Origin of the sequence: Pseudomonas cichorii, assembly GCF_003700275.1 — a bacterium.
GTDB classification, from domain to species: domain Bacteria; phylum Pseudomonadota; class Gammaproteobacteria; order Pseudomonadales; family Pseudomonadaceae; genus Aquipseudomonas; species Aquipseudomonas cichorii_B.
On the sequence record NZ_RBRE01000091.1, the window covers coordinates 114,931 to 172,601 of the forward strand.

49 protein-coding genes and 1 tRNA gene (2 of these 50 only partly in view) are annotated in these 57,671 nt (G+C 57.8%); 22 read left to right on the top strand and 28 right to left on the bottom strand.

Translation table 11 applies throughout. From position 1 onward, the window contains the following. Nucleotides 1-521, bottom strand: partial view of an SDR family oxidoreductase gene (locus tag ALQ04_RS24540; RefSeq protein ID WP_122318390.1) — the 5' portion only. The gene continues 301 nt to the left of window position 1, outside the view; 521 of the gene's 822 nt are visible here — the first part of the coding sequence; it begins with the start codon at nucleotides 519-521; the stop codon falls past the left edge of the window. 122 nt (nucleotides 522-643) lie between these two features. Continuing rightward, entirely contained in the window at nucleotides 644-1,711 is a 1,068-nt protein-coding gene (locus ALQ04_RS24545; RefSeq protein ID WP_122318392.1) for a LacI family DNA-binding transcriptional regulator, read from the bottom strand. A gap of 177 nt (nucleotides 1,712-1,888) precedes the next feature. On the opposite strand from ALQ04_RS24545, the gene ALQ04_RS24550 reads away from it, so the two are divergent. The 5 genes from ALQ04_RS24550 to ALQ04_RS24570 all read left to right on the top strand — a co-directional run bounded on the left by ALQ04_RS24550 (nucleotide 1,889) and on the right by ALQ04_RS24570 (nucleotide 5,957). After that, nucleotides 1,889-2,986 carry a fatty acid desaturase family protein gene (locus ALQ04_RS24550; RefSeq protein WP_122318394.1) on the top strand — a complete coding sequence of 366 codons (1,098 nt, stop codon included), beginning with the start codon at nucleotides 1,889-1,891 and terminating at the stop codon, nucleotides 2,984-2,986. A gap of 37 nt (nucleotides 2,987-3,023) precedes the next feature. Further along, entirely contained in the window at nucleotides 3,024-3,344 is a 321-nt protein-coding gene (locus ALQ04_RS24555; protein ID WP_122318396.1) for a MocE family 2Fe-2S type ferredoxin, read from the top strand. Between the two features lie 17 nt (nucleotides 3,345-3,361). Further along, a complete protein-coding gene (locus ALQ04_RS24560) occupies nucleotides 3,362-4,603 on the top strand; it encodes an NAD(P)/FAD-dependent oxidoreductase (protein WP_122318398.1) in 1,242 nt (413 codons plus the stop codon). Between the two features lies 1 nt (nucleotide 4,604). Further along, nucleotides 4,605-5,441, top strand: a complete 837-nt coding sequence (locus ALQ04_RS24565) for a sugar phosphate isomerase/epimerase (RefSeq protein WP_122318400.1) — start codon at nucleotides 4,605-4,607, stop codon at nucleotides 5,439-5,441. 180 nt (nucleotides 5,442-5,621) lie between these two features. After that, nucleotides 5,622-5,957 carry a hypothetical protein gene (locus ALQ04_RS24570; protein ID WP_122318402.1) on the top strand — a complete coding sequence of 112 codons (336 nt, stop codon included), beginning with the start codon at nucleotides 5,622-5,624 and terminating at the stop codon, nucleotides 5,955-5,957. Nucleotides 5,958-6,028: 71 nt separating this feature from the next. On the opposite strand, the gene ALQ04_RS24575 is transcribed toward ALQ04_RS24570, so the two are convergent. The 4 genes from ALQ04_RS24575 to ALQ04_RS24590 all read right to left on the bottom strand — a co-directional run bounded on the left by ALQ04_RS24575 (nucleotide 6,029) and on the right by ALQ04_RS24590 (nucleotide 10,072). Then, a complete protein-coding gene (locus ALQ04_RS24575; RefSeq protein WP_122318404.1) occupies nucleotides 6,029-7,048 on the bottom strand; it encodes a transketolase family protein in 1,020 nt (339 codons plus the stop codon). After that, nucleotides 7,045-7,905, bottom strand: coding sequence for a transketolase (locus ALQ04_RS24580; RefSeq protein ID WP_122318406.1), 861 nt, complete (start codon nucleotides 7,903-7,905; stop codon nucleotides 7,045-7,047). The genes ALQ04_RS24575 and ALQ04_RS24580 overlap by 4 nt, the downstream gene beginning before the upstream one ends. An 18-nt stretch (nucleotides 7,906-7,923) precedes the next feature. Next, nucleotides 7,924-9,228 (bottom strand): MFS transporter, encoded by a 1,305-nt coding sequence (locus ALQ04_RS24585; protein ID WP_122318408.1) that lies wholly within the window; start codon nucleotides 9,226-9,228, stop codon nucleotides 7,924-7,926. 94 nt (nucleotides 9,229-9,322) lie between these two features. Then, a complete protein-coding gene (locus tag ALQ04_RS24590) occupies nucleotides 9,323-10,072 on the bottom strand; it encodes an SDR family NAD(P)-dependent oxidoreductase (protein ID WP_122318410.1) in 750 nt (249 codons plus the stop codon). A 186-nt stretch (nucleotides 10,073-10,258) separates the two neighbouring features. Here ALQ04_RS24590 and ALQ04_RS24595 point away from each other — a divergent pair, with 186 nt between their 5' ends. Next, nucleotides 10,259-11,176, top strand: coding sequence for a LysR substrate-binding domain-containing protein (locus tag ALQ04_RS24595; RefSeq protein ID WP_122318412.1), 918 nt, complete (start codon nucleotides 10,259-10,261; stop codon nucleotides 11,174-11,176). Between the two features lie 35 nt (nucleotides 11,177-11,211). On the opposite strand, the gene ALQ04_RS24600 is transcribed toward ALQ04_RS24595, so the two are convergent. After that, on the bottom strand, nucleotides 11,212-11,592 hold the full coding sequence (locus ALQ04_RS24600; RefSeq protein WP_122318482.1) for a VOC family protein: 381 nt from the start codon (nucleotides 11,590-11,592) through the stop codon (nucleotides 11,212-11,214). 75 nt (nucleotides 11,593-11,667) lie between these two features. After that, on the bottom strand, nucleotides 11,668-12,297 hold the full coding sequence (locus ALQ04_RS24605) for an alpha/beta fold hydrolase (RefSeq protein ID WP_409077290.1): 630 nt from the start codon (nucleotides 12,295-12,297) through the stop codon (nucleotides 11,668-11,670). Nucleotides 12,298-12,653: 356 nt separating this feature from the next. On the opposite strand from ALQ04_RS24605, the gene ALQ04_RS24610 reads away from it, so the two are divergent. Continuing rightward, nucleotides 12,654-12,863, top strand: a complete 210-nt coding sequence (locus ALQ04_RS24610; protein ID WP_122318416.1) for a hypothetical protein — start codon at nucleotides 12,654-12,656, stop codon at nucleotides 12,861-12,863. Nucleotides 12,864-12,874: 11 nt separating this feature from the next. Here ALQ04_RS24610 and ptrR read toward each other — a convergent pair whose 3' ends face one another. Then, nucleotides 12,875-13,747: a putrescine utilization regulator PtrR gene (ptrR, locus tag ALQ04_RS24615; protein WP_122318418.1), complete on the bottom strand. Its 873-nt coding sequence runs from the start codon at nucleotides 13,745-13,747 to the stop codon at nucleotides 12,875-12,877. 104 nt (nucleotides 13,748-13,851) lie between these two features. Here ptrR and ALQ04_RS24620 point away from each other — a divergent pair, with 104 nt between their 5' ends. Further along, on the top strand, nucleotides 13,852-15,243 hold the full coding sequence (locus ALQ04_RS24620; protein WP_122318420.1) for an aldehyde dehydrogenase family protein: 1,392 nt from the start codon (nucleotides 13,852-13,854) through the stop codon (nucleotides 15,241-15,243). 50 nt (nucleotides 15,244-15,293) lie between these two features. On the opposite strand, the gene ALQ04_RS24625 is transcribed toward ALQ04_RS24620, so the two are convergent. From ALQ04_RS24625 to ALQ04_RS24645, 5 genes are all read right to left on the bottom strand, one after another. Then, the gene (locus ALQ04_RS24625; protein WP_122318422.1) at nucleotides 15,294-15,878 is read right to left on the bottom strand and encodes a flavin reductase family protein; all 585 of its coding nucleotides are present in this window, start codon (nucleotides 15,876-15,878) and stop codon (nucleotides 15,294-15,296) included. A gap of 87 nt (nucleotides 15,879-15,965) precedes the next feature. After that, on the bottom strand, nucleotides 15,966-17,264 hold the full coding sequence (fabF, locus tag ALQ04_RS24630; RefSeq protein ID WP_122318424.1) for a beta-ketoacyl-ACP synthase II: 1,299 nt from the start codon (nucleotides 17,262-17,264) through the stop codon (nucleotides 15,966-15,968). A gap of 62 nt (nucleotides 17,265-17,326) precedes the next feature. Continuing rightward, nucleotides 17,327-20,413 (bottom strand): efflux RND transporter permease subunit, encoded by a 3,087-nt coding sequence (locus tag ALQ04_RS24635; protein WP_122318426.1) that lies wholly within the window; start codon nucleotides 20,411-20,413, stop codon nucleotides 17,327-17,329. Then, nucleotides 20,410-21,519: an efflux RND transporter periplasmic adaptor subunit gene (locus tag ALQ04_RS24640; RefSeq protein ID WP_122318428.1), complete on the bottom strand. Its 1,110-nt coding sequence runs from the start codon at nucleotides 21,517-21,519 to the stop codon at nucleotides 20,410-20,412. Before ALQ04_RS24640 ends, ALQ04_RS24635 begins: the two co-directional genes overlap by 4 nt. Before the next feature lie 78 nt (nucleotides 21,520-21,597). Then, complete coding sequence (locus ALQ04_RS24645; RefSeq protein WP_122318430.1) at nucleotides 21,598-22,212, bottom strand: TetR/AcrR family transcriptional regulator; 615 nt, start codon at nucleotides 22,210-22,212, stop codon at nucleotides 21,598-21,600. Nucleotides 22,213-22,604: 392 nt separating this feature from the next. On the opposite strand from ALQ04_RS24645, the gene ALQ04_RS24655 reads away from it, so the two are divergent. Both ALQ04_RS24655 and ALQ04_RS24660 read left to right on the top strand, forming a co-directional pair. After that, nucleotides 22,605-23,213, top strand: a complete 609-nt coding sequence (locus ALQ04_RS24655; RefSeq protein WP_122318434.1) for a nucleotidyltransferase family protein — start codon at nucleotides 22,605-22,607, stop codon at nucleotides 23,211-23,213. Next, nucleotides 23,210-23,974, top strand: coding sequence for a carboxymuconolactone decarboxylase family protein (locus tag ALQ04_RS24660; RefSeq protein ID WP_122318436.1), 765 nt, complete (start codon nucleotides 23,210-23,212; stop codon nucleotides 23,972-23,974). Before ALQ04_RS24655 ends, ALQ04_RS24660 begins: the two co-directional genes overlap by 4 nt. A gap of 23 nt (nucleotides 23,975-23,997) precedes the next feature. On the opposite strand, the gene ALQ04_RS24665 is transcribed toward ALQ04_RS24660, so the two are convergent. From ALQ04_RS24665 to ALQ04_RS24685, 5 genes are all read right to left on the bottom strand, one after another. Next, entirely contained in the window at nucleotides 23,998-26,214 is a 2,217-nt protein-coding gene (locus ALQ04_RS24665; protein WP_122318437.1) for a xanthine dehydrogenase family protein molybdopterin-binding subunit, read from the bottom strand. Continuing rightward, nucleotides 26,211-27,206, bottom strand: a complete 996-nt coding sequence (locus tag ALQ04_RS24670) for a xanthine dehydrogenase family protein subunit M (protein WP_122318439.1) — start codon at nucleotides 27,204-27,206, stop codon at nucleotides 26,211-26,213. The genes ALQ04_RS24665 and ALQ04_RS24670 overlap by 4 nt, the downstream gene beginning before the upstream one ends. Then, a complete protein-coding gene (locus tag ALQ04_RS24675) occupies nucleotides 27,206-27,889 on the bottom strand; it encodes a (2Fe-2S)-binding protein (RefSeq protein ID WP_122318483.1) in 684 nt (227 codons plus the stop codon). The genes ALQ04_RS24670 and ALQ04_RS24675 overlap by 1 nt, the downstream gene beginning before the upstream one ends. A 64-nt stretch (nucleotides 27,890-27,953) precedes the next feature. Further along, nucleotides 27,954-28,439, bottom strand: a complete 486-nt coding sequence (locus ALQ04_RS24680) for a cupin domain-containing protein (protein WP_122318441.1) — start codon at nucleotides 28,437-28,439, stop codon at nucleotides 27,954-27,956. Between the two features lie 325 nt (nucleotides 28,440-28,764). After that, a complete protein-coding gene (locus ALQ04_RS24685; protein ID WP_221033419.1) occupies nucleotides 28,765-29,715 on the bottom strand; it encodes a DMT family transporter in 951 nt (316 codons plus the stop codon). 142 nt (nucleotides 29,716-29,857) lie between these two features. Here ALQ04_RS24685 and ALQ04_RS24690 point away from each other — a divergent pair, with 142 nt between their 5' ends. Both ALQ04_RS24690 and mqo read left to right on the top strand, forming a co-directional pair. Further along, the gene (locus tag ALQ04_RS24690) at nucleotides 29,858-30,352 is read left to right on the top strand and encodes an Lrp/AsnC family transcriptional regulator (protein ID WP_122318443.1); all 495 of its coding nucleotides are present in this window, start codon (nucleotides 29,858-29,860) and stop codon (nucleotides 30,350-30,352) included. 814 nt (nucleotides 30,353-31,166) lie between these two features. Then, nucleotides 31,167-32,813 carry a malate dehydrogenase (quinone) gene (gene mqo, locus ALQ04_RS24695; protein WP_122318485.1) on the top strand — a complete coding sequence of 549 codons (1,647 nt, stop codon included), beginning with the start codon at nucleotides 31,167-31,169 and terminating at the stop codon, nucleotides 32,811-32,813. A gap of 95 nt (nucleotides 32,814-32,908) precedes the next feature. On the opposite strand, the gene ALQ04_RS24700 is transcribed toward mqo, so the two are convergent. Then, nucleotides 32,909-33,334: a VOC family protein gene (locus ALQ04_RS24700; protein ID WP_122318444.1), complete on the bottom strand. Its 426-nt coding sequence runs from the start codon at nucleotides 33,332-33,334 to the stop codon at nucleotides 32,909-32,911. Between the two features lie 138 nt (nucleotides 33,335-33,472). On the opposite strand from ALQ04_RS24700, the gene ALQ04_RS24705 reads away from it, so the two are divergent. Then, complete coding sequence (locus ALQ04_RS24705) at nucleotides 33,473-34,345, top strand: LysR family transcriptional regulator (protein WP_122318446.1); 873 nt, start codon at nucleotides 33,473-33,475, stop codon at nucleotides 34,343-34,345. A gap of 78 nt (nucleotides 34,346-34,423) precedes the next feature. On the opposite strand, the gene ALQ04_RS24710 is transcribed toward ALQ04_RS24705, so the two are convergent. Next, nucleotides 34,424-34,690, bottom strand: coding sequence for a hypothetical protein (locus ALQ04_RS24710; RefSeq protein WP_409077291.1), 267 nt, complete (start codon nucleotides 34,688-34,690; stop codon nucleotides 34,424-34,426). Between the two features lie 514 nt (nucleotides 34,691-35,204). Between ALQ04_RS24710 and ALQ04_RS24715 the strand changes: the two genes are divergently transcribed. Then, nucleotides 35,205-35,591 carry a hypothetical protein gene (locus ALQ04_RS24715; RefSeq protein WP_221033420.1) on the top strand — a complete coding sequence of 129 codons (387 nt, stop codon included), beginning with the start codon at nucleotides 35,205-35,207 and terminating at the stop codon, nucleotides 35,589-35,591. A gap of 54 nt (nucleotides 35,592-35,645) precedes the next feature. On the opposite strand, the gene ALQ04_RS24720 is transcribed toward ALQ04_RS24715, so the two are convergent. After that, nucleotides 35,646-36,947 (bottom strand): Nramp family divalent metal transporter, encoded by a 1,302-nt coding sequence (locus ALQ04_RS24720; protein WP_122318448.1) that lies wholly within the window; start codon nucleotides 36,945-36,947, stop codon nucleotides 35,646-35,648. A 462-nt stretch (nucleotides 36,948-37,409) separates the two neighbouring features. Further along, a tRNA-Asn gene (locus tag ALQ04_RS24725) sits at nucleotides 37,410-37,485 on the bottom strand. A 161-nt stretch (nucleotides 37,486-37,646) separates the two neighbouring features. Here ALQ04_RS24725 and ALQ04_RS24730 point away from each other — a divergent pair. From ALQ04_RS24730 to ALQ04_RS26810, 4 genes are all read left to right on the top strand, one after another. Further along, the gene (locus tag ALQ04_RS24730; RefSeq protein WP_122318450.1) at nucleotides 37,647-39,272 is read left to right on the top strand and encodes an NADP-dependent glyceraldehyde-3-phosphate dehydrogenase; all 1,626 of its coding nucleotides are present in this window, start codon (nucleotides 37,647-37,649) and stop codon (nucleotides 39,270-39,272) included. Between the two features lie 156 nt (nucleotides 39,273-39,428). Next, the gene (locus tag ALQ04_RS24735) at nucleotides 39,429-39,941 is read left to right on the top strand and encodes a sigma-70 family RNA polymerase sigma factor (protein ID WP_259645086.1); all 513 of its coding nucleotides are present in this window, start codon (nucleotides 39,429-39,431) and stop codon (nucleotides 39,939-39,941) included. A gap of 121 nt (nucleotides 39,942-40,062) precedes the next feature. After that, nucleotides 40,063-41,058, top strand: coding sequence for a FecR family protein (locus ALQ04_RS24740; RefSeq protein ID WP_122318454.1), 996 nt, complete (start codon nucleotides 40,063-40,065; stop codon nucleotides 41,056-41,058). A gap of 467 nt (nucleotides 41,059-41,525) precedes the next feature. Beyond that, nucleotides 41,526-44,342: a hypothetical protein gene (locus ALQ04_RS26810; RefSeq protein ID WP_147466628.1), complete on the top strand. Its 2,817-nt coding sequence runs from the start codon at nucleotides 41,526-41,528 to the stop codon at nucleotides 44,340-44,342. A 279-nt stretch (nucleotides 44,343-44,621) separates the two neighbouring features. Here ALQ04_RS26810 and ALQ04_RS24745 read toward each other — a convergent pair whose 3' ends face one another. From ALQ04_RS24745 to ALQ04_RS24765, 5 genes are all read right to left on the bottom strand, one after another. Beyond that, nucleotides 44,622-45,452 carry an energy transducer TonB gene (locus tag ALQ04_RS24745; RefSeq protein WP_122318456.1) on the bottom strand — a complete coding sequence of 277 codons (831 nt, stop codon included), beginning with the start codon at nucleotides 45,450-45,452 and terminating at the stop codon, nucleotides 44,622-44,624. Beyond that, nucleotides 45,449-45,895 carry a protein TolR gene (tolR, locus tag ALQ04_RS24750; RefSeq protein WP_122318458.1) on the bottom strand — a complete coding sequence of 149 codons (447 nt, stop codon included), beginning with the start codon at nucleotides 45,893-45,895 and terminating at the stop codon, nucleotides 45,449-45,451. Before tolR ends, ALQ04_RS24745 begins: the two co-directional genes overlap by 4 nt. A 10-nt stretch (nucleotides 45,896-45,905) precedes the next feature. Next, a complete protein-coding gene (gene tolQ / locus ALQ04_RS24755; RefSeq protein WP_122318460.1) occupies nucleotides 45,906-46,607 on the bottom strand; it encodes a protein TolQ in 702 nt (233 codons plus the stop codon). A gap of 87 nt (nucleotides 46,608-46,694) precedes the next feature. After that, on the bottom strand, nucleotides 46,695-48,623 hold the full coding sequence (locus ALQ04_RS24760; RefSeq protein WP_122318462.1) for a phytase: 1,929 nt from the start codon (nucleotides 48,621-48,623) through the stop codon (nucleotides 46,695-46,697). Between the two features lie 49 nt (nucleotides 48,624-48,672). Next, on the bottom strand, nucleotides 48,673-51,186 hold the full coding sequence (locus tag ALQ04_RS24765) for a TonB-dependent receptor (protein WP_122318464.1): 2,514 nt from the start codon (nucleotides 51,184-51,186) through the stop codon (nucleotides 48,673-48,675). A gap of 365 nt (nucleotides 51,187-51,551) precedes the next feature. Here ALQ04_RS24765 and ALQ04_RS24770 point away from each other — a divergent pair, with 365 nt between their 5' ends. The 4 genes from ALQ04_RS24770 to ALQ04_RS24785 all read left to right on the top strand — a co-directional run. Continuing rightward, the gene (locus ALQ04_RS24770) at nucleotides 51,552-52,466 is read left to right on the top strand and encodes a GGDEF domain-containing protein (protein ID WP_122318465.1); all 915 of its coding nucleotides are present in this window, start codon (nucleotides 51,552-51,554) and stop codon (nucleotides 52,464-52,466) included. 8 nt (nucleotides 52,467-52,474) lie between these two features. Continuing rightward, nucleotides 52,475-53,512, top strand: coding sequence for an AraC family transcriptional regulator (locus tag ALQ04_RS24775; RefSeq protein WP_122318466.1), 1,038 nt, complete (start codon nucleotides 52,475-52,477; stop codon nucleotides 53,510-53,512). A gap of 153 nt (nucleotides 53,513-53,665) precedes the next feature. Beyond that, a complete protein-coding gene (locus ALQ04_RS24780) occupies nucleotides 53,666-56,500 on the top strand; it encodes a TonB-dependent receptor (protein WP_122318467.1) in 2,835 nt (944 codons plus the stop codon). Between the two features lie 44 nt (nucleotides 56,501-56,544). Next, nucleotides 56,545-57,671: the start of a M16 family metallopeptidase gene (locus ALQ04_RS24785; RefSeq protein ID WP_122318468.1), read on the top strand. It continues 1,696 nt past the right edge of the window; only the first 1,127 of its 2,823 coding nucleotides appear in the window; it begins with the start codon at nucleotides 56,545-56,547; the stop codon falls past the right edge of the window.

Consider the following 57,671-nt stretch of genomic DNA (forward strand, 5'->3'; position numbering starts at 1 on the left):
GCCACCGTTTTTGTGTGATTGCGAACAGCGGCCTTGGATGACGCATAGGCTGCTGCGCCTGGAATACCCACCAATCCTGAGCGAGAGGAGATGTTGATAATGGCGCCTGCTCTTGGCTTTCGCATCGCACGAATGGCGTACTTGCAACCGAGGAAAACACCGTCGAGATTGGTGTGATGCACCGCTCGCCAGTCTTCCAGCCGCGCATGCTCCGGATCATGTTGAACCGCGCCCTGCTCAAATCCGGTAATTGCTGCGTTGTTCACCAACACGTCGAACCTGCCGCGTTCCTTTAGTACTTGCGTCGTCACTCGCTGCCAATCTTCTTCCCGTCGAACATCAAGGCGCAGGTAACTGGCGCCCTCTCCGAGCGAATTTGCGAGTGTTCTTCCGAGTTCGTCGTTTATATCAGTGATGTAGACAAAGCAGCCCTCCCGCAGGAAGAGTCTCGCAATTGCGGCGCCAATACCTTGGGCCGCCCCTGTAATCACCGCCGTTTTGGATCTGAGTTTATTGTCCATGAATGTGCTGCTACTCCTTTGGTATGGTTTAACGTGCGAGAACCGCGAAACGGCCTATCCCCAGGCTGTCGCCCAGAAAGAGCGCCCCATATTCCTTGACGCCAAGTGGCAGCTATCGAGCGTCAATCATCCAAAGCCCCACACGACCCAATATTTTCACTCGTCACTATCTGCAAAGGCACATGAACACAATGCCGCTGCGGATCAAAAACTGGCGCCGCCTGCAACTCGACCAGTAGCCGGATCAGGGAAGTGCCGATCAAGGCTGGCTGCGAATCGATCACCAGGCTGACCACGCCCTGCTCAAGCGCCTGATGCGAACTGGACGTCGATTCCAGCAGGATGCTGCAGATCGGTGGCCGCTCGGGTAACTGGGCCAGCGCCTTGATGACCCCGTCGCCGCCCCCGCCCACCACGCACAATCCGCGCAGATCATCATGGCGGGCCAGCAGGTCGAGGGTGGCCTCTTCGGTGATGTCGTCGTTATCCATATTCACCAGCGGCCCCAGCATGCGCAGGTGCGGGGCATGCTCGGTCAGGTAGCCGCGCAAACCGTCGACCCGCGCCTGATGACCAAGAAAACGATGCCCGCCCATCAGTACCCCGACGCTGCCCTCGCGCGCGGCACCGAAATGCGCCACCAGCCAACCCATGGTGCGCCCGACTTCATGGTTGTTCTGGCCGACATAAGGTCCCTGCGGGGTGTCATGGAAATCCGACAGCAAGGCCACCACCGGCACACCGGCGGTGCGTATCTGCTCGATGGTCTGGTTGATCAGGGCGTGGGCAAAGCTGACCACGCCAAGGCCGTCATAGTTGACCGCCAGTTGTTCGATCTGCCCGGCAATGACTGCCGGTGTACGGTCGGTGATGTATTCAAAATGGCAAGTCAGGTTGGCATCCGGCCAGGCCCGGGCCGCTTCATTGATGGCCGCAGCCAGATTGGCGTAGAACGCCTGGGCCGTGCCCAGCAGCAGAATGCCGAAACGGTAGTGAGGACGGCGCTCGCGAAGCCGTTGGCCGATCAGTCGGGCCGCGAAATAACCCACCGCCTCGGCCGCCTGCAGGACCTGTTCGGCGGTTTGCGGGCTGACCGGCGCTCTGTCGTTGAGCACCCGGTCCACGGTGGCGACACTCAACCCGGCGCGTTCGGCCACGGAAGCAATAGTTGGACGTTTCTTGTTATTCATTCGGTATCCCTTGATAGAAAACTATCATGCTGCTCCGGGCCTGGATGATAGCTTGATAGAGAATGAATTCAAGGGATTGAGCGCTTTATTACATCTGCCTACTCTTTTCTCCAGCGATGCATTCAACACGCACCGCGGCAAGTTCCAACAATAAACACGCTTGCGGAGAATAATAAAATGCCTGAGCACGATTCGGCCTTTGAACAAGATATTAAATACCGGCGTCGGGATTATCGACTGACCGGTCCAGAAGCAGCACGTGCTGCGGAAAAAGGTCTGGTCTCGGCAGACTGGTATCAATGCCCAGTTCCACGCAAGCGCATGAAGGAATTGATGCAACGGCGCAATGGTCCGGCTATGCGTGACACTGCGCTGTGGTTTCTCGCGCTGGGAGTATCGGGATTCGGCGGCTACTGGTTCTGGGGAAGCTGGGCCTGTGTGCCGTTCTTCCTGGTCTATGGCGTGCTATATGGCACCACTTCCAATGCCCACTGGCACGAAACGGGTCATGGCACTGCCTTCAAGACCCGCTGGATGAACGATGGCGTCTATCACATCGCCAGTTTCATGACCCTGTTCGAGCCGCATGTCTGGCGCTGGAGCCATGCCCGGCACCATACAGACACCATTATCGTCGGCCGCGACCCGGAGATCGTCGAGCCACGCCCGCCGAGCCTGCTGAAAATGTTTCTGAACCTGTTCAGCCTGCCGCGTGCGTTGAGTACCTTTCGGGGCGTGCTGCGCCATGCTCAGGGCCAGGCCAGCGACGAAGAACGGGATTTCATCCCTGAATCCGAATTGCCCAAGGTGTTTCGTGCAGCGCGTATCTGGCTTGCGATCTATGCCCTGGTCATCCTCAGCGCGCTGTATCTGCACAGTTGGCTGCCATTGATGTTTATCGGTCTGCCTTCACTTTATGGCGGCTGGCTTTCCTATCTGTTTGGTCTTACCCAACATGTAGGCCTGGCAGAAGATACGCTGGATCATCGAACTAACTGCCGCACCATTTATATGAATCCGGTGTTGCGCTTTCTGTACCTGAACATGAACTATCACCTGGAACATCATATGTTTCCCATGGTGCCTTATCACGCCCTGCCGCAACTTCACGCGGAAATAATCGACGATTGCCCACCGCCTTACCGCAACATTTTCGAGGCATTCAAAGAGATCGTCCCAACGCTCTGGAAGCAGCGAAAAGACCCGGGCTACTTCGTTCGTCGCCCCTTGCAGCCACGTCAGGAAGCCCGCGAGCAAGTGCTTGCCGAATCCTGAACGGCTTTCAATACCGACAACAACAAGAGAGATCGCCATGACCGAGCAATGGATCGATGTATGCGCTGTGGACGACATAGACGAAGAAGACGTGATTCGCTTCGACCACGCCCAACGCACCTATGCCGTTTACCGCTCCGCAGAGAGTGAGTTCTTTGCCACCGACGGCCTGTGTTCCCACGAAGCCATTCACCTGGCCGACGGGCTGGTGATGGATCATGTGATCGAGTGCCCCAAGCACAACGGACGTTTCGACTACCGCTCCGGCAAGGCGCTGGGCGCTCCGGTCTGCGTCAACCTCAAGACCTATCAGGTGCGGGTCGAAGCAGGACGTGTCCTGCTCGGCATCATGGGTTGAACAGCGGAGAATCTGCCATGCCTGCTGAAAACGCGCCATTGATCATCATCGGTGCCGGCCATGCCGGTGGCCGTGCAGCCCTGACCCTGCGGGCCGAGGGTTACAGCGGTCGCCTGCTGCTGATCGGCGATGAACCACACCTGCCCTACGAACGTCCGCCGCTGTCCAAGCAACTACTCAAGGGCACGATGGAACTGGCCGGTTGCAGCCTCTGCGATCCGACACGGCTGGCCGAACTGAATATCGAGCATCTGGCGGGCAATCCGGTAACCGCCCTGGATCCACCCGGCCATCGCCTGCAACTGGCCGACGGCAACTGGCTGGAGTATGCCCGCCTGCTGATCGCCACCGGAGGCCGCGCCCGCCAGTTGCCCGGCCCTGCGCAACAGCTCGACAACGTGCTTTACCTACGCACTCATGACGAAGCAATTGCCCTGCGCACGGCACTGCAACCCGGCACGCGCCTGGTAGTGGTCGGTGGTGGCTTTATCGGCCTGGAGGTTGCGGCGACTGCCCGCGACCTGGATTGTCAGGTGACCTTGCTGGAAGCCGGGCCACGCCTGGCCGGTCGCGTCCTGCCGGAACGCTTGTCCGCCGCCTTGCTGGAACTGCATCGCAGCAACGGCGTGGACGTGCTCCTGAAGGTGACCATCGAAGCTATTCAAGGCGCAGAGCGCGTCGAAAGTGTGCAACTGGTCAATGGCGAGCAACTTGCCTGTGACCTGGTAGTGGTTGGCATCGGCATGCAACCCAATATCGAACTGGCCAGGGCCGCCGGTCTTGAGGTCGGCCAGGGCATTCGTGTCGATGAACAGTTGCGTACCAGCGCTGCGGATATCTTTGCCGCCGGCGATGTATGCGAATTTCGCCTGCACCCGGACGGAGACTTTCAGCGTCAGGAAACCTGGCGCAATGCAGAGGCACAAGGACGGCATGCAGCCTTGAACCTGATGGGCGGCGAACTGGCATTCAAGGATGTGCCCGGCTTCTGGTCCGATCAATATGATTGGGGCCTGCAAACCACAGGACAAATCTCCAATAGCGAACCCGATGCTACACGCCCCTGCGCGGCTGGCGGCTTCGTGCTGTTTTACCTCGATGCAGAACACCGGCTGATGGGTGCCTGCGGCTGGGGTCCGGGCAACAGCGTCGCCAAGGACATCAAGCTCTGCGAGCGGCTGATCGGCAGCCAGAACGCACTGGATGCCCGACAATTGGCCGATCCCCAGACACCACTGAAACAACTGCTGAGGAACTGACATGCGCGAATTGCTGATCTTTCAGTCTTTGTGGGCCATGCTCGATCATCGCGGCCAGTGCGATCTGCCACTCGAAGCGCAACTGGACAAGATCGCGGCGGCAGGCTTCGACGGCTTCACCGATCACTTCTGGGTTCCCGAGCATGTCGGGCGCCTGTCTTCTGCCGCCAAGGCCCGTGGATTGCAGATCGAGGGCCAGTTGTTCCCGCGCAGCGTGGACGACCTGGCCAGAGCGATCGACGTGATTTCCTGTCACGGCTGCCATCACCTCACCCTGCAAGCGGATGTGCGACCACGCACGTTGCGCCAGGCCATCGACCTGATTGAAGGCTGGCAACGGCTGGCCGAGCAGGCAGACTTTCCGATCCTGCTGGAAACTCACCGTTATCGCATCACCAGCGACCTGCTGTTCACCCTGGATATCCTCGCCGAAATGCCGGATCTCAAACTGCTGGCCGACCTGTCGCACTACGTTGTAGGCCGTGAACTGCCTGAACTACCGGCCAGCGAAGACGAAGAACACCTGCAAACCATCCTGCGCCATAGCTGGGGATTTCATGGCCGGGTTGCGAACAGCGAACAAGTGCAGATCCCCATCACCTTTGCCCAGCACCGGCCCTGGCTGGACTATTTCCTCAAGCTCTGGCGCTACGGCATCGAAGACTGGCTAAGCCGGCCCCTCGGCGAAACCGCCAGCCTGTCCTTCACCTGCGAACTCGGACCGCCGCCCTACGCGATTACGGGTGCAGACGGGCGGGATATCACGGATCGCTGGGCGGAGGCGTTGTTGCTCAAGCAGCGGATTGGCGAGGTCTGGCTGGAGTGTCAGTCGAGATAAGACGACGTCTCTGAAGTACCGGCTTTGGGATGATCTGGGGGGCTTTTGGGATCAGGCGACGAATGGAGCCCTCTATCACTATCCAAACCGACAGAAGGCACCGCCACCCGCTATTCAGAATGCCATCACAGGAGTAGCTTTGGATCCAATGAGCAGCGCAGTTCATCCGCAGGAGCACCGATGAGAATTCAGGCTTGTTTGTTGGCATTGTTGATACCCGTCTTCTCGGCGCATGCCACCGAGAAAAACATTTCCGTACCCCATGACGCGACTGGATCGCATGCGCTGGTGGAAAAAAGCGGGGACAGCAGACAGCGTGTCGTCGTGACCAAGCGTGAAGGCCTGCTGGGCGTGATCTACTCGAAGCGCGTCTATAACTGCGAAAACCGCACGGTGAATCTGGTCGGTACCGGCGCTACGCTGGAGATAATGGAGCAATCGCAACCGACCAGTAATATGGGGCCGGTGATTCGTGAATCCACCGCCGAGTACATTCAGGCCGAAGCCTGTAGCTGACACAAGCACAAAAATGCAAAGGGGCGCCTTCGAGGCGCCCCTTTGCATTTGTTCAGAAACAAGTTTGGCGCTCAGAGCCAGGCCTTGATCTGCTGGCTGACGGCATTGGTGGAAATGCCATAGCGATCATGCAGAGTGGGCAATGCTCCGGCATCGAGGAAGGCATCCGGCAAGGCAATCTGCCGGAAGGTCGGGGTCACGCCATTGCGCAGCAGGACACCCGCAACTGCTTCACCCAGGCCACCGATGATCGAGTGGTTTTCCGCAGTCACCACCAGACGCCCCGGCTTGCGTGCTTCGGCGAGGATGGTCTGCTCGTCCAGCGGCTTGATGGTCGGGACATGCAGCACCGCCACATCCACACCATCGGCCTGAAGCTGTTTGGCAGCTTCCAGCGCACGCATGGTCATCAGGCCCGTGGAGATGATCAGCACGTCATTGCCGGTCCTGAGGGTTTTTGCCTTGCCCAGCTCGAAGGTGTAGCCGTATTCGTCCAGCACCAACGGCACGTTGCCACGCAGCAGACGCATATAGACCGGGCCCGGGTGAGCCGCAATGGCCGGCACCGCCTGTTCGATTTCCAGCGCATCGCAAGGGTCGACAATCATCAGGTTCGGCATGGCGCGGAAGATCGCCAGGTCATCGGTGGCCTGGTGGCTCGGACCATAGCCGGTGGTCAGGCCTGGCAAGCCGCAGACGATCTTGACGTTGAGGTTCTCTTCGGCAATCGCCATGCAGATGAAGTCATAGGAGCGCCGCGAAGCGAACACCGCATAGGTGGTCGCAAACGGTACAAAACCTTCACGCGCCATGCCCGCCGCCGCGCTCATCAGCAACTGTTCGGCCATGCCCATCTGATAGAAGCGATCAGGATGCGCCTTGGCGAAGATATGCAGGTCGGTGTACTTCGACAGATCGGCAGACAGCCCGACAATGTCCGAACGTTGCTCGGCCAGTGCGGCCAGCGCATGGCCAAAGGGTGCCGAACGGGTTGCCTGCCCTTCGGAAGCAATCGAGGCGATCATCGCCGAGGTGGTGAGGCGTTTTTTCGGCGCTTCAGTGCCGGGTGCGGTGTTTTTCAAGGTACTCATGCGTTGCTCCCGGCTTCGATTCCAGCCTCAAGATTGCTCAGTGCAATATCCCATTCGTGTTCGTCGACCCGAATGAAGTGGGTCTTCTCGCGGGTTTCCAGGAAGGGCACGCCCTTGCCCATGCGGGTATCGCAGATGATGACCCGCGGCTGGCTGCCACTATGGTTGCGTGCTGCATCGAAGGCCGAGACCAGCGCCTGCAGGTCGTTGCCATCCACGCGCTGGGTGAACCAGCCGAATGCCTGCCAACGATCGACGATGGGCTCGAAGGCCAGGATTTCGCTGGAGTGACCATCAGCCTGCTGGTTGTTGACATCGATAATCGCAATCAGGTTATCGAGCTTCCAGTGCGAGGCAGACATCGCCGCTTCCCAGGTGGAGCCTTCATTCAACTCGCCGTCCGACAACAGGTTGTAGACGAAGGAAGACGATGCCTTGCGCTTGAGGCCCAGACAGGCCCCGACCGCGATTCCCAGGCCGTGACCGAGCGAGCCTCCGGTGATTTCCATCCCTGGCGTGTAGGCAGCCATCCCCGACATTGGCAAGCGGCTGTCATCCGCGCCGTAGGTTTCCAGCTCATCTGCCGGAATGATTTCGGCTTCGATCAGTGCGGCATACAGCGCAATCGCATAGTGGCCGATGGACAGGTAAAAACGGTCCCTGCCCTCCCACTCCGGGTCTTCGGGGCGCAGGTTCATCGCATGGAAATAGGACACCGCCAGCAGATCGGCGGCGCCAAGCGCCTGGCCGACATAGCCCTGGCCTTGCACTTGCCCCATGCGCAAGGCATTGCGGCGAATATTGTGAGCACGTTGCGCCAGAGTCAGGGCGCTGCTTTGCAAATCGGTAACAGTCATCAGGAATAACTCCTTAACTTAGCGGTTGACCAGGGCAGCCGGGACCCGCAGCACCAGGAAGGCACCAAAGACCAGCACGCAGGTAATCAGGTACATGCCGATGGCACTGGAGCCTGTGGTAGTGGTGATCCAGCCGATCAGATAGGGCGAGCAGAAACCGGCCAGGTTGGCGAAACTGTTGACCGCCGCGATGCCGGCAGCCGCCGAAACGCCACCCAGCAAGGTGGTGGGCAACATCCAGAACAGCGACGAAGCGGAAAGGATTCCGGCAGCCGCCAGGCACAGGCTCAGGATCGACAACACCAGGTTGCCGCCCAGCACCGCGGCCAGACTCAAGCCCGCCGCACCGGCGATCATCGGAATCACCAGATGCCAGCGCCGCTCGCGGTGTTTGTCGCCGCTGCGTCCCATCAACAGCATCACGAAGATGGCGCACATATACGGCAGGCTGGTCAGCAGGCCGATATGCAGCGGATCGGATACCCCGGCATTGCGCACTAGCGTCGGCAGCCAGAAGGTGATTGCGTACTGGCCCATGACCACACAGAAGTAGATGCCGGCCAGCAACCACAGCCGGCGGTCGCGAATGAAGGCTCCGGTCGATTCATGGGTGATTTTCTGGCTGTTGTCTTCTTCCAGCTCGCGCATCACCAGGGCTTTTTCATCATCATTCAGCCACGTCGCCTGATGCACGCCATCCTTGAGATAGCCCAGCACCATCAAGCCGACCACGACGGTGGGAATGGCTTCGATGACAAACATCCACTGCCAGCCTGCCCAGCCTTGATAACCGGCAAAGCTGTTCATGATCCAGCCGGACAGCGGGCCACCGATCATGCCCGACAGCGGAATGGCGACAAACCACAGCACAGTCATGCGTGCCCGGCGATAGGACGGAAACCAGTAGGTCAGGTACAGCAGCAGTCCGGGAGCCAGCCCGGCCTCGGCGACACCCAGCAGGAAGCGCAGCACATAGAATTGCCAGGCGGTTTCCACAAAGGCAAACAGCGCCGAGATAATGCCCCAGGTGATCATGATGCGGGCAATCCAGATCCGGGCACCGACCCGATGCAGGATGATGTTGCTGGGCACTTCACACAGGAAGTAGCCGATGAAGAACATGCCGGCACCCAGGCCATACACCGTTTCGCTGAGGGCCAGATCGTTCATCATCTGCAGCTTGGCAAAACCGACGTTGACACGATCCAGATAGGCGCACAGATAGCACAGCATCAGAAAGGGCATCAGCCGCCAGGCAGTCTTGCGATAAGCGTTGGAACGCACGCTGGTGGCCGCGTCCGCAGACAGGGTTGTCGTTATCATGATGGTCTGATCTCTTGTTGTTATTGACCGCCGGGCTTGTGGCCTGGCGGTATCATCGATACAGAACAGCGCGGGCCAGGCGGACCCGCCCGGCTTAATGAATCAACATGCCGCCATTCACGTCCAGGGTGATACCGGTCAGGTACGAGGACAGGTCGCTGGCCAGGAACAGCGCCGCATTGGCCACGTCCTGAGCGACGCCCAGACGTCCGAGCGGAATGCCTTCGATGATCGCGTGACGACGTTCGTCCTGCATCAGACCGCCAGTGATATCGGTATGAATCAGGCCCGGCGCGATGGAGTTGACACGCACATTGTCCGGCCCCAGTTCCCGCGCCATGGCCTTGGCCAGACCCAGAACACCCGCCTTGGCGGCGCTATAGTGCGGACCGCCGAAGATCCCGCCACCACGCTGGGCGGACACCGATGACATGCACACGATACTGCCGCCTGCCTGCTTGCGCATGGCCGGGATTACCGCCTGCGACATCAGCAACGTGCCGCGCAGGCTGACATCCAGCACCTTGTCGTAATCGCTGCGGCCGATGTCGAGGGTCTTGAGTGGCTGGGTGATGCCGGCGTTGTTGACCAGCACATCGATGCGCCCAAAGTGTTCCAGAACGCTGGCCACAGCTTGTGCAACATGGGCTTCATTGGCGACGTTGGCGGCGAGCCCCAAATGACCTTCACCCAGCGATGCAGCGGCATCACGGGCGGCAGACTCGTCCAGGTCCAGAATGACCACGCGCGCACCTTGCTGGGCAAAAGTGATGGCAGTGGCGCGACCGATGCCACGTGCAGAAGCGGCGCCGGTGATGATTGCAATCTTGTCTTGAAGAATCATGGGCAGGATTTTCCTGAATTGTTGTTATTGGATCGACCCGTGTCGAATCGATGACTCAGCTTGTGCCCCACCCCAGGGCTGAGCAATAACGCGACTTTCAGCAAGTGCTGAAAAAAAATCAGCACTCGCCAGGTGAATGAGTGATATTTGGACGCAAGGAAAAGCTGACCAAGACTGGAAACCAGCATGCATACCCCAGGCGACCCTTCACTCAATCTGCCACCGCTCAAGGCCATTCAAGCCTTTGAACAGACCGCCCGCTTCGGCAATGTGGCGCGCGCCGCCGAACAGCTCAACCTGACGCCCTCGGCGGTCAGCCATCAACTGGCCAAACTGGAAGCGATGATCGGTCGCCAGTTGTTCCTCAGAACCGCCCGGGGCGTAAGCCTGACGCCCGTAGGCGAACAATACCTCGCGGAAATTTCAGGGATACTGCACAGCTTCGCCGTGGCCACCGAACGCGCTTCCAGCGATGTCAGCCTGGACTGTCTGCGGCTGCACTCGGCGCCCAGCTTCGGCTTCCTGTGGTTGATGCCGCGTCTGGAACGATTTCGCCAGAGCCATCCCGACATTCAGCTGAACCTGTCGTGCTCCTACGAATCCCTGCACTTCAGCCGCGACAAGATCGACGTGGACATCCGCCACGGCCTGCCCAACTGGCCGACGCTGGAAGTGCGAACCGTGCGCAACGAACAGATCGCCGTCATGGCCTCCCCGGCCCTTCTGGCAAGAAGCCCGATCCAGAACGCCGCAGACTTGCTCAAAAGCCCGCTGATCCTGTCCGAAGCCACCCTGATCAACTGGCCACAATGGTTTGCCAGGCACGGCCTGTCACGCCCGGAAAAACCCTACCCGCTGAGTTTCGACCGTTCGTATATGGCTCTGGAAGCAGCCAGCCAGGGGCTTGGCTTTGCCCTGGAAAGTACATTGCTGGCGCAGAACTATCTGGCCAGAGGCGATCTGGTTGCCGTGTCGCCCGAAGAACTGAGCGCGCCGATTACCGCCCACCACCTGGTGTTTCCGAAGGCGCATGCCAACTTTCCAAGGGTAAAGCGTTTTCTGGAGTGGATGCAGGGTGAGTTGGGGCGGGATTTTTCGTATTGAGGGGAGTTCGCGAATGAATTCGCTTACGCCACCAATCACAAATATTCGGATATCTCGATCAGGTTCAGATCAGGATCGCGGACATACACCGAACGGATCGGGCCTGTCGCGCCGGTCCTTTGCACCGGGCCTTCCACTATCGGCCAGTTCTGCTGCTGGAGATGGGCGATCACCTCATCCAGAGGGCGGGTGCCGATGAAGCAAAGATCCAGTGCACCGGGTACAGGCAGATGCGCCTTGGGCTCGAATTCGTGACCTCGCACATGCAGGTTGATCTTCTGATTGCCGAAGCGCAAAGCGGTGCGGCCATTACCAAAGGTTTCCAGGCTCATGCCCAGGACGCGAGTGTAGAAATCCTGACAGGCTTCCACGTCGCAGGTGGTAAGGACCAGATGGTCAAGATGATCGATGAGCATGGTATGACTCTCATGAAAAGTGAATGACAGATCGGTGGGAGCCGAATTCATTGGCTCCGTCTGCATTAAGGTCCGTCAGAGGACTGTGGGAGACAGCCATTCCTGCAACAGTTCGCTCGTACGCTGCGGATACTCCAGAGGCGGCAAATGCCCGCATTCAGGCAGGACGACCAGATGCGAACCGGCAATGCCACGATGAGTAAACTCCGATTCTGCCAGCGGTGTGATTTCGTCGTTCTCGCCGACTACGATCAAGGTCGGCACGCTGATAGCCTGCAAAAGTGGAGTGTAATCCCGGCGATTGATGATCGCCTGCTGCTGGCGGATGAAACCTTCCCGGCCAATGGTCTGTGCCATGTCCATGACTTCTTGGGCAGCAGCCGTGCCCACACAGCGGGCATGGATGATGCGCGGCAGCAGATGAGGCGTCACCCCCATGAACTTGCCCAGTTGCGCCAGTTCCAGCAGACCACGACGAACCCTGGCCCGATCCTCGCTGTCCGGCCGGACCATGGTGTCGAACAACGCCAGCGCCACGACCCGCTCAGGCGCCTGACGCATGATTTCCATCGCGACATATCCGCCCATCGACAAGGCCGCCAGCGCAAACAACGGCGGAGCCTCGTCCAGCGTGCGCCGGGCCATTTGCTCGATGCTGTCATCCCGGGAAAGGTCCGCGACGAAAACGCTGCGTGAATCCGACAAAGCAGCCGTCTGCTGCGCCCAAAGTCGCTCATCGTTCAACAAGCCGGGCAAAAGAACGAGAGGAAGGTTATTGCAAGCCAACATGGCTCTCCTGAAGCAGGTGAAAACGTGATGAAGGAATTACCAAGTCAATAGGTTGTGCCTGAATGAGCGCTACCAAGTCCGAAGCGATTTTGACGCAGCAGTTTAAACTCTTTCATCAGAAACCTGGCCACATGCGGATTGTAAAGCGGTTAAAGAGCGGCATTTCTACGTACACTCCCTCACCTGCTAAAACACTGGCTGAAACAGACAGCTTTCATAAAGCCTCATAAAAACACGAACAAATACCCAGCAAACCGCATACGGAAAACTCCATGGATTTACTCTTCGACTTTTTGTTGAACACCCTCTGCTACAAGGTCGGATTGTGGGTTATGAAAGTCATTACTTTTGGTCGATTCAAGGGTAAAAGCAGCTATTGGTTCGGCTTTATCCTGATGCTCGGGGGATTGGTTGTGCTGGCAGTCCTCATCGGCTTCATTACCTTGTTAGTCATGATCAATGCCCATTCCCCAGCTCAATAAAACAGGCATGCTCACGCTTCAGACCCACCCCGCGCCTCCAGCAACTCGACAAACCTCGTCAGGCTCTGCGAAACCGTGCCTCTGCGCCACACCAGCCAGGTTTGCAGAAAGCGGAATTTCTCGGATAGCGGCCAGATGCTTACCGTGCTGCAGCCCGGCATGCTTTCGAGCATGCTGCGTGGCATCAGCGCAAGGCCGGCGCCGGCGCTGACGCAGGCCAGCATGCCGTGGTAGGACTCCATTTCGTAGATCTTGCCCGGCACGGCGGCATCTTCGCTGAACCAGCTCTCGAAGTGATGACGGTATGAGCAGTTGGCGCGAAAGGCGTAGATGCTGCCGCCATTCACATCCAGCCCGCGGGTGACGGGCGCATGGTTGAGGGGCGCGATGATCACCATTTCTTCCTCGAAGACCGGCACGCCTTCAAGGGCCGGATGCAGTACCGGACCATCCACGAATGCTGCCACCAGCCGCCCCGACAGCACGCCGTCGATCATGGTCCCGGAAGGGCCGGTGGAAAGGTCCAGCTCGACCTTGGCGTATTGCTGGTTGTAAGCCGCCAGCAGCGCCGGAATACGCACTGCTGCCGTACTTTCCAGCGACCCCAGGGAAAACGGCCCTTGAGGTTCTTCACCGGAAACGGTCATCCGCGCCTCTTCCACCAGGGCCAGAATGCGCCGGGCGTAATCCAGAAAATTCCATCCGGCCGGTGACAGGCGCAAGCGGTGCTTCTCGCGGATAAACAGATCGACGCCCAGATCGAGCTCCAGTTGCTTGATGCGCGTGGTGAGGTTCGATGGCACTCGATGAATATGCTGGGCAGCGGCACTGATGCTGCCCTGTTCGGCCACGGCCTTGAATATTTCCAGCTGGACGAGATCCAATTCATTCTCCAAACGTGAACGATATGATCATTATTATTCAGTTTCGGAAAACATAGCACATCGGTACGCTGGCTTCACTTCTCCACTCCCAACAGGATGGCGCCATGACTCTTGTTTCCAGCCACACCCATGCAATCTCGATCAACCCGGCTACCGGCGAGCAGATCGGCCACTATGCGTTTGAATCCGAAGCCGCACTGGATGCTGCACTATCCCGGGCGGCTGGCGGTTATGCGCAGTGGAAGCGCAAGAGCATCGATGAGCGCGCACAACTGCTGGTCGCGCTGAGCAAGGCGCTGCGCGACAACGCCGTGGCAATCGCCGACATGATTACCCGGGAAATGGGCAAGCCCACTAGCCAGGCACGTGGCGAAGTCGAGAAATGCGCCCAGCTCTGCGAGTGGTACGCCAGCCACGGCCCGGCGATGCTGGCTCCGGAACCAACCCTGGTCGAGAACAACAAGGCGCGTATCGAATACCGTCCGCTCGGTCCGATCCTCGCCGTGATGCCCTGGAACTTCCCGATCTGGCAGGTGCTGCGCGGTGCGGTTCCGGTGCTGCTGGCGGGCAATACCTATGTGCTCAAACATGCGCCCAACGTGATGGGCTGCGCCTATCTGCTGCGCGATGCGCTCCAGCAGGCCGGTTTCCCTGAAGGCGTGTTTGAGGTAATCAACGCAACCCAGGAAGGTGTATCCAAGGCGATTGCCGACCCGCGCATTGTTGCCGTCACCCTGACCGGCAGCGTCCGGGCCGGGACCGCGATTGGCGCGCAGGCCGGTGCCGCGCTGAAAAAATGTGTGCTGGAACTGGGCGGCTCCGATCCGTTTATCGTGCTCAAAGATGCCGATCTGGACGAAGCCGTGAAAGCCGCGGTTATCGGTCGCTACCAGAACACCGGTCAGGTTTGCGCAGCGGCCAAGCGCCTGATCGTCGAACAGGGCGTCGTCGAAGCCTTCACCCGCAAGTTCGTCGAAGCCACCCGCTTGCTGGCGACGGGTGATCCGTTGAGCCCGGAAACCTATATAGGCCCCATGGCGCGCTTCGATCTGCGTGATGAACTGGACCAACAAGTGCAGGCCACCCTGGCCGAAGGCGCCACCCTGCTGCTCGGTGGCCACAAGGTCGAGGGTGCGGGCAATTTCTATGAGCCTACGGTGCTGGGTGATGTCACCGATCAGATGACGTCCTTCAAGCAGGAACTGTTCGGTCCGGTGGCCTCGATCATCACCGCACGCGATGCCCGGCATGCTCTGGAACTGGCCAACGACAGTGAGTTCGGCCTGACCTCGACCATTTACACCGGTAATGTCGAACTCGCCGAGCAACTGGCCGACGAACTGGAAACCGGCGGTGTGTTCATCAATGGTTATTGCGCATCCGACCCGCGGGTGGCCTTTGGAGGCGTGAAGAAAAGCGGCTTTGGCCGTGAGCTTTCACATTTCGGGGTGCGGGAATTCTGCAACGCCAAGACCATCTGGCTGGATCGCCACTGACCGATCAATAAAACGGGGAGCCTTGCGCTCCCCGTTTCATTTACCGCGTCTTACTCCTCGTCGGGGGCAACCCGCACCAGATCACCGATGGCATAGAACGTCCCGCCAGCGATGTAATGCAGACTGCGCAAGCGCGGATCTGCCGTCTCGAACATCCAGTGCCCATCCTTGAACACCCGCGAATCAGCCCAGGCAGCGACCACTTCGCCGATGAACAGATCATAGGTTTGCTGGTTATGCGGCTCGGGTATGAGCTTGCAGATCAGCCAGGCCGAACAGCCCGCCACCAGCGGCGTCTCGTGGCCTTCGATGCGAAACAGCTCGACGTCCGATTGTTCCAGCTTGTCCGGCACCATGCTCAGGCTGCGGGTGCCGACTTCATAGGTCAGGTTCGCCTGCTCAACGGTCGGTACCTGCAGCGCGAAATAACCACTTTTCTCAATGAACCCGCGTGTCACGGTCAGTTTGTCGAGTACTACCGTAACCTTGGGCGGAGAAAAGTCCAGGGCACAGGCCCACGAGGCCGACATGACGTTATGCGTGCCGGCATGACTGGCCGAAACCAGTACCGCCGGCCCGTGATTCAACAACCGATAGGCCTTTTCCAGCTCGACTGGGCGAATAGGGTTATCCACTGGAACCTCTTGAGAACGTGCGTCTTATCCAAATCGTTTGGGTCGCGAAGCTGCATTCTACTGACGACCTTTCGGATTACGGAAGGATCAGCTTGCCTCTCCTGCCTCCCAACGCCGGAACACCACACTGGCATTCACCCCACCAAAGCCGAACCCGTTCGACAGTGCATGAGTCATCGCCAGCTTGCGTGCTGTCAGGCCGACCAGATCCAGCCCGTCGGCGGCTTCGTCGGGATCAGTCAGGTTCAGCGTCGGCGGCACGATCTGATCGCGCAGCGCCAGAACGGTGAAGATGGCTTCGACCCCACCGGCAGCACCGAGCAGATGGCCGGTAGCGGATTTGGTAGAGCTGATCGCCACAGCTGAGTCCGCCCCGAATACCGAGCGAATGGCTGCCAGCTCGCCCTGATCGCCCACTTGAGTCGAAGTCGCATGGGCGTTGATGTGCTGGACATCGGCGGGATTCAGGCCAGCCTGACGCAAGGCCTGCTGCATGGCGCGCCGGGCTCCGCTGCCATCTTCAGGGCCGGCAGTCAGGTGATAGGCGTCGGCACTGGTGCCGTAGCCGACCAGTTCTGCCAGCGGCGTGGCGCCACGCGCCAGCGCATGGTCCAGCGACTCGATGACCAGCAGTCCGGCGCCTTCGGCCATGACAAAACCGTCACGCCCACGGTCGAAAGGCCGCGAAGCCTCTTGCGGGCGTTCGGCAAAACCGGTGGACAGTGCACGGGCCGCCGCGAAACACCCCAGCGTCACCCGGTCAATTGCCGCCTCGGTGCCGCCGCACACGGCAATCTCGGCTTCGCCACTTCGGATCAGCCGCGCCGCATCGCCAATGGCTTGCACACCCGCAGCGCAGGCAGTTACCGGCGCGCCGAGCGGGCCTTTGAAGCCATGGCGAATCGAGACGTGCCCGGCCGCCATGTTGGCCAGAAAGGATGGCGCAGTGAACGGCGACAACCTTCGCGGACCACGGGTATCGGTGGTGCGTACTGCCTCGGCGACCGCGCCGAAACCACCCACGCCCGAGGCAATGATGGTCGCGGTGCGCTGCTGTTCGGCCTCGTCGACCGGGTGCCAGCCAGCCTGCTGCAACGCTTCGTGGGCGGCAATCAGCGCAAACTCGATGAAGCGATCCATCTTCTTGCGGTCCTTGGGCGCAATCAGGCGCTCCGGGTCGTAACCCGCGACGGCATCTTCCTCCAGCGACGGCACCTGCCCGCCGACGGCAACTCCGGTACCGTCAGTGATATGTTGCGCAAGATTACGGATGCCGGACTGTCCAGCCAGCAAGCGCGGCCAGACATTATCAACGCCACACCCCAGCGGGCCGACAAGACCAACGCCCGTAACTACGATGCGTTTTTGAGCCGTGAAATCAGTCATTCAAAACCTCTTCATTACACTATCCGGCGCCACGACCCGGATCGTGGCGCCCTGTCGCCTGCTCAGGCCTGCTGCGCCTTTGCGGCTGCCTCGCCATCGGGCCGGATCCGGTACCAGATGGCATACATGGCCGGCAGGAACACCAGCGTCATGACGGTACCGCCCAGGGTGCCGCCGATCAGGGTGTAGGCCAGCGTTCCCCAGAACACCGAGTGGGTCAGCGGGATAAAGGCGAGGATGGCCGCCAGCGCCGTCAGCAGCACCGGGCGAGCACGCTGCACGGTGGCTTCGACCACCGCCCGGAATGGCTCAAGCCCTTGTTCCTTGTTGTCCTGGATCTGGCCGATGAGGATCAGCGTATTGCGCATCAGGATGCCCGATAGCGCGATCAGTCCGACCAGGGCATTGATGCCGAACGGCTGCTGGAACAGCAACAGGGTCGGCACCACGCCGATCAAGCCCAGTGGTGCGGTCATGAACACCATGACCATCGCCGACATCGAGCGCACCTGCAGGATGATGATCAGCAACGTCATGGCGATCATGATGGGGAACAGCGGCAACATCGCCTTGCTGGCCTTGCCCGACTCTTCGCTCGAACCCGCCTCCACGATCCGGTAGCCATCGGGAAGCGTGTCGATAATCGGTTGCAGCTGTTTCAGGACCACGCTGGATACGTCCGGCGGCTGCAAGCCTTCGGCAGTATCGCCACGCACGGTTATGGTCGCTGTCCGGTCGCGACGTCGCAGGACGGGATCTTCCATTCGCACATCGACATCGCCGACCTGGGAAAGCGGAATCCGCTGCCCGGCAGAACCCACCAGAGTGAAACCGGCAATCTTCGCCGGATCGAGGCGGATATCGCCAGCAGCACGACCGACCACCTGTACCGAGCGAATATCCTCGCGAACGGCAGTGATCGGCGTTCCGGTGAGCAGGAACTGCAACTGTTGCGCAACGGCACTGGAGGTCAGGCCTACCGCCTGCAAGCGGTCCTGATCCAGGGAAAAATGCAGGGTCGGCACGAGTGGGCCCCAGTCGCTGTTGACGGTCCTCAACAATGGGCTCGCCTGCAACACGCTCTGCATCTGCGCGGCGATCTCGCGCAACTTCGCAGGATCGGGGCCGCTCACGCGATACGCGACCGGGAACGGCGAATAAGGACCGAACACCAGTTGCGCGACCCGAACCCGCGCTTCGGGGGCCAGCCCTTCGGCCACCGCCTGGCGCAGACGCAACTTGAGCGTTTCACGTTCCTCCTGGCTGGCGGTCAGCACCACCACCTTGGCGAACGATGGATCGGGCAGTTCCGGCGACATCGCCAGGAAGAAGCGCGGCGCGCCCTGACCAATGTAAGCCGTGACAACCCGGGCCTCTTCCTGCTTTTGCAACCACCCCTCAACCTTGGCCGTTGCTGCACTGGTCTGCTCGATAGAGGTTCCGTAAGGCATTTGCACTTCGACCAGCACCTCAGGACGGTCAGAGGTCGGAAAGAACTGCTTCTTGACCAGTCCCATGCCGAGCACGGCGACCACGAAGGTACCGATCACGGTGCCGGCTACCAGCCACTTGCGGGCAATGACGCGGGTCAGAATCCTGCGGAAACGGTTGTAGTTGGGCGTGTTGTAGATGGCTTCGTGGCCACCCTCGATCTGCTTGAGTTCCGGCAGCAGCTTTACGCCCAGATAAGGCGTGAACGCCACCGCGACGACCCAGGAAGCGATCAGGGCGATACCAACAATCCAGAACATGTTGCTGGTGTACTCGCCCGCCGTCGACTGGGCAAAACCGTTGGGCATGAAGCCGATGGCTGTCACCAGGGTTCCGGAGAGCATGGGCGCCGCGGTATGGCTCCAGGCATAGGCCGAAGCCGCGATACGGCTGTAGCCCTCCTCCATTTTCACCACCATCATTTCAATGGCAATGATCGCGTCGTCGACCAGCAGTCCCAGGGCCAGAATCAATGAACCCAGGGTAATACGGTCGAAACTCTTGCCGGTGGCTGCCATCACCACGAACACCACCGCCAGCGTCAACGGCACGGCTGCCGCGACCACCACGCCGACCCGCCAGCCCATGCTGAAGAAACACACCAGCATGACCACCAGCAGCGCGATGAAGAACTTGACCATGAACTCGCCGACCGACGAATTGATGTTCACCGACTGGTCGGAGACTTTGCTCAGCGTCATGCCCAGCGGCATGCCCTGGTTGATTCTGGTCGTTTCGGCGTCGAGGGCCTTGCCCAGGTCCAGGCCGTTCCAGCCTTCGCGCATCACAATGCCCAGTAACAAGGCCGGCTCGCCGTTGTTGCGCACCATGAAGGTCGATGGGTCTTCATAGCCGCGCTCGACCGTTGCCACGTCCGACAGTTTCAGGGTGCGGCCCTGCACTGAAATCGGTGTATCACGGATTTTTTTCAGTTTGTCGAAAGCGCCATCCAGGCGCAGAAAGACCTGTGGCCCCAGGGTTTCGATCGAGCCCGCAGGCGTCAACACGTTCTGGTTGTTCAGCGCTGCAAAGATTTCCTGAGGGGCAATCCCCAGCGTGGCAAGACGATCATGGGAGAACGACACGAAGATACGTTCGGCCTGCTCGCCAATGATATTGACCTTTTTCACTCCCGGCACATGCAGCAAGCGCTGGCGCAGGGACTCGGCATCGCGCACCAATAGTCGCTGCGGCTCGCCCTTGGCCTTGAGGGCGAACAGTGCGAAGGTCACATCCGAAAACTCGTCGTTGACCAGCGGGCCGATGACACCGGCAGGCAAGAGTTTGGCTTCGTCATCGAGCTTCTTGCGCGCCTGATAGAACTCTTCCTGCACTTGCGCAGGTGGCGTGCTATCGAGCAGTGAGACCATGGTGAAAGCCATGCCGGGGCGAGTGTAGGTTTCCGTGCGGTCGTACCAGCGCAATTCCTGCATGCGCTTTTCCAGCGGCTCGGCGATCTGGTCCTGCATTTCCTGCGCGGTAGCACCGGGCCAGGCGGTGATTATCGTCATCTGCTTGACCGTGAACGGCGGGTCCTCCGCCCGTCCAAGCCCGAAGAACGCCAGGATGCCGGCAGCGGAGATCAGAAAGATCAGGAACAGGGTAATGGAGCGCTCACGGACCGCGAGCGCCGACAGATTGAAACGTCCCTCGCTCATGGCTGGCTCCCGGCGACAGTGGCTTCGAGCGCAGCGCCCGGCAAGACCTGATCGCCGTCATGCAGCAAATGAGCACCCAGTGCTACCACCTGCTCGCCAGCCTTGAGGTCACCGCTTACCCGCACCACATCGTCATGCAGGGCCAGCACCTGAACCGGCCGCCAGCTCACCTTGGCGGGCTTGCCGGAAACGATCCACACCCCCGAACCATTGCCAGGATCGTACAGCGCACCGATCGGCACCTGCAGCGCCTGGCTGTGCGCCGCACCATCGGCGATCTGCAGGCTGACCGTCGCGCCCAGCGGAGCGCTGGCCAGCGCGCCTTCAAGTACATACCGGGCCTCGAAAGTGCGGGTCAGCGGATCGGCCGCATCGGAAAGCAGGCGCAATCTGGCCGGCACGCTGTTGAGGCTATTGCCATACAAAGTGGCCTGAGCAACGGAGCCGACGGTCGGGCGTAGCGTCTCGGGCAGATGCACGATGGCCTCGCGCAGCCCGGCACGCGCCAGTCTGACTACAGCTTGCCCGGCACTGACCACCTGACCGGGCTCGGCCAGGGTTTCCACCACGACACCGTCGGCATCGGCCAGCAGGACCGCATAGCCTGTGGCGTTTTGCGCCACATTGGCCTGGGCCTGCGCGGCACTGAGTTGCGCCTTGGCGGAGTCGGCAGCCGCCTTGAACTGATCGTAGGTCGAGGCCGAAACAGCACCACTGGCGACCAGATTGCGATAGCGCGCTTCGTCATCGATAGCCTGCCTGGCCCGCGCACGCGCAGCGGTCACTGCCTCTTGCTGCGCTTGCGCCTGCAGGCCGAGATCGACCGGATCGATGCGCATCAGTGGCTGACCTTTCCTGACGCTCTGGCCGGTATCGACCAGACGCTCAAGCACCTTGCCCGAGACGCGAAAACCAAGGTCGCTCTGAATCCGCGCAGCGACCACGCCGGTGAAAGAGCGTGAAATATCCGTTGAATCCTGCACGCTGGCGACCCTGACCACAGGCTTTTGCGTACGGGGGTCATGGGCGATGGAAGCGTCGCCGCACGCCGCCAGGACGAGAGATAATAGACAGATGGCAACGGCAGCAGGTAGGCGACGGGACATGGGATCACTGACTCTGATGGGTATCTAGAGCCAGATTCTCATTCTAGTGACCAATTAAGTCAATAGTCACAATCCTGATTATGGCGCCATGCTGCGCAGGATCAATGCCGAAAGGTAGACTGCAGCCTCTTCCGCCAGATCCAGGCTGTACTGCAGCAACACAGGGCTGATGTAGGGGCGCATTACCAGGCAAATGGCATTCGCCACCTCATCCAGCGGCGTCTTGCGCTCGAACTCTCCGGCTTCCCGGCCTTCCCGGACCACGTCCAGAATCAGTTGTCGCAGCTGCGCTTCGTGCCTGACCGCCGAAGGCCAGCGCTCGCTGGCTGAAGCGGCAGCAATGTCATATAGCTTGCGATCCTGGAAAAACAGCTGGCTGCCCGCTTCCACCAACGCCTTGAACATTCGACGCAGCTTTTCCGAAGCGGTCGGTGCATCGACGATGGCTGCATCGACGATCTCCATGATGGCCGCCAACCGGTTAGCGCAGATCACCTCGCCGATGGCTTGCTTGGAATCGAAGAACTTGTAGATATAGGCCTTGGAAAAGCCGATGGACCTGGCCAGGTCAGACACGGTGGTCTTCTCATAACCATAGTGGCCGAAGTGCTGGGTGGCAGCCTCGACGATCTGGTCACGAACGCTGTGGTCAGAAGGACCGCGTGCAGGGGATGTAGTGATATTTTCAGTCATTTTTCCAGCTTAGCTTGCGTGATCCTGATTGACAACAAGTGACCATACTGTAATTGGGTCACAATCGAATTCTGTTAGGCTCTGTACGAAAAGTCGGCGAGCGAAGGTCAGGCAAGGCAAAAACAGGCGAGGAACGGTCGGAGTCGCGCTCGACTTTACGAATTGTAAATGAGCATTCCGAACCTGTTTTTAACGCAGCATCACCGAGCATAGCCACTTTTCGTACAAAGCCTGATGAGAGCCTGTTCGCGAATGAATTCGCCCTCACCGATACGGGTTTGGGAGATTCATGAATAAGACTCATGACTTCATCCTGCTGCTGAGCTTAATGAACCCCGGACGATCCCCTATGATGCCTGAACAAACCCCGCTCCTGCCCTGAAAGGCTCCGGATGAATCAATCTGCACCTTATGTAATAGGCCTCATTCTGGCGGCCGGCCGCAGCAAGCGCTTTGCTGGCGACAAGCGTCAGGCATTGTTGCCCGATGGGCGCAATATGCTGCAAACCTGCATCGACACCAGCCGGCAAGCCTTTCCTGAAGTCTGGGTGGTATTGCGCGGCGATGACGACACGCAAGCTCTGGGGATCGCACACGATATCAAGATCGTACGCAGTGAGCAGGCCGATCTGGGCATGGGGCATAGCCTGGCCAGCGGCATCCAGGCCTTGATGCACACACCGGCCAGTGCGGTCGCAATCCTTCTCGCCGACATGCCATGGCTGCAAGCGAAGACCTTGCGCAACCTTGGGCAAATAGCCGATCCACAGCGCATGGCCTTGCCACTGCATGAAGGACAACGCGGGCACCCGGTCATCATCGGCCGCCAGTTCTGGCCAGAACTGCTGTCGCTCGAAGGCGATCAGGGCGCACGGGCACTGCTTGCCGCCAACCCTGAGCGTTGCGACGTCGTGCCAACAGATGATGCCGGCACCGTACGCGATGCCGATACGCCCGCTGCATTGCAACTCCAACGAAAAATTCAGGGAAGCCCACCATGAAGCATTTAGCCGCTGCGACCTTTCTTGCCTGCTCGATGGCCGAAGCCGGTCAGGACGCACCCAGGCCAGACCCCAAGCCTTCTGCGGATGTGCTGGCAGTCACGCCGCAACTATATAGCTACACCACAGACCTGTTGTTTGCCGAGGTCTGGAAACGCAAGGACCTTGCGCCACGCGACCGCAGCCTGATTACCCTTGCCTCTCTGCTGGCAGGCGGGCAGACGGCGCAGATGACCGGCCATATAAACCTGGGTCTGGACAACGACCTGAAACCCGCCGAGATCAGTGCCCTGATCACTCACCTTGCGTTCTACAGCGGCTGGCCCAACGCAATGTCAGCGGCAGCGGTGGCGAAAAAGGTATTTGCCGAAAGAGGCATCAGCGCCGAGCAGACCCAAGCCTCGAAAGAGCGACTGACCCTGGACAAGGACAGCGAGATCCAGCGTCGGCAACGGGTCGATGAAGCCGTCGGCAGCGTGGCACCGGATCTTGCCAATTACACCAACGACGTTCTGTTTGGCGACCTGTGGCGACATACCGACCTTACACCCCGGGACCGCAGCCTTGTCACTGTGGCAGCGCTCATCACCCAGAACCAGTCGGCGCAACTGCCTTTTCACCTGAACCGGGCCATGGATAACGGTCTGACCCAGGCTCAGGCTTCGGAAGTGGTCACGCACCTGGCCTTCTATGCCGGCTGGCCAAAAGCGATGTCGGCCGTACCGGTCCTCAAGGAAGTGATCGAGTCACGCAAGGGCTGAGCACCGGCAAGCACTGGCAGGGCTCAAAGCCCTGCCATCAGTTTCTCCTTGGTAATCGGCAGGCTGCGAATACGCTTGCCGGTGGCGTGATAAACCGCATTGGCCACTGCCGCCGCAAGCCCTGTCACACCGATTTCACCAATGCCACGCGCACCAAATTCGCTGAGGTTGTAATCCGGATAATCGAGCAAGGTGACGTCGATATCGGGCTGATCGGCATGCACCGGCACCACATACTCGGCGTAGTTGTTGTTGGCAGGCAGACCGTTGCGGGGGTCGTATTCTGCAGCCTCGAACAAGGCCATGCCGATGCCCATCACAATCGCACCCTCGACCTGATTGCGCGCAGCCAGTGGATTGACCACCTTGCCGACATCGATGGCACTCACCACTCGGGACACCCGCAGGTGAGAGATGCCCGGATCCCAGCGAACCTCGACAAAATGCACGCCAAAGGAGCGAAAGGAATACTGGTCGGCCTTGGCCATTTCGCTGTGATAATTGCCCTCGGCACGGGCCAGGCGTTGTTGCTCGAGAAGAGCGCTGAAACTCACACGTCGATCACCCTTTACCAACTGGCCGCTCTCTACCTCAAGCGTTTCGGCATCTTCGCCCGCAAACGGCGCGCCTTCTGCCACGGCATATTGCCGTAGCTTGCCCAGGGCCTCGCGAGTGGCACCGGCGATGGCCGGCATGATGCTCGCAGTCACCCATGAGCCGCCGGATACCGGGCCGGCAGGAAAGGCTGAGCTGCCCAGCTCGACTTCAATACGATCAAGAGGCAAACCGGTCAACTGGCTGATGGTCTGGGCCACGATGGTGTAGGTTCCCGTGCCGATATCCTGAAGTCCGCACTGGGCCAGAGCGCTGCCATCGGCACGAATGATCACCCGCGCTTCGGCCGGTACCTGGAAGGCCTCCCAGTTACAGGCGCCCATGCCGTAGCCGATGATTTCATCACCGTCACGCATCGAACCGATGGCGGCATTGCGGTTGTCCCAGCCAAAACGTTCGGCGGCCTGATCGATAGCTTCGGGCAAGTGATTGCTGGACCAGGGCAGATCGACGCTTTCATCCTTGCTGGCCAGGTTCAGCTTGCGAAAGGCAAGCGGGTCCATGCCCTGGGCCAGAGCCATTTCATCGATGGCCGATTCCAGTGCAAACAACCCCGGAGCGGCACCGGGTGCACGCATGGAAGTCGGCGTGCCGCGGTTGACCGGGCTGTTCTTGTGGCTGACCAGCACGTTCGGACAGGAATAAAGACTGCGGGTCACGCCGCCGCAGGTTTCGGTGTATGAATCGAGGGTCGATGTGCTGTTGCAGGACTCATGACGGATCGAAACCAGCTTCCCGGAATCATCGGTGGCCAGACGCAGACGCTGCCGGGTTTCGGGACGGTGCCCTACGGTAGTGAACATCTGCGCGCGGGGCAGCATCAGTTGCACGGGGCGGCCAGTGGCTTTCGCCGCCGCACAGGCCGCGATCGAATGCGGCCAGGGCCAGAGCTTCGAGCCAAAGCCAGAACCGATGAACGGGGCACGTACCTCTACCCGGTCAGGCGACAGGTCAAAGACATTGGCCAGCAGATTGCGATGGTTGACCACGCCCTGGCTGCTTTCGTAGAGATACAGTTTGCCTTCGTGCCAATAAGCCGTCGAAGCATGCATTTCCATGGGGTTGTGGGTTTCCACTGGCGTGGTGTAGGTCTGATCCACCTGCCTGGCCGCCGCGGCATAAGCTTCGTCCGGCTTGCCACGGGCATGCCCAGCGCCACCATCGCGCGAGCCATGCACGCGCAAGCCTTCACTCAGGCTCTTGATCGGCTCGGCAGCTTCATACTCGACCTGTACCCGATAGGCCGCCGCCCTTGCGTGCTCGAAACTGTCCGCCACCACCAGCGCCACGAATTGCCCGGGGTAATAAACCTGATCATCTTCAAAAGGCAGACGATGCTCGTCCGCCTTGCTCGCGGTCAGGATCGTGGCGAAGCTCATGGCCGCATCAGGCGTGCGATGCAGTCTGGGGAAATTGTTGTGATGCAGGACTTCCACGACTCCCTGCATGGCCCGGGCCTGATCGTCGTGAATGACGCGGATACGTCCGCTGGCAATGTTGCTGTAGACGCCATAGGCATAGAGCAGGCCGTCCATGGGATGATCGGCCGCATAACGCGCTGTGCCGCTGACCTTCTGCCGCCCGTCGATCCGACGTTGCGGGGTGCCGATGATGGATTCGCTCATGAGAACTCCTGGGCCGTAAGGTCACGAAGGTTGCGAATGATGACCTGTCGACCGAGCGGGATCTTGAAGGCGTTGTGCTCGTAGGCACGAGAGCCCGCCATGGCGCGTTCGGCCACCTGCTCGAAGGTCTGCGCAGTCGCCTGCTGACCGATCAGCACCTGCTCGGCGTCGACGGCACGCCACGGCTTGGTACCCACTCCGCCCAGGGCGATACGCGCATCGACGATTCGCGTTCCGTCCATGACCAGAATCACCGCGCTGGAAGCCAGGGCAAACTGATACGAAGTGCGATCACGCAACTTGAGATAGGAGGAACGACTGCCTTGCAGCGGCGCATCCAGAGTCACATGGGTGATCAGTTCATGAGCAGCCAGTGCATGTTCACGCCATGGCGTGTCACCGGGCAGCAGATGGAAGTCGGCAAAGCCGATTTCGCGCGTACCGGACGAATCCTGCACCGTCACCTGCGCACCAATCGCGGCCATCGCAACGCACATGTCCGAGGGGTGCGTGGCAATGCAATGTTCGCTGGTGCCCAGCACCGCATGCACACTGCGGTTCAGGCCACCAATGGCGGCACACCCAGAGCCGGGCTGACGCTTGTTGCACGCTGATACGCCGTCGCGAAAATAGTTGCAGCGTACCCGCTGCATGATGTTTCCGGCAGTCGTGGCCTTGTTGCGCAACTGGGTCGACGCGCCGGCCAGAAGCGCCTGCGACAGTAGCGGATAACGCTCGCGTATCAGCGCATGATTGGCAAGATCGGTATTGCTGACCAGTGCACCGACACGCACCCGGCCATCGGCCAGCAGCTCGACCTGCTTGAGGTCCAGACGATTGATGTCCACCAGTTGTTCTGGCTGCATGACGTCCAGCTTGACCAGATCCAGCAGCGTGGTGCCGCCGGCCAGATAGAAACGCTGGCCCTGCCCGGCAGCACTGAGGATGGCCTGGGCGGGCGAAGCTGCCCGCGCATAATCAAAGGTGCGCATCAGACCGCCCTCCCCATCTTTTCACGTGCGGACTGAACCGCCGCCAGGATGTTCTTGTAGGCACCGCAGCGACAGATATTGCCGCTCATGGCTTCTCTGACACTGGCATCGTCTGCCGCGATATTCGGGTCCTTGAGCAGGGCTACGGCACTCATGATCTGCCCCGAGGTGCAATAACCGCACTGATAAGCGTCATGCTCCCAGAAAGCCTCCTGAACCGGATGCAACTGACCATTTTCGGCCAGGCCTTCGATGGTGGTGATCTCGTCGCCTTCATGCTGCACGGCGATGGACAGGCAGGAGTTGATCGCCACTCCGTTGACCAGCAAGGTACAAGCGCCACATTGGCCGTGATCGCAGCCCTTCTTGGTCCCGCTCAACTGCAAACGGTCACGCAGGACGTCGAGCAGAATGGCGTTGGCCGGAACATTCATCGTGTGGAACTGGCCATTGACCTGCAGACGTATCCGTTGCTCGCCCGCACCCGGCGCATCGGTATCACTCACCACGGGCGCAGGCTGGGTCTGAGCTATCGCAGCCTGCGGCGGTATCCAGGTGGAAATCGTCGCTGCGGCGATACCGGATACACCGAACTTCAGGAAGTTACGTCTCGAAGGCTCTACCGCGTGCAGCGTATCTGCTTCTTCTTGTGCGTGTTCTTCATGCGTCTTGGTTCTGTTCATCAGGATCACCGTTTGGGCCTTGATAGCCCTTTGTAGCCGTCACTGTCATATCTGCGACGGGCATTTATTCAAGGTCAGCCGCCTTGCCATACTCTTGCTCGCTGACCTGTTGCATCCAGTCGACAACCTTGCCATCCAGGGTTTCGGCAATGGCAATGTGTGTCATACCGGTTGTCGCAGTCGCGCCATGCCAATGCCTGACATGAGGCGGTATCCATACCGTGTCGCCAGGTCGAATGCGCTTGATCGGCTTGCCCTCCTCCTGAACCAGCCCGGTACCGGCAGTCACGATCAGCGTCTGGCCCAGCGGATGGGTATGCCAGGCCGTGCGTGCGCCCGGCTCGAAGGTCACCGTGGCACCACTGACGCGGGCGTTGCCGGTGCCTTTGAAAGGTGCGTCTACACGCACCTGGCCGGTGAAGTAATCCGTCGGCCCCTTGACCGAAGGCTGGGAACCGTTTTGCGTGACAGTCAGAGTCGGGCTCGTCTCGCTATGAGCCTCGGCGGCCAGAAGTGAAAGTGAAAGCGCTGTTGCTGCAAGCTTTTTCAATTGCAGTCCTCCCTCGAGAACAGGATGAGCGCCCCGTTGAGACATGACGTTTTGCCGGACAGATAAGTGTTTAACTCACCCGAAGGTTGAAAGTTCAACCGTTCTGAAGGCAGCCGGGCGCAGAGCCAGGTCTCAAGTCATGGGGCAATGGAACCGAAGCCAGCAAAGGCTGGTGGTTTGTCCGGCACTGACAGGCAACAGGTGCGCGACAGGCGGAACATCAATGCCGCTACGTTCGAGCGGCACGGCTCAATCTAGCAATTGAAAACGCTGAGGATTAATCGCTGAAATCGACTAACGGCCATGAATCAGAATCATGAATGCATCAGGCCGATGCCGGGCGCTTGACCGTCACGATCAGGATGCCGCCGATAATTGCCATGATCCCGGCAATCAGCGGCAGGGTCAGTTGCTCGCCCATGAAGATCACCGACATCAACAGCCCTACCACCGGCACGCCGAGCATCGCTGTCGACATGCTGGTGCTTGAAAGCCACATGCTGGCGGCATTGACTGCGCAAAAGCAGAACGCCGTGGCCAGCGGGCCCATGAAAATCATGATCTCCCACAAGGTTCTGGAGCCATCGCCGGTGAACGGCCCTTCAATGAAGTAAGCCAGGGCGATCAAGGGCACGGTCGCCACCAGCATTTGCCAGGGCGCCAACTGGTAGGCACTGGTCGTGCTTCTGGAATAGCGCAGATGCAGGATGCACATGGCCCAGCAAAATGAAGCGGCCAACAGCATCAGGTTGGCTTTGACCAAGTCACCATTGTCCCAGTCCAGGGTCAATGGGTTGAACAGCACACAGACTCCCAGGCCGCCCAGCAGTGTTCCGATCAACTGGCGCGTGGAGAGCTTTTCCCGCAGGAACATGACCGCGATGGGCGTTACCCACAGCGGCGTGGTGTAGGCCAGCACGGCAGAGCGGCCAGCCGGAACCTGAGTCATGGCAATCGCGCCGAGCACAGTGAAAGTGAGCATTTGCAGCAGGCCGACACTCAGGATCAACGGCAGGTCCTGACGTGTGGGCAATCGCAGTTTTCCGGTCACTACCTGCAAGGCAAACAGGCAGGCTGCGCCGGAAGCAAAGCGCAAGGTGGAAAACCAGACCGGAGTGACATGCTCAAGGCCGGCCTTCATCACCGGCCAGTTGGCGCCCCAGATCAGGATCGCCATGATCAGCAGCAGCACGCCCTTGGCCTTGGGAGAAGTCACCAGACTTTGCGAATGGGCAGCTCCACTGGCCATCGTATTGTGCTTGCTTGCGTCCGGCATGTTCTTCCCCTCATGGAAGCGCGTTTCGAGGGAAAAATTTTACGTGGCGTACAGGGAGAAAGTTTCTCCCTTCTTGGCTATCAATTCAGCAAATCAAAGATGTAATCTCTGCAAAATTGAGATTTTGCAGAGGTTTATTCTTTTGAAAAAACTGGATCGAACCGATATCAGCATTCTGAACAGCCTGCAGCTGGACGCCGGCATCACCAATGCAGACCTGGGCCGCTCGGTAAACCTGTCACCCACGCCCTGCTTCAACCGGGTCAAGGCAATGGAAGAAGCGGGCCTGATCAAGGGTCAGGTGACCCTGCTCGATCCTCAGGTATTGGGCCTGCACCTCAATGTCTTCATCCATGTCAGCCTGGAAAAGCAGATCGAAGGCGCACTCAAGGTGTTCGAGCAGGCCGTAGCTGATCGTCCGGAAGTGATGGAGTGCTACCTGATGACCGGGGACGCCGATTACCTGTTGCGCATTCTGGTGGCCAATATCCAGGATCTGGAGCGATTCATTCTGGATCATCTGTCAAAGATTCCCGGCGTCGCAAACATTCGCTCCAGCTTTGCCTTAAAGCAGGTGCTTTACAAAACAGCCCTGCCACTGCCGCCCAACGGGCTGACACTTGCCGAGCCCAGGTAATCCTTATCGACGCTCACCGATCAGCCTCGCTGCAAGCTTCCAGAAAGGATCTTCAGGCCATAATGCAGCGCTAAACTTCAGGCCACACAGGCCGAAAACAACAGAGAGTGATGTCTGCTGACTACTCGAAGGGAGAAGAAATGCTGTTGAGCAACGGCTCGACTCCCTGCTTGAGCAGCCAAACCAGATACATTTTGTAATATTTAGCTTGCTATCAATTGCCGGAAAAGGTGCTCATTTTCCGGATTAAGGGTCGCAAAAAGCAGTTTCTGGATTACATCGGGCACGACAGCGTAGGCAGGATAAGGCTCTAGACCGTGATGGCACCTCGCACCCGAGGCTTACATTATGCGAAAATGCCACGTCATCGCCGACTTGGAGCGCTCGACAGAAAGTGGCAGCATGCGCGCGCTCGCCAGATCTGACGATGACGAGCTTATGACACGCAGGTCACCGGAGCATGTCGCGGCAGCCTTGATGACGGACAAAGGACACCACAGACGTGTCCATGCGCACCGACCCCGCGTCGGAGCTCCGTGAGGAAGCTGATGGGTATCGCTTGCATTGAGGCAGATGATTTTTTCTGCCTGCAAAGCCATACCAACAGAACTATGTGTCACTCAAGCCGCTGAAGCCAATGATGATAAGAAGTCAGCGCAGGAGGACATAGAAAGTGAGGTCTAAAGCGTTATTGTATTGGCCTTGTATGTCCACCTCTAGTCCTTGTGGGTGCGAGAGTTTGTCGCATACGACACACCCTGGCGTCCATGAGCTGCAGTAGAGGGCGGATGGCGTTAATCATATGGATCACAGTATGTTGAAAAAAGTGAACACGGCTCTACTGGGCCTGGCTATGTCGATGGGTCTCATGCCCTTGCATGCGGCTGAGGCAAAAAAGGTAGACGTTCTGCTCATCGGGGGGGGAATCATGAGTTCGACCCTGGGCATCTGGCTCAATGAGCTGGAGCCGGGCTGGTCGATCGAAATGGTTGAGCGTCTTGACGGTGTCGCCCAGGAAAGCTCGAACGGCTGGAACAACGCCGGTACTGGTCACTCTGCTCTGGCCGAGCTGAACTACACGCCAGAAAAAGACGGCAAGATCGATGTCACCAAGGCCATCGAAATCAACGAGTCCTTCCAGATCTCCCGTCAGTTCTGGGCATGGCAGGTCAAGAACGGCGTGTTGAAAAACCCGCGTTCGTTCATCAACTACACACCGCACATGAGCTTCCTGTGGGGCGACAAGAACATTGCGTTCCTGAAAAAGCGCTATGATGCCTTGAAGGTCAACCCGCTGTTCAGCGCCATGCAGTACTCCGAAGATCAGGAACAGATCAAGAAGTGGGTTCCGCTGATGATGGAAGGGCGTGACCCGAACCAGAAAATCGCGGCTACCTGGACTCCGATCGGTACTGACGTGAACTTCGGCGAAATCACTCGCCAGTTCGTCGGCCACCTGAAAAACCAGCCTAACTTCAATCTGCAACTGTCGAGCGAAGTCGAAGACATCAAGCGTAATGCCGATGGCTCGTGGCGCGTTTCGTACAAGAACCTGAAAGACGGCAAGGAAACCGAAACCGACGCCAAGTTCGTGTTCATCGGCGCTGGCGGCGGTGCCCTGCACCTGCTGCAGAAGTCGGGCATTCCTGAAGCCAAGGAATACGGTGCCTTCCCTGTTGGCGGCTCGTTCCTCGTGACCGAAAACCCACAGATCGCTGACATGCACATGGCCAAGGCCTATGGCCAGGCTTCGGTTGGCGCACCTCCGATGTCGGTTCCGCACCTGGACACCCGTGTCCTGGACGGCAAGCGCGTCATCCTGTTTGGCCCATTCGCGACCTTCTCCACGAAGTTCCTGAAACAAGGCTCTTACCTGGACCTGCTGACCAGCACCACCACGCACAACATCTGGCCAATGACCAAAGTCGGCATCAAAGAGTACCCGCTGGTCGAGTACCTTGCCGGTCAGCTCATGCAGTCGGATGACGATCGCTTCGCGGCCCTGAAGGAATACTTCCCTAACGCCAAGAAAGAAGACTGGCGTCTGTGGCAAGCAGGCCAGCGCGTACAGATCATCAAGCGTGACGAAGAGAAAGGCGGCGTCCTGAAACTGGGTACCGAGATTGTCAGCTCCAAGGACAACAGCCTTGCCGGCCTGCTGGGCGCATCGCCAGGTGCATCCACCGCAGCTCCGATCATGCTGGGCGTCCTGGAAAAGATCTTCAAGGACAAGGTTGCAACCCCTGCCTGGCAGGAAAAGCTGCACCAGATCATCCCGAGCTACGGCACCAAGCTGAACGACCATCCTGAGATGGTTGCCAAGGAATGGGCTTACACCAGCGAAGTTCTGCAACTGCCAGCGCCACCAGCTGTTGGCGCTGCAGCACCCGCAGCAGCGGCTCCGGCGGCCACTCCCGCCAAGCCACGCGAAAGCAACGCAGCGACTGACATGGCGCTGTAATGCCAAAGCCCCATCAAACCTGGTTTGATGGGGCTTTTTCTTGAAGCAGAGAAAAATACCGCGTTACCGCACTGCCCTCCTTCCTCGCAACATTCCTACTTCGCAAACAACTGGCTCATGTCCTTGAACGCCTTGAACTCCAGCGCATTCGCGCAAGGATCAAGCAGAAACATGGTCGCCTGCTCACCCACCTGCCCCTTGAAGCGAATGTAAGGTTCGATCACGAAACGGGTCTCGAACGACTTCAAACGTTCGGCCAAAGCCTCCCACTGCTCCCACTGCAGCACGATGCCAAAGTGCGGAACGGGCACATCATGACCGTCCACCGGATTGCTGTGAGCACTTTCCTGCACAGCGTTCTTGGGCGCTTCGTGAATCACCAGTTGATGGCCGTAGAAATTGAAATCGACCCAATGCTCACTGGAACGACCCTCCTCCAGGCCAAATACCTGGCCGTAAAAGGCGCGCGCAGCCGCAAGGTCGTAGACGGGGATCGCAAGGTGAAAGGGGGAAAGACTCATCGGCAAACTCCAGGCTTTTGGTTTTATCAGCAGAGAGACGGATGCTCGCTGCCGCTTGAATGCTGGAGAAATCATAGAAGCCGCGACCCACTAATAAAATCAATATATATTTCTCAGATTCACAAAAGAGATTTATCAATGATTCGCGAACTGAAGACCCTGGTCGCCGTCGCCCAGGAAGGCACCTTTGCCGCAGCCGGCAACCGGATCGGCCTCACCCAGGCCGCAGTAAGCGCACAAATGCAGCGCCTGGAAGCCGAACTTGGCTTTCAGTTGTTCGAGCGCAAGGGCCGCTCGGCACATCTCAACAGAATGGGGCATCAAACCCTTCTGCAAGCCCAGGAACTGATCCGCCTGTACAACAACCTTGGCTCGACCGCACCGGGCCAGCCCGAAAGCGTACTGCTCAACATCGGTGCAATTGCTTCGGTGCAGCGCTCGTTGCTGCCCGACGCACTGGCAGCCTTCCACCGCCAATGGCCGCAATGCCGCACTCGCGTGATACCCGGCGTATCCATGCAACTGCTCAACCTGGTGGATGCCGGCGAGATTGACATGGCCGCCATCATCCGTCCGCCATTCGCCCTGCAAAGCGACCTGCGCTGGACTGCCCTGGCCAGCGAACCCTATCGCCTGATCGTGCCGAGCGAGCTACCCGGCGATGACTGGGTCGAACTGCTCTCCACCCAGCCGCTGATCCGCTACGACCGCAGCTCTTTCGGTGGAAGACAGGTCGACCGCTTCCTGCGCCAGATGCACTTCACCTTGCGCGAAACCTGCGAGCTGGACGAACTGGAAGCCATCATCAAGCTGGTCGCCAATGGCGTTGGCGTCGCACTGGTGCCACAGACCGCCGACCACCGGCAATGGCCAGCCGAAGTGCGCGCCCTGGAACTGGGGGCGCATACCTTTCATCGTGACGTAGGGCTGGTGCATCGGGCCGGGGAGCAGTTGAGCGAGCCGGTGAGGATGTTGATCGGACTGGTTGAGGGACGGGTTCAGGAGAGATGATGGCGGGTAGTGTTGCCTTGTAAATGGTGTTGCAGTCGCACCAATCACTGGGCGACTGCAACCTTCACACTTGAAGCCTCAACCGCGAGGCGGGCATGGAAGACCGTCGTCGCAAGCGGTATTGATGCGTAAACCACTGCTCAGCCGGCCTGCAACCTGCATGGGCACGGCCCTGGAGTCCTTGCCACCGACTTTAACTGCGTCCTGAGCCACGGTATACGCCCCCTGCTTCGCAGATACGGGCTGCAGGCTGTCGGCAGCGAAGGCCATGCCTTGCAGACCGATAACGGCAACCGTTGTCACGACAAGCTTTTTCAATACGGACTTACCTGTTACTCCGCTCATGATGCTTCCTCTTGAGAGTAAAAATATCGAGTGAATGCGAGTAAGGCTTTGATCACTTGCTGGCAGAGCTGCCTGCCGGGGGAGAATGTATCGCCTTTATTAGTTCAAGTGATACAGGGCAATACATGAATAAAACTTAACTTGATTATTGGTAAAAAACCCTAAAAAGCATCAAAGCAAGAAAAACCATTAATCCGGTTTCACAGCGTCTACAGCAACTCAATCTCGACCCATGCATTTATGCTACACCGTCACCAAACGGCAACATATGACAGCTAAGCTGAAGCTTGAGAGCATCATTACTTGCAGCATAAAGCCAGGACATAATTATAAATCCATGTAAAGCCCGAAAGCCTTGAATAACACACTCACCATCGAGACATACATAGTACGGGTGTTCTATTGGAAAATCCCCAGGGACACGTTCAGCATTGTTTATAAAATCCGCCTCTCGAAAGAGCTGAAAATCAAATGCCGGGAGTGGCGATTCAGATGATTATCGGAGCAGTCAACGATGACTTCAGGCAGGACATTCACTTTCCGGGCAATACTTCTTGCGATTCTGCCGCTGACAACCTGGGCAGAATCAACACTGCTCTCGGGTTACGCACGAGACTCTGTAAGCCCCGTCCAGCTTTCGCGTACCGCAGAGGACCGGTTGAAGATTCAATATTCGATGCCGCCAGAAAGCCTGTTCCATTCACCGGGTATCGACTTCAGGATCGAAGGCGAAGTCCTACGCATTGCCATCCGCCGGTGCAACATCAAGGAAACCTGTAATGTCATGGCAAAGGCTGTGATACCGCCTGCCGAGGCATGGCGGCCGGAAGTCACGATCCATTATGGCGGCCAGAAAGTGATCATGATGTACGCCGATGGAGAAGAGCAGGTCTATCCCTGAACTCATTGAACACTAACCGCCGAAGAGGCAATGAGCCTCTCCGGCGATTCAGTATCAGCTAAACAGATCGACACCCAGTTGGAAAGCAACCCACAACGCCAGACATGTAGCGAAGAGCAATGCGATATTTTCAAACAGGTTGTTGCGATATTTCTTGTCCAGCAGCGACTTCTGGTTGGACATGATCAACAGGCCCAATGAAATGACCGGCAAGCCAATGATGTTCAGCGCACTGACGCCAATGGTCAAGGTCACGAAATCCGGCATTCCAGGCAGCGACCAGATCAATGGCGTCACCAGGATGAACAACATGAACCATTTATGCATCGGGTCATGATGAAACTCTTTACCGTACTTGTCGCGACGTGCAGGAAGAACGTGCTGGAGTGCATCGGTAATCAGCATCGGAAATGCAGTGGTCTTTCCTGAAATACTGGCAAACAGGGTCGCGAATACGCCGATGAAGAACACGTACCAGCCAATCGGACCAAAGAAGATTTCCAGCGCCTTGCCCAGGTCACCCAGGGTTTTCACTTCGATGCCGTTGGGCCGCAGAATTTCCGCGCCGACAATCCAGATAGCCAGGTTGATGATGATCCCGACGCACACCGCAAATAATAAATCGTTACGTTGAACACGCTTGTGCTGTGGCCCTACCCAACCCTTTTGGCGCATGACATACGGATGCACGAAGTTTGCAATGGAGCCTGCAACCGCGCCGATAACCGATACCGCAACCAACAGCGCGCCATGCACGCCTTCATCCGGCGGGATACTGAAACCAACGGTGCCTTTGACGATACCCACGACATCCGGGCCGGACATCACAGCCAGGGCGATAAAGGCCAGAGTCATGACCGCCAGCAGCAGCTTCATCACGCCTTCGATCATCGAGTAGATGTTGCGACCGACCAGCATCCAGACAGCCAGCACCACCGCGACCGAACAGAGCAGTGGATGGTCGATCTTGAACAGCATCGCCAGCGACTCACCCGCCCCCTTGATCATGTAGGCATTCATCAAATGCCCCATCAGCAAGGCATAGACGAGCATGAACCAGGCAAAGAAGGGATTCAGTTGCGCATAGCCCTGAAGGATCGTCATGCCCTGGTTATTGCACAACTGGAAGCGAGCAATGATGTTTACGATCAGGTATCTCAGAAGCAGAGAGACCGCCAACACCCACATCATCGCGTAACCGTAGTTCGCCCCCGCGACGGACGACGTAATCAGGTCACCCGCACCTAGCCAGGACAGTACGGCGATGACACCGGGCCCCAATAGCTTGAGCATTCGTGAAAATCGATTTTGTGCGCGCCCGGCTGCCTGACCTTCCACGGAAGGAATGCTTGTCATAGAGGGTATCTCCATTATTGTTTTTGTTAGATCCACGGCAGTCGAACACAACTGATGAGACGTCGTACAACATTTCTCGGGGGAAATTTATTTATAAATGTTTCAACACTGTGGTGACCAGCAGATCAGGTGAGGTTTCTCAGCACATGCAGCCCTATCAGGCGGGAAAACCAGTCAGGTTGCGTGCATGCATTAACGGAGAAAAACAGGCGTTGGTGTCATCCTTTCGCATGGTCATAGGATGACCGGTCAGGACTAAGACAAGGTGTCACGAAGATTGCCATCGGCGCAGAACGCGCCCAGATTGGCAGTGATGTAAAAGCGGAGGGATGCGACTTTTTTCCAGATGTAAAAAAAGGCCTTGTGCTGTTCTGCTTCTGAAAGCCCAATGACCTATGTATTGTCATTGGTTTTTGCTTTCAGCGAGAGCTGCACAAGACCTTGATTTACATCATGAAATTCTGGCTCCACGACCTGGACTCGAACCAGGGACCCAGTGATTAACAGTCACTTGCTCTACCAACTGAGCTATCGCGGAATGAGCGCTATATTACTGCCTAAAACAGGGAAGTCAAGCGCCATTTTTAAAAAATGTTGATGATAAACAGGCAGTTGCGGGATGAGGGTTTCGTCGCTGGTTTGCTGTGGCGTAGTGTATTCGCTTGCCCCGCAACGCTTTTTCACAGAGAGGAGAACGAGATGACCCAGGATAACCGTCTTGAAACGCTGTTCCCTGCCACTGAGGACATTCCCGAGCAGTACCGCCCAGGCCCGGCCATCGAGCAGCGTGAGTATCTGGTCAATGGCGTCCTGCAATCATGGCCTGGCCCGCTTGCTCCGGTGCGCAGTCCGGTTTGCCTGAGAAGTGAAACGGGGCTTGAGCCGGTGATTCTGGGCAGTACGCCATTGCTGGATGCGGAAACCGCCATGACCGCCCTCGACGCGGCGGTGCAGGCCTATGATCGCGGTCAGGGTCGCTGGCCGACGATGCGCGTAGTGGAACGCATCCAGCATGTCGAGGCTTTCCTCAAGCGCATGCGCGAGCAGCGTCGGGCGGTGGTCAATCTGCTGATGTGGGAAATCGGCAAGAATCTCAAGGATTCGGAAAAGGAATTCGACCGCACCTGCGATTACATCGTCGACACCATCAATGCCCTGAAAGAACTCGACCGGCGCTCCAGCCGTTTCGAGCTGGAACAGGACACGCTGGGCCAGATCCGCCGCGTACCGCTGGGCGTGACGCTGTGCATGGGGCCTTACAACTATCCGCTGAACGAAACCTTCACCACGCTCATTCCAGCGCTGATCATGGGCAATACCGTGGTCTTCAAATCCGCGAAGTTCGGCGTGCTGCTGATTCGTCCGTTGCTCGAAGCGTTCCGGGACAGCTTCCCGGCCGGAGTCATCAACGTGATCTACGGGCGTGGTCGGGAAACGGTCAGTGCCTTGATGGCAACAGGCAAGATCGACATCTTCGCTTTTATCGGCACCAACAAGGCCGCCAGCGATCTGAAAAAGCTGCATCCGCGCCCTCACCGTCTGCGCGCCGCGTTAGGACTGGATGCGAAAAACCCCGGCATTGTGCTGCCCGATGTGGATCTGGATAACGCCGTCAACGAGTCGGTAACCGGATCACTGTCGTTCAATGGGCAGCGTTGTACGGCCTTGAAGATCCTCTTCGTGCATGAAGATGTGGTGGACGGTTTCCTGGAGAAATTCCAGCAGAAACTGGCGCAACTGAAACCGGGGATGCCGTGGGAAGCTGGCGTATCCCTTACACCACTGCCTGAGCCGGGCAAGACCGACTACCTGCAAGGCCTGGTCGCCGATGCCATCGATAAAGGCGCGCGAGTCGTCAATGAAGGCGGTGGCGAAGTCAGCGAAACCTTCTTCTACCCTGCCCTGCTGTATCCCGTGACCGCCGAAATGCGTGTCTATCATGAAGAGCAGTTCGGACCTGTGGTTCCGGTGGTTAGCTATCGCGACCTGCAAACCGTGATCGATTACGTGCTGGACTCCGATTTCGGCCAGCAACTGAGCATTTTCGGCAACGACTCGACCCAGGTCGGCAAACTGGTTGATGCCTTCGCCAATCAGGTCGGCCGGATCAATATCAACGCCCAGTGCCAGCGTGGTCCCGACCAGTATCCATTCAATGGGCGCAAGAACTCGGCCGAGGGCACCCTGTCGGTTCACGATGCCTTGCGGGTGTTCTCGATCCGTACCCTGGTGGCGACCAGATTCCAGGAAAGCAATAAGGCACTGATCAGCGACATCATCCGCAATCGCGAATCCAGTTTCCTGACCACGGACTACATCTTCTGAAACCGCAATCAGGGGCGCAGTGCATTTCTGCGCTCCTGATTCGAGATGGCAGAAAGACATTGATCGCATTTGATAATGATTATCGAAAACAGGTAGCATGCGCACTTTCGGGCAGGACATGTCGCACCTTCCCACGCGATCCGAGCACTCACCCCCGTGGATTCGTCCGCCAGCAAACTCGACCTTTATATGGCGCATCGCTCTGCCCTGGTGGACTATGCCGCGCCCATCGTAGGCTGCCGTGCTCGCGCCGAAGATGTGGTCCAGGAAGCCTGGTTGCGCTTCAATGGGCGCCACACTCAAGACACCACCATCGATCACCCGGTTGGCTATCTATACCGCATCGTACGTAATCTGGCGTTGGATCTGACGCGCAGCATGGCTACCGAAAAGCGCCAGCCAGATGGTGACTCTCTGTTGGCAGAATTACCGGCAAGCACCGCCTCTCCCGAGCAGGAAGCCGTCAGCCATGACGAGCTGCAGCAAGTCTCGGATGCCTTGACCCAATTGCCGGAACGAACCCGCATGGCCTTCGAGATGCATCGCCTGGGAGGCTATACCCTGCAACAGGTCGCAGGCGCTCTGGGCATCTCGGTCGGACTCGCCCACCAGCTGGTGCATGACGCGCTGAGTCACTGTGCAGCCCGACTGGAGCGGGGCAATGCGTGAAGGTCATTCAACTAATTCTGAAGAAAATCTGAAAAAAAACGCGGACCAAACGTCTTTTGCAGAAGCGCGCCATAGTGTGCGAACCTCTCACGCCTTTTCTACCGCTGGAGCCTTGCCGGACATGCCGCAAGCCGAACCTCGTCAAGCCCGTCTGGACATTGCCCTGGATTGGCTGCTGCGTGCCCGGCAGGCACCCGACGACGCTCGCTTGCAGGCCGAACTGCTGGACTGGCAACAGGCTGCACCGGAAAACGCCGAAGCCTTGCTCAAGGCCGAGCACGTCTGGAACCTGACCGGCCAACTCGCGCCTGCAACGGCTCACAAGTGGCCTCCGATTCCACCCGCGGCGACAGAGTTCGCGCCCCATCCTCACATCGCCGCCCGGCCAAGGCGCCGACGCACCCTGAGGTGGGCCATCGGCGCAGCGCTGGCCGCCTGCCTGGTCGCAGCAGTGGGGCCCAGCCTGAACATCGCCCTGCAAGCGGACGTGCAGACCGCCGCCAACGAACGTCGTGAAATTCGCCTGCCGGACGGCAGCCGTGCCGTGCTCGACAGCAACAGCGCCATTGCCTTCGAATTCACCGCCACCCGCCGCGATATCCGGCTGCTGTGCGGACAAGCCTTCTTTGAAGTCAAACCTGACCGCAGCAAGCCATTAAATGTCCGGGCGCAGGATCTCGACGTTACCGTCACCGGTACGGCATTCAATGTCGATCTGGAAGCGAAGAACATTGAAGTCGGCGTACAGCACGGCTCGGTAAGAGTCACCGAGCGCGGTTCGGCGCGAATCCTGAACCCCGGCCTGACCGCTGGCCAGCAACTGGACTTCAACCGCAGCAACGGCCAGACAAGACTGGAGTCGATTCCAGCCAACCGCATCGCTACCTGGCGCAACGGCCAGTTGATCGCCGACAACGCACGCATGGCCGATGTCGTGGATGAACTGCGCCGCTATCTCCCCGCCACCCTCTGGCTGAAAGACCCGCAACTGGCCGAAAAACGTATCACCGGCGTTTACGACACCAGCAATCCGGAAGCGGCACTGCGCGCCATGGCACAACCGCATGGCGCCAGGGTTGAAGGCTGGGGACCCTGGGTGCTGGTGATTTCGCGCTGACGCCGGGCATCTGCCAGAAAACTCAAACACCTGCCTGTCTATTTATTCATGGATAAAAGATTAGTCGGCATTTTTTTGACTACTACGTGGTAACCCTCGACAACACATACAACCTGCTGAATATACTCAAATAAGAGCGAGCAGAATTTATCCAATACCATGCCCATCTACGGACGACTCCAAAAAACATTTATAACTGATGATAATATAAAAATACTTAAATATAGCTGTCAGCCATTAATAAAAATTTAGCATTTTGCCATTATTTTTATTGCACTTTCATAGATGTCTGCTTAAATGCAAAATATATTGTTCGCTTCATACTGCAGACACATGCTCTCTGCTCAGACTCATGAAGACTTTTCTTCAGCAACTAAATGCTAAAACTGCATCAATGAACCCACGCTGCAGAAAAACAATATCAGACAGCAATAATAGAGCATAGTGAGAATGACGCAGGGCGCCAGGTGCAATATATAAACAGATTGGAGGCTGAATATTTAATCATAAAAACCCTACCACCTGTTATTAACTCTCCCTCTGACCACGAAATCACAAGGGCAAATATGACAACAAAAACTCAAAAAACTCTCTGGGTTACAGGAGTGCAGCCAGTAGAAGTTAACGGCAGCCAATACATACCAACAGCATTACTATATAAAAAGAATGAAAGGCCAATCTTTGGATCACCCGCATCAAAAACAACTTCACGCATACTAAATAACAACTTTAAAATTGATCTAGGCGATATATCTCCAGGCTCGCCAACCCGAAAACTTTTCCCTACCGATTCAGGAGAAGAAAAAAGCGCTTACGAACTGAGCAAAGATTTTATAGAGCTATCACTGGAAACCATAGAAAAAACTTTAAACCCCAGCAGCGCCCCCAAAATACCAGCAAAAATAATTGTCGCCGAACCACTTAATTTTCAACTTCAAGAAAACTATAAAGCTTGGGTTCAAAACTACAGAGGAAATATAAGACGCATTCTTAGCAGGTATGATGAGGTCGAATTCTTACCTGAGCCTTTCGCAGTCTACCAATACTATAGGTATGGACAACGAATTCCACACCTGCAAGAAAATGCAAAACATATAGCACTAGTGTTAGATTTCGGAGGCGGAACGTTTGATGGATGCATTATTGAGTCCACAAATAAAGGAGACATAAGTCTAACAGGCAAACACTCTAGACCACTGGGTGCAGACTCTGTACCACGCGGAGGCTTTTATATAAACCAGTGCATTGCGGAATATTTAATAAAAAGGAATATAGAACCACGCAACAAATCAGATGCTGAAAACTGTATAAAAAGCCACCAAAGAATTCGCACAGGCGAACTAAACATAGAAAGCCTGAGTGAAAAAAAGCAAATATTTCTGAAGAATTTTCGCATTCTAATTCACGCATGCGAACAATATAAAATCGATTTAGTCTCATCAGTAAAACATTGGAGCTTAAATAACGAAGCGTACGAAAGAATCAGCATTCTCCTACCTAAAGATCCGTTCACTGATACTCCTTGGATACAAGATGAATTATTCGCACATCAGTTACGCAAGATATTCATCGAAAAAATTTGGGACCAACACCTTCACAAGGTTATAAGCAAAGTTTTCAAGCTGGCTAAAGCCGAACTCATCGGAAAAGAAATAACAACCACACTTATTTCAGGTGGATCGTCAAACATAAGATGGCTCCTTGAGCTTCTCAAAAAGGACTTCGACATTGAACTTTCTGGAGCTGAACCTATCCCTATCAGCCAATCATTCCAAGAGGTAGTTGCTACCGGTTTAGCCATAGAATGCGCACGCAGATATTATGATAGAGAGTCTGAGTTTGTAGGAGTAACTTATAACCCTATACGCTTAAAGCTTGAGCCAGATGATAAAGGTTTTGAAGCAAACAAGACTTTTATTTCTGTGGGAGACAAAGTAGATATGAACGGTGCAAAACCTTCAGATCTGATGCCTTCAGCAGTTGCATTAAACAACTTTATAAACGAACCACTTCAATGGAAAATAAGGCTCAAGAGCCCTCCAAAAAACCATCTTAGATACATATTCTCAAAGCCTTCAGAGGCCGGGGATGATGATGTGTACAATGCCGAATCACAAATAGTTCACACCCGTGAAAGCAAACAATTCGACTCATCACTAACCATTCAGCTAACGGTTAGCGAGGACGGCACAGCAAAACCTACATTCATATATAAAACTCCAAACACAGAATACGGGGTTCCAGGCAATATAGTTGAAGGAAAAGCTTTTGCAATCGACATGACAGCACCAACAACTAATGCAACCCCATCTGTAAACTATATTGGCTATGATTTTGGCACCAGTTGCTCCGCAATATGCATGATCACACAAGATCAAGTGAAAACCACAACATTACGCTCCAGAAAGTCTTCATGGCTAGAGCTAAGTGACGCTTTATCTATGCTCCCATACCCGGTTGCTTACCCACTAAGAAAATACCTAGATGTCAAAAACTCATTTCAATCGACAGCTGTTGCACGTGAATCATTTGAAGCTGCTTTAGCATTCATTGCCTACTCCACCGCTGCAGAAGCCTTAACTTTAAACCCTTCAGATCGTTTTTTTAAGAGCTTTCAACATAGATCCATGGGGCCTTTAAAGGATCTTTTAATCCGTTCAATTGAGCATGGCGGAAAAAATTTAAACTTCTGCCTACGATTATCCGAAGTACTACCACAACATCTTGAAAGCTTAGATAAAGCCATTCAAGACTTCACCCAACACAAACATGAAAAGCTAGCCGAAACAGACTTTGATAGTCATGGACACCTATATTTAATCATTAATTTATGCCTTGAAATCATGAGAGATAAAAAGTTTGGCTATGCATCTGAAACACATCCAATGCCTTTTAATCCCGGAACATTTATTGGACTTTTTAAAGTTGCAAATGACATCCAACCTTTTATTGAATCTATAGGCTTCAGCTCCCAGAACCATTTGGCCCGCGAAACACCCATAATACTAGATCCTGAAACTGGAGTGGGACTGTCATTATTTCCATTAATTTTCTGGAGCGATGACTTAGAAACCCCTTCGGGCTTCGAGTGTTACTGGTTTGACAAACCAGCCATAAAAGGTAGTAATTCGGGATTTGTAAAACCATGCAGTAGAAAAAAAGAAACACTAGCAAACTCAATCAACCCCTACTTGGGAGAGGCAATAGAACATATGATTCAAAATGGCAGATTACCTTTTGAAAAAGCAACATTCAAGCTTGCCCCCCCGCTATCAGACAGTTAGCGTTAAGATAGAGGCGAATTTATCATTAATTTATAAATTCGCCACCCCCTAACAAAACATACAAATACGTATTCTTTAAGCACCTTCATGCAAGTACAAATTCAGCTTTAAAGAACATTAAATCGATCCCAAAACATCTACTTCTCACACACAACACACAGATTTTCAATCTCAACCCCAAACACTTTCACTAAAAACATAACAATAAATATCTTCGCATCGACGCCCTACCCAAATAAAAGCAACCCATTTATAAACCCTAAAAAATTTATAGCATTCCTAATACCCCTCCCTATTTTTGATCCGATAGTGAAACGTATTCTTCACCCCCGAAACCATCACCGCCCTGCCCTCCACCACTTTCGGCTGATAGCGAAAGGTCTCTGCCGCAGCCATCGACGGCCTGATAAACAGCGGATGGCACGTGCCCAGAACCTGTGGATTGACGACCCGGCCCTGGGGCGAGACGTCGTAGACCACGGTGCAATCGCCTTCGATGCCTTTATCCAGTGCGCGTTGCGGGTAATCAGGAGCTTCCTTGCTCAGCGGCTGGTATTGGCTGCTGTCGGCGGCAGCAGCGGTTTGTTGCTGAGCCTGACGATTGCGCTCTGCGCTTTGCCGAGCCTGTTCGGCCTGACGTTGCTGCTCGGCCTGTTGCTGCGCAAGGTGCTGTTGCCGTTGCTGCTCAAGATCACTGGCGTGTTGGCGCTGCTCGGTTTCTCGCTCGCGCTTGTGCTCTTCGACGCGCTTGCGCGCCAGTGCGGCCTGTTCGAGTTGACGGGCCTGGCGCTGTGTATCGACGACCGGCCTGGGCGGTTCGACAGGTGCAGGTTCCGCCACCGGTTGCGGTGGCGGAACGGGTTCGATGAGCGCGGCAGGAGTGTTTATCACTGGCGTGGGTTCGGGAGGCAGGATGAACAGTTGGGTGGTGATGGTTCTGGTGGGCTCCGGTGGTTTGTCCTGAACGCTCCAGCCGAGCATGAGTCCGCCCAGCACCAAGCCATGCAGGGCAAGCGCTATGGCCGCAGCCAGGCCATTGTCACGCAGTCTGCTCCAGTCCAGAGCACTGACGGAACGCGGCGAATCCAGTTCCAGGGCCATGCCGGTCATTGCGGGGCCTCGGTCACCAGTCCCAGGTGAGTCACGCCGCTGTGCTGCAGCGCAGCCATGGCGGCGACCACGCGACCGTAGTCAGCCTGGTCGTCTGCGCGGATGAACACTTGCGTGTCTGCTCGCTCGGCCAGCAATCGCGTGATGCGTTCCTGCATCTCTTCCAGGCTGGCGGCGTTGTCGGTCTGCGCATGGGTGTCGACGTTTTCGCCGAGATTCCAGTAGTAACCGCCTGCGGCCTTGACCGACAAGGTCACGATGCGCTGTTTGCTATCGGTAGGCAGCGCCTCGCTGGCAACCTTCGGCAGTTCGATCTTCACGCCCTGGGTCAGCATCGGTGCGGTCACCATGAAAATCACCAGCAGTACCAGCATCACATCGATGTAGGGCACGACGTTCATCTCGGCTTTCGGGCCGTGTTTGCGTTGCGGTTTGACCAGCATCGAAAGCTCCTCAGGCCGCAGCGGCCATGTTGCGTGTCAGGCCTTGCAGGCTGCGGTTCAGGCGCACCTGCAATTCGTTGCCGAAGGTGTAATAGCGCGCCGTCAGGGTCTGGCCACGAGCCGCGAAGCGGTTGTAGGCAATCACTGCCGGAATCGCAGCGAACAGACCAATCGCAGTGGCGATCAATGCCTCGGCAATGCCGGGAGCAACCGTGGACAGCGTGGCCTGCTGCACCTGGGACAAACCGATAAAGGAATTCATGATCCCCCAGACCGTGCCGAACAGGCCGATATACGGGCTGACCGAACCCACGGTCGCCAGAAATTGCAGGCCCTTTTCCAGTTGCAGTTCCTGCTCGCTGATCGCGACATGCAACGAACGCTCGACCCCCGACAACACCGTATCCGGCTCGATGCCGGAGCGTTGCCTGAGTTGCAGGTACTCGGCATAACCAGCCTGAAAGACCTGCTGAATGCCGGTCTGTGCAGCATCCGGCTCGCGGCTCAGCGGTGCCAGTTCCGGCTCGGAACGAAAGCGTTGCTCAAAGGCGTCGAGAGAACGTTCGTGATGGCGCAAGGCAAGGCTGCGCTGGACGATCAGGTACCAACTGATCAGCGAGGCCGACAACAGGGTCAGCATCACGATTTTGACCAGCACACTGGCGTTGCTGATCAGGCCCCAGATGGTCATGTGTTCAAGAGTCGCGTGCATCTTCAATTCCTCGTAGCGCGGTGCCGCCGGTCAAGGTCGGCACCTGTATTGGATCGAATGGTTATCACCGTTTCATGACGAAATGGCTCACGGTAGCGCCAGGGTCTTCACCACCTCGGCCCAAGGCACGAACTTGAAGTTCTGTGCCTGCTCGGGCATGCGCTTGCGACCGTCCTGCACCACCAGCATGCCTTTGCCCCATGGGCCACCGAGATTGGCCGAGGTCACTTCCAGACCGTCCGTCTCGGAAGAGCCATCAATGCCCAGGCGAGCATTGAGGCCCACGCGAAAGGCACCGCGTAAGGCATAAGGCGGCTCGGCATCCACCACCACGTAGCTGTCGTTGCCCTGGCTGGAGATCACCAGATAGTCGTGCTTGTCGCTCTGATACAACGCCAGGCCCTCGACATCGGCATGCACCGCATCGCCGACCCTGATCACGCTGGAAAGGATTGCAGGCTGATCCGCCCGGGCGTCGACGGCCCAGACCCCGACATCCTCCTCCCCCAGAAACAAGCGCTGGCGCTGATCGTCGGCCACACAGCCTTCCGGCTGACTGTCCACCTTGAAGCTGCGCACCAGCTCGCCCCTGGCCTTGCCATCAGGCGCAGTGATCCGGTATTGCAGAAAGCTGCCGTCCTTGTCGTTGGCGAAGGCATAGATTTCGCCGCTGGCCGGCTGGAACAGGCAGATGCCGTAGATTTGCGCCAGTGGCGTAGGAATTTCACCCGCTTCGCGCAGTTCTCCGCTGCTGCGGTCGATGCTGAACAGGCTCAGACTGTTGCGATCACGGTTGCTGGCAACTGCCAGGTCGACCTTGTGCTTGCCGAGCATGAAACCGGGACGCACATCAACGTTATTCAAACGTCCTACTGCCAGTTCCTGAAGCTGCTTGCCCTTGAGGTCATAGACCAGCAAGCCCTGTTTCTTGTTGGTGCCCAAGACCCTGCTCTGCGCCGGATCCCCGGGGTGAATCCAGATCGCCGGATCGTCGGCAGCATCGCCCTGACGCGCCACCGGCTGGCTTTGTGCAACAGCCGCGACACTGGGCAGCGCTGCGGGCACTGCGACCGGTTTCGGTGTCCAGTTCAGCTGTCCTTCATACAGCCGGACCCCGTCGTTATCGTTGAGCAGCAGTTGCAAGCCGCCCTGCCCCTCATGCACCGACACGCCTTCGGGCTTTTTCATATTCGTCAGCGCCAGGGCAGCCACCGACGTCCAACCCTGGCCATCCTCCTGCTGCTGATAGACATGCAGCGCCTTGCCCTTGGGGTCCACTGCCAGCAAGCCGCCAGGCACTACCGCCATGGCTCCGGCAGCCTGCTTTATGTCACCGAACGGCTGGCGCAGGGCGACTGGCCTACGCACCACGTCGGCCTCGGGATGTGCGGGATAAACCCACCAGCCCATGTTTTCCTCATTGACGAACAGTTGCTGCGCCGCATCGTCCACCTGGCAGAACTCTGCATCGGGCGGCAGCGGCAGATTGCGTACCAGACGCGGCTCCCGGTTGAGCTGATCAGCACTGCCAACCAGCCATTGCTCGCCCTTGCCCTCTTCACCGACCAGAAACACAAACAGGTTGCCGGCATCGTCGCGATACAGGCACATACCGGTGACCGAATAATCGCGCGTCGGCAAGTACAGCGGTTTTGACCACTCGGCTTTCGCGGGATCGAGCTGCACCAGCATCGCTTGCTGGCGGAGGTTGTCCAGCGTCGCGACCAGCGCCGTCTGACCGCTCAGGCGACTGTCCAGGGCCTGATAGGACCCCGGCAAGCGGGCCAGTTGACGGCCCTTGTCATCCAGCAGCAACAGACCGGACTTGACACTGGCCGCCAGTCTTTTGCTCCCGTCACTGCCGGGCAGAAAGGCCACGGACTGAGCCTTGAACGACTCGCTTTCGGCCCAGCGCTCCAGGCTCAACCCAGGTACGGCAGACGCTTGTGCAGCACCAGCCATCAGACCGATCGACAGCAGCAGGCAACCCGCTTTATGTGGCAACGAAATCTTCATGAACACTTGAATCCTTGAACAGAGTGGTCCGGCAAGCGCCGCTATCGACTCAGAAATGGGTGAAGGTCAGGCCGATCCTGTAAGTCGGGCCGTACTCTTCGTATTGGCTGTTCAGCGAACGGTGTCCGGTGTAGACGAAGTACGGCTGGTCGGTGAGGTTCTGCGCCTCGAAGCTGACTTTCAGATTCTTGGTCAGCGAATAGCGGGCGCTGAAGTCGATGAAGGTCTGGGCATCGACATACAGGTCGTGATCCTTGTCGCCGATGGAAGCCAGCTCGTACAGGTAGGCCGACTTGTAGTTGGCCGACAGGCGCAGGCTGAGCTTGTCGTTCTCCCAGCCCAGCATCAGGTTGCCCACAGTGTCGGACTGGCTCGGCAGATCGATGTCGCGCTTGCGATTGGTGCCGGAGCCCTGATCGAAGCCCTTGATGCTGGCGTCCGAGCGGCTGAAAGTGGCGTTGGCTCCCAGCAACAAGCCATTCCAGGGTGCAGGCAACCAGTCGAGCTTCTGCGAATAGGCCAGCTCAAGACCATAAAGCCTGGCCTTGTCACCGTTGGCATAGGTATTGGCCTCGGAAAAGTTTGCCCACTGCCCGGTCCCGGCCAGGTCGGTGTTATAGACGAAATTCTGAATATCCTTGTAGAACACGAAAGCCGACACCGTACCGGCACGCCCCATGAAGTGTTCGATACCCAGGTCCAGGTTGCTGGACTCCAGCGGCTTGAGGTCCGGGTTGCCAAAAGTGGCCTCGTCATCGTCGATCACGAAACCCGGCGCCAGTTGCCCGAAGGTCGGACGCACGACGCTCTTGGTCCAGGCAGCACGCACCTGAGTATTCTTGTCCACTTGATAGCGGGCATGCAGGCCGGGCAACCAGTGATGGTAATCACGACTGGTCCGCGATGCCTCGAACACCCCGTCACGCACACCGGTACCCTTGGCCTGCATTTCCGTGCCTTCGTAACGCAGACCGGCAATGAAGCGCCATTTATCGACATCAATGGTGTTCATGAAGTAACCCGCGTTGATGTCTTCACTGATGGTGAAGTCATTGGCGCGGGATTCGGACTCATCGTAGAAATCCGCAGCATTCAGACCGCCCAACAAACTCTTGATGGCGCCGGGACTGATGCCGTTGCCGAAATTGCCCAGCCGGTAGTCGATGCTGCCTTTCTGGAACTGCGTCAGGTTCAGATCACTGGAGGTGAAACCGAGTGTGTCGAAGTCTTGGTATTTCCACACTTCCAGATCATTGCTCTTGTCACGACGACTGAGCTTGCCGCCAAACTTGAACTGCGAGGCATAGCCCTTCACGTCGTAGTCGCGGGCCAGGTCCAGGCGCAGGTTCTTTTCCTTGTCGCGGGTGTTCTGCTTTTCCCAGTCAACCTTGTCGAGGCTGAAACCGGAGGCATCGTAGAACGCGGAACTGACAATCGGCCGCGGTGTTTCACTGTCGTAGAAGCCGGTGTTGGAAAAATCGTTATTACCAACAAACGTGGCACCGGCGATATGACCCGGGCTGTCTTCGCTGGACTCGCTGTAACCGGCCTGGCCGCTGAGCGTCCACAGGTCGTACATGCGCTCGCCACCGAACACAAAGGATTTGATCTCCTGGGTTTCAGTGCGGGCCTTGAGTTTGCGGGTTCCTTCGGCGTCGCCCAGAGTACCGGCAGCTTGCGCATCGGCGAACTCGAAACCATTGGTGGTGCGCACTTCATCGTCCTTGAAGCGGCTGTACAAGGTGCGCAGGTAGAAGCTGCTGAAATCGTCCGGCCTGTAATCGAAGTTCAGGCCACCGCCCGCACGTTCGCGGCTGATGTCGTAATTGCGCTGCTCGAACTCCTGCAGGTTCTGGCCATCCCAGGCACCGCCCGTTTCGACGTTGTCGGACCCGAAATCACGCTTCTGCCAACTGAGCGCCGCCGCGACCCCGAAATTGTCGATGCCATCACCCAGGCTGAAGCGGTTGCTGGCCGCACTGGAAAACTTCGGGCTGGTCTGGCCGCTGTTCTTGTCATAGCTGGCTTCGCTGCTGCCGGTGTAGAACAGGCCCTTGTGGTCGAAAGCCGAAAGGCTCTCGACATCCACGGTGCCGCCCAGCGAGTTGGCATCCATGTCCGGCGTCAGGGTCTTGATCACCGACAGCGACTGCACCAGTTCCGCAGGCAGGACATCCAGCGCCACCGCACGACGATCGCTTTCCGGCGCGGGCACCAGCGTACCGTTGATGGTCACGCTGTTCAGGTCCGGCGCCAAGCCACGCACCGTCACGAAACGGCCTTCCCCCTGATCGCGTTCCACGCTGATGCCCGGCAGACGCTGCACGGCTTCGGCGACGTTCTGATCCGGCAACTGGGCCACGCCATCGGCATGCACCACGCTTTTTATGCTGTCCGAAGAGCGCTGTTCCTTGAGCGCCTGATCGATACTCGCCGCCTGCCCCACCACCTCGACATGCTCGGTGGCATTGACTTCAGCAGCCTGCAGTCGCTCGTTGGCAATCGCCAGAGCCAGTGCACTGAGTGCGTAGCCAACCAGTTGTGCCCTGCTGCGCCTGTACATGTTCGTCCTCCCCGAGAGTCACGATGGACCAGGCAAATGGCCCGGCAACTGGAGGCGCAAGCTAGAGTCGAGGCGTGACGATTCTGTGACAGGAAATGGCTGAACACCCGGAAATACAGGGTTTCAGAGGCTAAATGAGCTGATTTGACTTTGAATCGGGGTGGTTCGCGAATGAATTGGCCTCTACACAACCTGTATTCGCCGCCAAAGCCCATTCCACGGGATAAGCACGTCGAGGTAGCAAGCGAATTTATTCGCGAAAAATCGTAGCCCCCATGAGCTGATTCGACCCCCGCCACCGTCACACAAGTGTCACGGCCATCTGTTGTGCTGGCCGGCAATCAGTGCTCCCGGAGCCCGTCACCATGTTCAGCATCCTCAAACCCCATCGCGGCAAACTCACCCTGCTGCTGGTCGCGGCCAATCTGGGGCTGCTCGCCTTCCTGGCCTTTGGCGATATCAAATACGTCAGCGAATGGAAGTGGCTGGATATCGTCGGCGAAGGCGGTTCCGCACTTCTGGCCCTGATCTGGCTGTTTCTGGTGTTCAAGAGCCGCCCGGCTGGCCGGGTGACCAACTACCTTGCAGCGGGCCTGAGCTGTGTGTTCTTTTCCTGGTGGATCGATGCGCTGGACGAATTCATCCGCCTGCCCAAGGACATCAACTGGGACCACTGGCTGGAATCCGGGCCAATGCCGGTGGGGCTGATCCTGTTGACCATCGGCATTTACCACTGGCATCGGGAACAACTGGCAATCAGTGCCCACATGGAAAAACGCGAACGCGGATTCCGTGAACACCGGCTGTTCGACAAACTCACGCCACTGGGCAGCGCCGATTACCTGAAACGCCAGTTGGTGCTCAGCCTGGAAGACAGCCAGCGCCAGCAGCAGCCGCTGTCACTGGTGGTGGTGGACGTGGATAATTTCAGCGCCATCAACCGTGCCTTCGGGCATGCCGAAGGCGATGAAGTGCTATCAGCCCTCAGCCATCTGCTGGTACTCAACCTGCGACGTCAGGACCTGCTCTGCCGCCTGGCGGGCGACCGGTTTGTAGTGCTGCTGCCCAATACCGGCGAAAGCCAGGCAAGGCTGCTCGCCGGGGAATTGCAGCAGGCAGTTGCCGGGCTGGCCCACAAGACCCGACTACAGGGCGAGCGACTTCATCTGTCAGTCAGCACCGCCACGGTCATGGCCATGGACGAGACGCCCGACAGCCTGCTCAAGCGCCTCAACCTGTCACTGGCCCGCGCCCGGCAGCCTTTGCCGCGAATCGCCTGAGGTCTGCCGTGACGATCAAGTGCGACTGGTACGAAACCGACAGCCGATTCATCCCCGGCCATTACCAAGCGGCAACGCTGATCGATCTGGCGTTGTCGCGGGGGATTGACAGCCACCGTCTGCTCAAGGGTACGGGGCTGTTCTATGAAGACATCATCGCGGGCAAGACCCGTCTGAGTCCCCGGCAATTCTTTACCCTGATCGGCAACGCCCGGCGCCAGATGGACGCCGACGACACCAGCTTTCTGTTTGGCCAGCGGTTGTTTCCCGGCCACTACGGCGCCGCCAGTCACGCCTTGCGACATGCACAGAATCTGCATCAGGCCCTGGAAATCCTGATTCGCCAGCAGGCATTGCTCAGCCCGTTGCTGACCCCTCGTCTGGAGCTGGACGAACAGCATGCCTACCTTTACTGGCTAGACAGTTGCGGCGCGGGTGAACAGCAGCGTTTTGTGCTGGAAGCCGGCATGACCGCTCTGGTCGCGATGAGTCATCTGCTGAGCGGGGAGCGCCTGCCCTGGGAATGCAGCTTCTGCCATGACGAGCCGCGCTACGTCGAACAATACTGGGTGCATCTTGGAGAACAGACTTCGTTCGGACGGCCGCTGGACATGATGCGTCTGCCACGGGAATGCCTGACCCGTCCATGGCCGGGCGCCTCGCCGATTGCCGGGCAGGTCGCGCAGCAGGAAGCCAGCGCGCAACTGGATGCACTGGGCATGCACGCCAGTCTGCTGGAGCGGATCCACCGACACTTGCGCGACAATGTGCGCGAGGCCTGCAGCCTGGATCAGGTCGCCCAGGCTTTCGCCATGAGCCCCGCTACCCTCAAACGCAAACTGCAGAAACACGGCACCAGCTTCCAGGCCCAGCACGACCTGGCCCGCAAGCATGTGGCGCTGTTCCTGTATCAGATCAAGGGCCTGAACAATGAAGCGGTCGCGGACTACCTGAACTTCAACGACCCCGCCAACTTCCGCCGTTCCTTCAAACGCTGGACCGGCAGCACGCCGAAACTGATCCGGCACCTGTTCAATTTCGACTGAAACGCCCTGAAAATGGCCCTTGCCCAGCTTTCATGAAGTTTTTTTAATTATTTTCTGAAAATTTCCCGCGCTGCTCCGTCCTTTGACTCGCATATAACATTGAGATCAATTCTCATTCAAAAATGCGGGCCTTTGCCCGTACGGGGACGTGGGATGACACCGAACACTCAGCCAGCGCGAAGCCTGGGCACAGCGATTCGCAAACACCTGAATCACGCCACACAACTCAGTGCCTTGAGCCTGTGCTGGATGATCAGCAGCCAGAGCGTCATGGCCAGCGAAGCGCTGAGCGAGCCTGAGCAGATCCTGCAAACCCGTCACAGTTTCGATATCTCGGTGCAAGAGCTTTCCGCTGCCCTGATCAGTTTCGGCCAGCAGAGCGGCCTGCAAGTGAGCGTCGACCCGGCCTTGCTGGGCAGCCGCTACTCCCAGGCCGTACAGGGCCAGATGAGCAGCGAACAGGCACTCGCCAAACTGCTGCATGGCACCGGCATCGGCTGGAACTACGAGCAAGGCAGCCTGGTGTTTCACCTGACCCAGACCAGCGGTCTGGGTGCACCCATGGAATTGCAGAGTACGGTGGTGCTGGGCGAACCCGAGGAAAACAGTTTCCAGGGTCAGACCGTCATCGGCCGCAAGGCCATTGAAGCGTTCCCCGGCGCCAACGGCGATATCACGACCCTGCTGCGCATGCACCCCAACGTGCAGTTCAACAACGCACAACAAAGCTCCAACTCGCCCGGTGAAATCGACCCGGCGGACGTCAGCATCAACGGCGCCAAGTTCTATCAGAACAATTTCATGATCGATGGTATCTCGATCAACAATGACCTCGATCCCGGCGAGCACGACTACAACTCGATTCGGCAATTCGACTCGGCCCCCAGCCGCTCCCATGGCATTGCGCTGGATGCCGACCTGCTTGAAGAAGTCCGGGTCTATGACAGCAACGTGCCTGCCGAATACGGTGGCTTCAACGGCGGCGTGGTAGACGCCATTACCCGCAAGCCGACACAGGAAATGCATGGCAAGATTTCGGCTTCGATGACCCGCTCGGAGTGGACCAAGTACCACATCAGTGGCGAGGACCAGGAAGGTTTCCAGACCTCTACCGACGAGCAATACCAACCGCAGTTCGAGAAAACGACGATACGCGGAACGCTTGAAGGTCATTTGACAGAGAACTTCGGGGCCATCCTCAACTTCTCCCAGAAGCGCGCCACCATTCCGCTGAATGTCTACGATAACGGCTACAGAAGTGAAACCAGCCCCAATACCAAAGACCAGACCCGACGCATCGATAACTACCTGCTCAAGACTTACTGGAACGCCAGCGAACGATTGAGCGTCGATACGTCGCTGACCTATGCGCCGCAGGAAAACTATTATTTCCGGGCCAACCGCATCAATTCCGGCTTCACCACCGAAGGCGGTGGTTTTCAGGGTTCGATCAATGCCAAGTGGCAAGGCGACAATGCCGTCTGGACCAATAAACTGGCCATTACCAACCTGACCAGTTCACGCGATGCCGAGTCAGACGACTACATCAACTGGTACTTCTCGACCGCAAAGAACTGGGGCAACCCCAACAGCAACACAGCCCGCAGCGCCGAGGGCTCATCCGGGTCGCTGGAACAGACCCAGCGTGGCATCACCTATAACACCAAGGCCGACTGGTTCCCGATCCAGATTGCAGGCACCACTCACAGCTTCACCACGGGAATGGAGCTGTCACAACAGGTCGCGACCTGGGAGCGTCTTGACGACGTGACCTCGGCAACGACATTCCGCCGGGACAATGGTCTCGTCTGCGCCGGTAACGATTCGCTCTGCTCGATCGGCAGGATGCTCAATGGCAACACCCGGCAATACGCAACACGGATGACCACCTATGAAGCCGGCAAGATTGAACTGACGGAAAACAAGTATGCATTTTTCGCTCAGGACAAGATTGAACTGGGCAAGCTGACCCTGCGCCCGGGCGTGCGCTTCGAGGGCGACGACTACATGGAGCAGAAGACTATCTCTCCACGGTTTTCCGGTGATTACGATCTCTTTGGTGACCGCAGCACCGTTCTGGTCTTTGGTGCCAACCGCTACTACGGCCGTAACCTGTTCAAGTACCGACTGGCAGACGGACGAGGCAGGCTCAACACCAGCTATGCCCGCGAAACCCAGACCGGCGCATGGGTCGGAACCCGGCAGGCCAGCACCAGCAAGTTCACCAGCCTGAACGTGCCGTATGACGACGAACTGACCCTGGGCATCGATCAGCGCTGGCTGGATACCGATTTTCGCCTGAAATATGTCAACCGCAAGGGCCGCGACAAGATCAATCGCTCAACGGCCCGTGTCCAGGGACTGGCATCCGAGGAAGGTTACGCGACCGAGTATTTCACCTACACCAACAAAGGCCAGAGCGAAAGCGACAACATCACACTGAGCATCACCCCGTTGCATGAACTCAAGTTCCAGGGCACCCGCACCAGCGTGCAGATGGCCTTCGACTGGTCGCGCACGCGCGATGCCTATGGCAATTATGACGATGCCATCAACTCCGAGTTGTATACCAACGAGGATGTGATCTACGACGGCAAACAGATGAAATACACCGAGTTGCCAGCCAGCAACTTCAATCGTCCCTGGACCGCCCGCATGACCACCATCACCGCGATCCCGCAACTGAACCTGACCTGGAGCAACTTCTTGCGCTATCGCGGCAGCTACGACCAGATCATCAGTACAGGTGATGACGTGACCATCGATGGCAAGGACTACTCCGTCTACGAAACCGCAACTGTAAAGGCAGCCCCGACCTGGGACATGCGCCTGGATTGGGAATTGCCCACCGGCAAGGACCAGGCTGCATTCGTTGCCGTGGACGTGACCAACGTGGCTGACAAGGTCAACCCGATAGTCAGCAACAGCGCTCGCACTACTTATGAGACCGGCCGCCAGTACTGGCTCGAAGTCGGCTACCGCTTCTGACCCTCCAGTAACCGATTGCCCAAACGCTTTAACCGAGATACCTGATGAAAAAGATATTCATGAGCCTGTCCGGCTTGCTGATGCTGAGCGCCTGCGCCCAGTTTCCCGGCAGCCCGCAACCCCAGACCTGGGACCCGCAGATCACTCGCGGCCATCTGACCAATGGCCTGGAATACCGCCTGGTACGTGAAACCGGCCAGCCGGGAAGAATCGATGTACGCCTGACCGTCAAGGCCGGTTCGGTGGATGAAGAAGACAATCAGGTGGGTGTCGCCCACATGGTCGAGCACCTGAACTTCTACAGCCATGCCGGACAGGCTGAAAACGTGCGCAGCCTGATGAATCAGTGGGGCTGGATTCAGGGCCGTAACTACAACGCCATGACCAACTACGACCGCACCCAGTACCTGCTCAGCCCTACAGGCGGCGCGGCGCAGACCGAACAGGCCTTGCAGGCACTCTCGATCCTGACCCTGGCGCATGACTACAACGCGGACAATCTGGAGCAGGAGCGTCCGATTGTCATCGAGGAGTGGCGCGGCGGCCTGGGTGTCGCCCAGCGCATGAACGAGCAACGCACCGCCTCGCAGCGCATCGGCTCGCGCTATCCGGAGCATCGCACCATCGGCAACGAAGCGGCGATTCGCTCGGCGACCCTGACCGAACTGCAGAACTTTGAAAAACGCTGGTATGTGCCCAACAACATGGTCCTGACCATTGTTGGCGACATCGATCCCGCCACCCTGCCCACCCGGATCGAACACTGGTTCGGCAAGGCAAAACCAGCCGACCTGCCCGAGAAAAGCTACCGGGAGTTGACCCTGGACAAACAGCTGAAGATCGTTCGTCTGCAAGACAGCCAGAGTGGCAGCAATCAGGTGGCCTTGCTGTTCCGCCTGCACGAGGCGCCCAGCCGTGCACCGACCCTGGACGGTTTGCGCGAACGCCTGATTGACCGGATTACCCTGTCACTGCTGCTTGACCAGTTGCGCCTGCAGCCTCGTGAGCCCGGCGTACGCACCCTGACCGTACAGAAAAGCCTGATCGGCGACTACTCCAGTGTCCTGGGCTTTGCCGCTGGCGTGGAAGGCGACGCACACGACGTAGCCCTGAAACAGCTGCTCACGGAAATCGAGCGCATCCGGCGCTTTGGCCTGCGCGACGCCGACCT

Excerpts from the sequence above, each read along its gene's own strand:
- ALQ04_RS24545 (WP_122318392.1), bottom strand. The coding sequence starts at position 1,711 with ATGAATAACAAGAAACGTCCAACTATTGCTTCCGTGGCCGAACGCGCC.
- ALQ04_RS24550 (WP_122318394.1), top strand. The coding sequence starts at position 1,889 with ATGCCTGAGCACGATTCGGCCTTTGAACAAGATATTAAATACCGGCGT.
- ALQ04_RS24555 (WP_122318396.1), top strand. The coding sequence starts at position 3,024 with ATGACCGAGCAATGGATCGATGTATGCGCTGTGGACGACATAGACGAA.
- ALQ04_RS24560 (WP_122318398.1), top strand. The coding sequence starts at position 3,362 with ATGCCTGCTGAAAACGCGCCATTGATCATCATCGGTGCCGGCCATGCC.
- ALQ04_RS24565 (WP_122318400.1), top strand. The coding sequence starts at position 4,605 with ATGCGCGAATTGCTGATCTTTCAGTCTTTGTGGGCCATGCTCGATCAT.
- ALQ04_RS24570 (WP_122318402.1), top strand. The coding sequence starts at position 5,622 with ATGAGAATTCAGGCTTGTTTGTTGGCATTGTTGATACCCGTCTTCTCG.
- ALQ04_RS24575 (WP_122318404.1), bottom strand. The coding sequence starts at position 7,048 with ATGAGTACCTTGAAAAACACCGCACCCGGCACTGAAGCGCCGAAAAAA.
- ALQ04_RS24580 (WP_122318406.1), bottom strand. The coding sequence starts at position 7,905 with ATGACTGTTACCGATTTGCAAAGCAGCGCCCTGACTCTGGCGCAACGT.
- ALQ04_RS24585 (WP_122318408.1), bottom strand. The coding sequence starts at position 9,228 with ATGATAACGACAACCCTGTCTGCGGACGCGGCCACCAGCGTGCGTTCC.
- ALQ04_RS24590 (WP_122318410.1), bottom strand. The coding sequence starts at position 10,072 with ATGATTCTTCAAGACAAGATTGCAATCATCACCGGCGCCGCTTCTGCA.
- ALQ04_RS24595 (WP_122318412.1), top strand. The coding sequence starts at position 10,259 with ATGCATACCCCAGGCGACCCTTCACTCAATCTGCCACCGCTCAAGGCC.
- ALQ04_RS24600 (WP_122318482.1), bottom strand. The coding sequence starts at position 11,592 with ATGCTCATCGATCATCTTGACCATCTGGTCCTTACCACCTGCGACGTG.
- ALQ04_RS24610 (WP_122318416.1), top strand. The coding sequence starts at position 12,654 with ATGGATTTACTCTTCGACTTTTTGTTGAACACCCTCTGCTACAAGGTC.
- ALQ04_RS24620 (WP_122318420.1), top strand. The coding sequence starts at position 13,852 with ATGACTCTTGTTTCCAGCCACACCCATGCAATCTCGATCAACCCGGCT.
- fabF (WP_122318424.1), bottom strand. The coding sequence starts at position 17,264 with ATGACTGATTTCACGGCTCAAAAACGCATCGTAGTTACGGGCGTTGGT.
- ALQ04_RS24635 (WP_122318426.1), bottom strand. The coding sequence starts at position 20,413 with ATGAGCGAGGGACGTTTCAATCTGTCGGCGCTCGCGGTCCGTGAGCGC.
- ALQ04_RS24640 (WP_122318428.1), bottom strand. The coding sequence starts at position 21,519 with ATGTCCCGTCGCCTACCTGCTGCCGTTGCCATCTGTCTATTATCTCTC.
- ALQ04_RS24645 (WP_122318430.1), bottom strand. The coding sequence starts at position 22,212 with ATGACTGAAAATATCACTACATCCCCTGCACGCGGTCCTTCTGACCAC.
- ALQ04_RS24655 (WP_122318434.1), top strand. The coding sequence starts at position 22,605 with ATGAATCAATCTGCACCTTATGTAATAGGCCTCATTCTGGCGGCCGGC.
- ALQ04_RS24660 (WP_122318436.1), top strand. The coding sequence starts at position 23,210 with ATGAAGCATTTAGCCGCTGCGACCTTTCTTGCCTGCTCGATGGCCGAA.
- ALQ04_RS24665 (WP_122318437.1), bottom strand. The coding sequence starts at position 26,214 with ATGAGCGAATCCATCATCGGCACCCCGCAACGTCGGATCGACGGGCGG.
- ALQ04_RS24670 (WP_122318439.1), bottom strand. The coding sequence starts at position 27,206 with ATGCGCACCTTTGATTATGCGCGGGCAGCTTCGCCCGCCCAGGCCATC.
- ALQ04_RS24675 (WP_122318483.1), bottom strand. The coding sequence starts at position 27,889 with ATGAACAGAACCAAGACGCATGAAGAACACGCACAAGAAGAAGCAGAT.
- ALQ04_RS24685 (WP_221033419.1), bottom strand. The coding sequence starts at position 29,715 with ATGCCGGACGCAAGCAAGCACAATACGATGGCCAGTGGAGCTGCCCAT.
- mqo (WP_122318485.1), top strand. The coding sequence starts at position 31,167 with ATGTTGAAAAAAGTGAACACGGCTCTACTGGGCCTGGCTATGTCGATG.
- ALQ04_RS24700 (WP_122318444.1), bottom strand. The coding sequence starts at position 33,334 with ATGAGTCTTTCCCCCTTTCACCTTGCGATCCCCGTCTACGACCTTGCG.
- ALQ04_RS24705 (WP_122318446.1), top strand. The coding sequence starts at position 33,473 with ATGATTCGCGAACTGAAGACCCTGGTCGCCGTCGCCCAGGAAGGCACC.
- ALQ04_RS24710 (WP_409077291.1), bottom strand. The coding sequence starts at position 34,690 with ATGAGCGGAGTAACAGGTAAGTCCGTATTGAAAAAGCTTGTCGTGACA.
- ALQ04_RS24715 (WP_221033420.1), top strand. The coding sequence starts at position 35,205 with ATGACTTCAGGCAGGACATTCACTTTCCGGGCAATACTTCTTGCGATT.
- ALQ04_RS24720 (WP_122318448.1), bottom strand. The coding sequence starts at position 36,947 with ATGACAAGCATTCCTTCCGTGGAAGGTCAGGCAGCCGGGCGCGCACAA.
- ALQ04_RS24730 (WP_122318450.1), top strand. The coding sequence starts at position 37,647 with ATGACCCAGGATAACCGTCTTGAAACGCTGTTCCCTGCCACTGAGGAC.
- ALQ04_RS24740 (WP_122318454.1), top strand. The coding sequence starts at position 40,063 with ATGCCGCAAGCCGAACCTCGTCAAGCCCGTCTGGACATTGCCCTGGAT.
- ALQ04_RS24745 (WP_122318456.1), bottom strand. The coding sequence starts at position 45,452 with ATGACCGGCATGGCCCTGGAACTGGATTCGCCGCGTTCCGTCAGTGCT.
- tolR (WP_122318458.1), bottom strand. The coding sequence starts at position 45,895 with ATGCTGGTCAAACCGCAACGCAAACACGGCCCGAAAGCCGAGATGAAC.
- tolQ (WP_122318460.1), bottom strand. The coding sequence starts at position 46,607 with ATGCACGCGACTCTTGAACACATGACCATCTGGGGCCTGATCAGCAAC.
- ALQ04_RS24760 (WP_122318462.1), bottom strand. The coding sequence starts at position 48,623 with ATGAAGATTTCGTTGCCACATAAAGCGGGTTGCCTGCTGCTGTCGATC.
- ALQ04_RS24765 (WP_122318464.1), bottom strand. The coding sequence starts at position 51,186 with ATGTACAGGCGCAGCAGGGCACAACTGGTTGGCTACGCACTCAGTGCA.
- ALQ04_RS24770 (WP_122318465.1), top strand. The coding sequence starts at position 51,552 with ATGTTCAGCATCCTCAAACCCCATCGCGGCAAACTCACCCTGCTGCTG.
- ALQ04_RS24780 (WP_122318467.1), top strand. The coding sequence starts at position 53,666 with ATGACACCGAACACTCAGCCAGCGCGAAGCCTGGGCACAGCGATTCGC.